This window comes from Chryseobacterium sp. T20 (assembly GCF_047345655.1).
Lineage (GTDB): Bacteria > Bacteroidota > Bacteroidia > Flavobacteriales > Weeksellaceae > Chryseobacterium.
Genome location: NZ_JBLFDU010000002.1, coordinates 403,699 through 461,369, shown reverse-complemented (window position 1 = coordinate 461,369; position 57,671 = coordinate 403,699). Strand labels below are relative to the sequence as shown.

Sequence of the window (57,671 nt, the reverse complement as noted above, 5' to 3'; positions counted from 1 at the left end):
ATTGGAATGATGACACCTTTGAAAACTGGAATGGAGAAATCCTTACTAATTCCAATCTGTACCAGAAAGGATTTTCTGTGATGCTGGGTGTTACAGCAGGGTATCAATTTCAATTATCTGAGCGTTGGAATCTGGACATTTATGGAACAATCGGAACATCACAAGGATTTTATAAAGGCTATGACAAATCTACAGGAAAACGTTATGATTCTGCAGAAAAGTTTAATAAAAGCGGTGAAATCATCCCATACAGAGGTGGTGTCATGATTTCTTATAAATTAAAATAATACAATGAAACCATTCGGAAGAAATCATATCATCATTTCAGTGATCACTTTTGTGATCCTCTTTTTAATGAACTATATCGGAAACGATCTGCCTGATAAATTACAAAGGGCATTAATGACGGCTTTTGCAGGAGTTGTGGGGTTAACTGTGGGACTCTTTATATTAAATAAGGGCAAAAATGATAAAAATCCGCCCCAAAATTTTGATTAATTAGTCTTCATATACTACATATCTGGTTCTGATCTTTTCGAAACTTTCCAGATCTTTTTTCCATGAATCTTTAATTTCCGGAATTGATTTTCCTGCGATAATTTGTTTTCTCAATTCATCAGTTCCGGATAAAGTATCAAACCATAGATTTTTCAGAAAGAAATCCTGCTGGGGATTTTTATAGTTTTGATAGGCTTTGATTACCCACTCAAGGTTAAGTTCTCTTAGATCTTTAGGATAATTGGATAGGTTTTCTCCATAGCATAATTTCCCGTTCAGAAAGGGATCTTTAGCACCATAGCTCGGCTTTGGCGTAAACTGATAAGGCAGATTTTCCGTCCATGGAGAGCCATAAATCTGGAAAGGAAGATCTGTTCCTCTTCCTACAGAAACCTGAGTACCTTCAAAGAAGCATAGACTCGGATATAAATTAATGGCTTTGTCATTAGGCAAATTAGGAGAAGGTTTATCAAGAATCTGATAACGCTGTTTTTTATGATAATTCTTCATCGGAACAAGCGTATATTTAGCCTGAACTTCATTTTTAAGCCATTTCTCCCCATTCACCATCTTTCCATACTCTCCTATTGTCAGTCCATATACTACGGGAACTTCATGAAGTCCAACAAAACTTGTCCATTTTTTTCTTAAGACAGGTCCGTCAGTATATCCGTCATGTGGATTGGGGCGATCCAATACCATGATCTCCACATTATTTTCAGCTCCGGCTTCCATCAGGTAAGACAAAGTGGAAATATAGGTGTAAAACCTCACTCCGACATCCTGAATATCAAAAACAACGATGTCAATTCCTGAAAGTTGCTCCGGTTTTGGCTTTTTATTATTTCCATATAAAGAAACAATTGGAATTCCTGTTTTCACATCTACTCCATTTTTCACTTTTGCACCTGCATCTGCATCTCCTCTGAAGCCATGTTCAGGAGCGAAAATAGACTTGATTTTAATTCCGTTTTTTACAAGAAAATCAACCAAATGGGTTTTATCACTCATTAGACCTGTCTGATTAGTCACCACTCCTATCGTTTTATTTTTTAACAGTGGCAAGTAGATTTCAGGTTGGTCTGCACCGGTTTTAAAATCCGATTGAACTTGAGTCTGAGAATAATATTGGTTGAATACTCCTAAAAAAATTAGGCAAATCAGAAGTAAATTTTTAATTTTGAAATCTAAATTCATAAGCTTGAAATTTCCTTTATATTTCTCTAGAAAAATAGCATTTTCCAAAGATAACAAAAATAACCTTTCAAGGGTTATCATCTTCATTGGCAGGCTTTCCGTAGCATTGGGAATTATTGTTTCCTTAATTACTGTAGCCACTGGTTTTGGTTCTAAAAAAGCTATCAAGGAGAGGCTGGCTGATTTCAGCGGACATATTACCGTAAGATCTACACGATCGAATTCTTCATACAATACTTCTGTACTGGATAATCAGGGACTGAATATTGCCAAAATAAAAGAACTTCCCGATGTGGAAAGTACTCAAAAATATGTGACGGTAACCGGAATTATGCGTAATGAGCACAATTTCGCAGGCATTATATTTAAGGGAATAGGAAAAGATTTTGACAGTTTAAGATTTAAAAAATTCCTTATTGCCGGAACAACACCAAAAGTAACGGAAAAAGGATTTAACAATGATGTAGCTATTTCCCAGAAAGTCGCCAAAGATCTTCATCTTAAAGTAAATGACAGCATTGTTACTGTATTTTTAAAAGCAGATCAAAAACCACTTTACCGTAAATTCAGAGTTATTGGAATTTATAGAACTGATATCAAGCTAATTGACGAACAATTTGTTATCGGAGGAATCAACCATGCAAGAAAAATTCAGGATATGAAACCTGATGAAATTGGTGGAATTGATATTTTCCTTAAGAATGTGAATGATATCGACAAAGATTTTCCCGAAATTGAAAAACTGATCGGTTATAAAAACTATGCTGAAAAAGCGACAGAAAAATTTCCACAGATTACAGACTGGATCAGTATTTTTGATACCAATATTGCTTTGATCATTATTATCATGCTGATTGTAGTGGTTATCAATATCATTATGGTTCTTCTGATTCTTATTATTGAACGAACCAATTCTATTGGTCTTCTGAAAACATTAGGAGCAAGCAATTCACAGATAAGAGCCACTTTCATCAATTATACCCTGATTATTATGATCCCGGGACTTTTGTATGGAAATGCTATCGGATTAGGACTGATTTTAATCCAGAAATTCTTTGGAATCATCAAACTTAATCCTGAAAACTATTATGTAAGTACAGTTCCGGTAGACCTTAATCCGATTGCGATCATCTCTATCTCAGTAGGAATTCTTATTATCTCAGGACTGGCTTTGATTATTCCCAGCTACCTGATCAGTAAAATTTCCCCAGTGAAGGCGATTAAGTACAATTAACACAATAATTGATAATTGATAATTGATAATTGATAATTGATAATTGAAAGTTATCAGTTGTATTTCAGTTGATTTTGGCGTTATCCACAACTTATCCACACGTTATCCACAGCACAGATAATTTTAAAAGCCTTATCTTTGTGCCGCTTATAAAACATTTATGAAATACGCAAAAAATATCCTTGAAACGATAGGTAACACACCGCTGGTAAAGCTTAACAAAGTATTAGGTGAAGATTTTCCGGCATTAGTATTAGCAAAAGTAGAGACCTTCAATCCTGGAAACTCAGTAAAGGACAGAATGGCTCTTAAAATGATAGAAGATGCTGAAAAAGACGGCAGATTAAAACCTGGAGGAACTATTATCGAAGGAACTTCCGGAAATACAGGAATGGGACTGGCACTGGCTGCCATCATCAAAGGGTACAAATGTATCTTTGTAACCAATTCGAAACAGTCAAAAGAAAAATGTGATATTCTTCGTGCTGTAGGTGCTGAAGTAATTGTTTGCCCTACTGATGTAAAACCTACCGACCCACGTTCTTATTATTCAGTTTCCAAAAGACTGGCAAAAGAAACGGAAAACGGATGGTATGTAAACCAATATGACAACTTATCTAACAGAGCTGCTCATTACGAGTCTACCGCTCCGGAAATCTGGGAACAGACAGAAGGAAAACTGACTCATTTTGTAGTAGGAGCCGGAACAGGAGGTACTATCACTGGATGTGGAACATTCTTCAAAGAAAAAAATGCTGACATCAAAGTAATTGGAGTGGACACTTATGGTTCTATTCTGAAGGAATTTCATGAGACAGGTGAACTTCATTATGATCACGCTTACACTTATATCACAGAAGGAATCGGGGAAGATATCATTCCTGAAAATTATGATATGTCTGTAATTGATCATTTTGAAAAAGTAACCGATAAAGACGGTGCAATCTATGCAAGAAAACTGGCTAAAGAAGAAGGTATTTTCTGTGGATACTCTGCAGGAAGTGCAATTGCATCTTTGATTCAGATGAAAGATCAGTTCACAAAAGATGATGTAATTGTAGTTTTACTTCATGACCATGGTTCAAGATATGTAGGAAAAATCTACAATGACGAGTGGATGAAGGAAATGGGCTGGTTGGAAGAGAACAAATAAGTTAACTTGTACATAATAAAAAACGGAGCAAAATAATTTTGCTCCGTTTTTTTTATTAATCGATTTTAATTTTCTCTTTCAATGTATTCTTGAGAAAACTGTATTCTTTCTCATTCATTGATTTTCTGGGAAACATATAACTGTATTTTCCTTCAACAGAAATAAATTCATGAGTGCTGTCAAAATATTCAAAATCTTTCCATTCGCTGGTTTCTTTTTCCCCATCGATATTCACTGTGAAAAAGTTATTATCAAATCTTATCTCGTATACTTTACATCTTTCAAGCGTGCTCAGATAATGATTCACCTGTTTTTTCCATCTTGAAACTTTATTAACGCTTACGGATAAAAAAACAGCACAAAGCAAAAATATAAAACTCAGGAAGTATAAAACACCTGCATTTTCTTTACTCATCAAGTCTTTTAATAGAAAAACGATGAAAACAATCACTGCAGCAGCTATGGTAACGATAGTTTTACTTTTCGTAGTAGGTGAAAAAAGCAGGCTTCCCTGATTACCGCTAAAATAAATATCTTCAAAAATCTTCCTGTCCGGTTTTAGTGTAATCACCTTTTCTTCATTCATAATTATAGAGTTTGCTTTAAAAAGCTACAAAACTAAACTAAATATCTTCATATTGATCACTTATAGCAGAAAGTTTATTCATCAGTTCTCTGTTTCTGCGGTTCAGAGCATCCAGTTTTTTCAACATATTATGAATCACTTCAAGGCCGGGTAGATTAATTTCAAGATCATAATGCCAGTTGGCAAATTTTTCCAGATCGGGCAGATCTTCATACATCAGATAATGAATATTGTTTTCAATCTGAATATTCAGCAGCCCATAATCTACAAGCTCATCAAAAAAAGTGATTTCTATATTATAGATTTTTACGAGTTCTTCCCGTGATATTCTTTCACTCATGGCTTAGGAATTTTTTAGTTGTTCAAAAAGTTCTTTCTGCTTTTCGGTAAGGTTAGTTGGCAGTTTCACTTCATAGGTTACAAAAAGATCACCGTGTTCTCCTTCTTTTTTATAAACAGGAAAACCTTTTCCTTTAAGCCTTACTGTCATTCCGGTTTGGGTTTCCGGTTTCACTTTAAGGTTTACACTTCCATTGAGAGTATGTACTTTTACTTCGCCTCCTAAAACGGCTGTGTACAGATCAATAGTCACTTTGGTTTTCAGATCGTCACCTATTCTTTCAAAATCCGGATCAGCAGGAATATTGAAGGTGATATATAAATCTCCGTTTGGCCCACCGTTTACTCCGGGGTTTCCATGTCCTTTTAATTTAATCTGCTGTCCGTCATACACCCCTGCAGGAATGGTGATTCTTACTTTCTTTCCATTGATTTCAAAAGTTTGCGGATGAGTTGTTGCGGCGTCTCTTAAATTGAGATTCAACTCGGCAGTTATATCCTGTCCTTTGAATTTACCGGAAGCTCTTCCTCTCGAACTTTTACCAAATCCACCGCCTGCACCGCCAAACATATCCTGGAAGAAATCTGAGAAATCTTCACCTCCACCAAAGTCTGCCCCGGAGTATCCTCCGTTATAACTACTTTGCTGTTGATACTGTCTTTGCTGTTGTTGTTGGGCTTTTTCGTATTCTTCGCCGTGCTTCCAGTTTTCTCCGTACTTGTCATATTTTGATCTGTTTTCCGGATTACTCAGAACTTCATTCGCTTCATTCAGTTCTTTGAATTTCTTTTCTGCTTCTTTGTCTCCGGGATTGAGATCGGGATGATGTTTTCTAGCCAATTTTCGGTAGGCTTTTTTGATATCATCCTGTGTTGCGCTTTTATCTACGCCTAAAATTTTATAGTAATCTATATAAGCCATAGAAATGAGGTTTACCCAAATTTATGAATTTTAGGTCTGAAAATTGTATAACAGAATGTTAAAAATAAACCTATCTTTGATAAAAAGCCATACATGAAAGATGTATTGAAAAACTACTCCGGAATCATATTTTTACTTTTGGGAATCACTATTGGAAGCATCATCGGAATTGTTGCACCTGGTATTGTGGAATACATTAAACCTTTGGGAGATATTTTCCTTAATCTTCTTTTTGTGAGTGTAGTTCCTTTGGTATTTTTTGCCGTTTCCAACTCTATTGCTTCTCTGGAGCAGCAATCAAAATTCGGTAAGATCATTCTTGTGATGGCACTTACCTTTCTGTTCTTTATTCTTACCGCAGCAGTGTTTACGATATGTGCAGTATATCTTTTCCCTGTTTCCGGGGTCTCAGGAAGTTCTGAGATGATTACTGAAGCGGCCAATGAGGATACATGGGGCAACAGGATTGTAAGTTTCTTTACTGTGGGAGAATTCACGGAGCTTTTCTCAAGAAGGAATATGTTGGCTCTTTTGGTATTTGCTTTTCTGACAGGGTTTGCAGCCCGAAAAACAGGAGAAAAAGGACAACCTTTCAGAGTTTTTATTGCTTCAGGATATGAAGTAATGAAAGAGCTTCTTTTGCTGGTGATGAAGCTTGCCCCTATTGGTCTGGGAGCCTACTTTGCGTATCAGGTAGCGACTTTAGGACCACAACTTTTTGGATTTTATGCTAAACCTTTAGGGTTATATTATATTGCAGGAGTTATTTATTTCCTGGTGTTCTTTTCTATCTATGCATTCATGGCGAATGGACAAAAAGGAGTCAAAAGTTTTTGGACAAATGCGATCTACCCTACTTTGACTGCAATAAGTACATGCAGTAGTTTTGCAACAATGCCTGCTAATTTACAAGCCGCTTCCAAAATCGGGATTCCGAATTCTATTGCCAATCTGGTGATTCCTATCGGGACTACTTTGCATAAAAACGGATCTTCGATGTCTTCGATTATCAAGATCTATGTGGCATTCTTAATTATTGGAAAAGATTTTTTTGATCCTGCCAACCTGCTTTTAGCTTTAGGAATTACAGTCTTTGTGAGCATTGTTGCCGGTGGTATTCCTAATGGCGGATATATTGGGGAAATGCTGATGATTTCTGTTTATAAACTTCCTCAGGAAGCTATTCCTGCCGTGATGATCATCGGGACTTTGGTAGATCCTCTGGCAACTGTTCTGAATGCTGTAGGAGATATCGTTGCCGCTATGTTTGTCAACCGGTTTGTGAAAGTCTGACTGTAGTTTAACCATTTTCTTTTAACCCATGAACTCATTTTTTAAAAGCATTGGCTTATACAACAGCCTCATTATTGATCTCAATATCAATAGTGCAGAACTTGTACAGAGATTAATGAAAGTCACTTATAAAACCAATACCACTTTCATATCATTAGAAAAAGACAGTACCATTCCTACTCGGTTTGAATATCGGGGAATGATCGATGCAAACAGTTTTACAATCAAAAGAAGAGGAAGGCTGTTTGATATGAACAGAAGTAATCCTGTGTTTCATGGAACGATTTCTGATAAAAATGGGATATCATCTGTAGCGATAGAATTTTTTCCATCAGGATTTCAGATTTTGAATTGGTTTTTTATTCTGTGTTTTTGCTTTTTAATAGGATTCGTCAGTATTACAGGAGATCAACAAGGTCTTATTGTCGGGGCAGTCGCATTCACAATAGCAATCACTCAATATTTTATCTTAAAAAGAGGAATTTCGAGAGGGAAATATGAATTTGAAAGAGAGCTTATTTATATTGCTCAAAAGCCTTGATTCTTTACCAACATCACTTGATTTCATAGCTCCTATTCACTACGTTTCACAGGCTCCAGATTTTCGTATTCTTCAGGTGTGAAAAGCCTGTAATGAACTTTAAACGTCTTACCCAAGGGAGTTTCCAGTGAAAATCCACCAGGTCCGAAACCATCTGTTATATCCAGAGTAAAATGTGAATATTTCCAGTATTCAAAAAGGTCCCGGTCTATCCAGAATTCATGTCCGTTAATAGTACCGATCATGGCATCATTCATTCTGGGAAAAAATCCTCCTTTTTCGAAGCATTGTGGCTGGGTTCCTTCACAACATCCTCCTGCCTGATAAAACATCAGAGGACCATATTGTTCTTCCAGCCTGTTAATTACTTCAAGAGCCTGTTCCGTGGCGGAAAGTCTTGATATTTTTGTTTCCATTGTTTTTATTTTGGTTTAATGCAAACCTTATATTGATAAAAGATCCCGGTAAAGTAAATTCTAACCGGGATCAGCAACACATCATCAAATTAATTTGAGCCGGCAATATCTAAAACGATTCTGCCGTCAATTTGTCCTTTTTTCATTTTATCAAAAACATCATTGATATCTTCTAATTTTGCGGAAGTGACTGTAGCTTTTACCAATCCTTCATTGGCAAAATCCAGTGCTTCCTGCATATCTTTTCTTGTTCCTACAATGGAACCTCTTACGGTAATTCTTTTCAGAACGGTTTCAAAAATAGGAAGTTCGAAAGATCCGGGAGGAAGTCCATTGAGAGCAATTGTTCCTTTTCTTCTTAAAACATCTATTCCCTGCTTGAAAGCAATAGGTGAAACGGCAGTAATCAAAGCACCGTGCATTCCGCCAACTTCTTTATGTAAATATTCTCCGGGATCTGTGTTTTTCGCATTGACGACAAGGTCTGCTCCTAATTTTTTTGCGAGCTCAAGCTTATCGTCTGCTACATCAATAGCGGCTACATGCATTCCCATTGCTTTTGCATATTGAACAGCTACATGCCCCAGTCCTCCGATTCCTGAAATGGCTACCCATTCTCCAGGTTTTGTTTCTGTTTCTTTCAATCCTTTATAAACTGTGACTCCGGCACATAAAATAGGTGCTATTTCAAGAAAGTTAACATCGGATTTTAAATGTCCTACATATCTTGAATCTGCAATAACGTATTCTGCAAATCCGCCATCTACACTGTAACCTCCATTTTTCTGGGCTTCACAAAGGGTTTCCCATCCTGTAATACAATAATCGCAGCATCCACATGCACTGTACAGCCATGGAACTCCTACTGCATCTCCTTCTTTTACAAAAGCTTCGGGTCCGCAGGCTACTACGATACCTACTCCTTCATGTCCCGGGATAAGAGGCATTTTGGGTTTTGCAGGCCAATCGCCATCTACCGCATGTAAATCTGTGTGGCAAACTCCGCAGGCGATGACTTTAACAAGCACTTCATATCTTCCGGGTTCTCTTACAGGTACTTCTTCTATTTTCAAAGGTTGACCGTAGCCCTGAACTACTGCCGCTTTCATTGTTTTTGGAATCATATCTTATTTTTTGGATTGAGTTATTTGGGGTTATTTGTTTTTATCTCCACGTTTGAACAGACAATTTCTCTGCGTGAGGGATAGGAAGGGCGGCGAGGAACGAGCCGGTGCGGAATGCAATGGAGCACCGAAACGAAGTGCAGCCCTGGATAGCCCGACCGATTTGCCCTGGACAACGCCAAGGCAAGCGGGCACGTCCTAAATAATATTAAAAGAAACCTAGCTTATTCTTGTTATAAGAAATCAGCATGTTTTTGGTTTGACGGTAATGATCAAGCATCATTTTATGGTTTTCTCTTCCGATTCCAGACTGCTTGTACCCTCCGAAAGGTGCTCCGGCCGGATAAGAGTGATATTGGTTTACCCATACTCTTCCTGCTTCAATCTGGCGTGGAATGTTGTACAACTGGTGAGCATCTCTGGTCCATACTCCTGCTCCAAGACCGTAGATGGTATCATTGGCAATTTTTACGGCTTCTTCCTCATCTTTGAAAGTGGTAAATGCCAGCACCGGACCGAAAATTTCTTCCTGGAAGATTCTCATTCTGTTGTTTCCTTTGAAGATCGTAGGCTGGATGTAGTATCCGCCTTCAAGATCTTCTCCCAGGTCGTTTACCGCTCCTCCTACAAGCACTTCTGCTCCTTCATCTATTCCCAACTGAATATAGGAAAGGATTTTATCTTTCTGAATCTGTGAAGCCTGTGCTCCCATCATCACAGTTTTATCCAGTGGATTTCCAACTTTGATGGCTTTTACTCTTTCGATTACTCTTTCGATAAAGGCATCAGCTATACCTTCCTGAACAAGAAGTCTTGAAGGACATGTACAGATTTCTCCCTGATTCAGGGCAAAAAGCACGGCTCCTTCTATTGCTTTATCTAAAAATTCATCATCAGCATCCATCACCGAATTGAAAAACACGTTCGGTGATTTACCTCCCAATTCCAGCGTAACCGGAATGATGTTTTCTGTAGCGTATTGCATTACAAGTCTTCCTGTAGCGGTAGAACCGGTAAATGCTGCTTTTGCTACTTTCGGATTGGTCACGAGAGCTCTTCCAAGTTCTGCTCCGAATCCGTTGACAATATTAATAACTCCTGCCGGTAAAAGGTCACCGATCAATTCCATTAAAACCATAATGGAAACAGGGGTACTTTCTGCCGGTTTCAACACGACGCAGTTTCCTGCTGCCAATGCGGGAGCCAGTTTCCAAACAGCCATTAATATTGGGAAATTCCATGGAATGATCTGTGCAATGACTCCAAGAGGTTCATGAACGATTAAGGAAACAGTATCTTTATCCAATTCGTTATGCGATCCTTCATCAGCACGGATCACCGAAGCAAAGTATCTGAAATGATCAATGGCTAAAGGTAAATCTGCTGCCAATGTTTCTCTTACAGCCTTTCCGTTATCTATTGTTTCTACTGTAGCCAGATATTCTAAGTTCTGTTCTATTCTGTCTGCGATTTTATTCAGAATGATGCTTCTTTCTGTGGAGGAAGTATTCTTCCATGTCTGAAATGCTTTTTCAGCTGCATCTACCGCTAGCTCCAAATCTTCTTTGGACGAATGTGGTACCTGAGTAAATTTTTTCCCATCAACCGGAGAAACTACGTCAAAATACTGTCCTTTAACAGGTGGAGTGAATTTTCCGTCAATATAGTTATCGTATCTGTTTTTAAACTCCGGACGCTGTAAAAGTGTCGTTGATCTTGGTTCTGTAATAGTGCTCATATTAGTATTGTTTTTATTTTTTCGATACTACCAAATTACACTGAGAAGCCAAAAAGAGTATAGCACAATCGTATAAAAAAAGTGGAAAATAGTGCAAGGGGTTCAATTTTAGTATTTTATTAACAGCAACGTAGCGCCAAATTTTCTATATTTGAGTTACCTCCGATTCAAAAAATTTTAGAAATGAATAACAATAGTAAGATTTTATTAAATACTCCTGAATTACGTAAGGAAAACCAACTATTGAGTCTTGTTGAAAACCAGACGAAATTCAATCTAAATAATTGTGAGTTCAGTATTTATGAGACTCATAAGGCGGCTTTTGATGTAAAACTTCATTTCGAAAATATTGCATTTACAGCGATGCTGAGAGGTAAAAAACATATGAAACTGGATAAGAAAACCAGTTATTTTGATTATTATCCGGGGGAAAGTATTCTGGTAGCACCGGGAGAAACGATGGTGATAGATTTTCCTGAAGCAGATGAAACGCCTACACAGTGTATTTCTTTAAGTCTTAATCCTGATTTCATTGAGAATTCTCTCAATTATCTGAATTATCACCTTCCAAAGGTGGATGAAACTTCACAATGGAATATTCAGCTGGATGAGTATTTTCTGTTTAATAATAAAGCGCTGGCTTCTGCTACCAACAATATCATGAGAATTGCGATGGATGATAATTCGCAAAAGGATATCATGGCAGATTTTGCATTGAAAGAACTTCTGATCAGATTGATGCAGACTCAGGCAAGGAGTATGGTGGAAAAAAACATTGTTAAAAATAAATCGAGAATTGGATTTGTAGTGGATTATATTAAAAGAAATCTGCATCAGAAACTATCTATTGACAGTATCGCCAAACTGGCTTATGTAAGCAAGTCTAATTTCTTTAAAATGTTCAAAGATGAGCTGGGAACTTCCCCTAATGATTTTATTTTACAGGAAAGAATCAACAGGGCGAAAGAACTTCTTTCCAGCCAAATCAGTATTAAGGAAACTGCCTTTCAGACGGGATTTTCAGATACCAACTATTTTACAAGGGTATTTAAGCAACTGGAAGGAGTCACTCCGAAAAGTTATCAGGATCGTATGGTCATGAGATAACTTATTTATAAAATATCAATAAAAAAGAGCCCTATTGAATAGGGCTCTTCATTTATATTATTAAAAATTAAATTTTAATTATTAATACTGATCATTCTGCTTAATGTTCGGGTTTGCCTGAATAGCAGAAATAGGAATTGGCCACTGCCACTTGAAGCTTCCCGCTGCAAGAGTCTGTGCAACAGCAGGGGTACCTGTACCGTCAAAAAGATCTCCTTTACCTGATCTCTGAACAGGAAGGTTTAATCTCTTCAATGTATACCATCTGTCATTTTCAAATGCAAGCTCCAATCTTCTTTCTTTCAGGATAGCATCTAAAAGAGCCTGTCCTGTCTCTGTACCAGGAGTAAATACAGTATATCTTTCAGCTCTCAATTTATTTAAAAGAACTAAAGCCTGTGCACCATTACCTGTTCTGTAATATGCTTCAGCAACGTTTAGCAACACTTCTGCTCCTCTTAAATATCTTACAGGAACGATATTAGATGGTAAACCAGTAATACCTGAGTATTTGGTAACGTGATTATACTTTTGTTTACTATATACATCCGTAGTAAAATAAGCAGATTTCCTAACATCATTTGACGTATAAGCTGTATATAAATCGTAATCTACAACAAACTCTGATCTTAATGCTGGAACAGATTGATTGTAAGCAACACCTACTGTGTTTTGCTCAGCTGCAGAATTCGATACCTGGAATAAAACACCATCATTAATATCGCCTTCTTTTTCTTTCCAAATCTTATAAAAATTAGATTTCAGAGTAATACTTGAAGAAATCCCCAATGCCAGTTCACCATATTTGATGGTATTAGCATAGTCTCCTCTGTAAAGGTTTACTCTTGACAATAATCCATAGATGGCAGCTTTGCTCAATCTTCCTTTATCCAAATCATTTTGAGTAATATTATCGGCAGCAAATAATAAATCTGCTATCACTTTATCATATACCTGATCAACGGTAAGATTTCTGGATGAAGTATTATTTAGAGGAGAATAGGTCTCTGAATAATAAATTCCGATTGTATTCTTAGCACCTGCAGATTGAGTTGGAATTTGGGAATATGCTCTTACAATATCAAAATGAGCTATTGCTCTTAATGCTCTTGCTTCAGCTTCCAAATTTGTTTTCTGTGTTCCAGATAATACTCCGTTATTGATATATTTCAAAACAAAGTTAGCTCTGCTGATCACAAGATAAGCAGCAGTATACAATCCTGTTGTCTGTGAATTATCTGATGAGAATTCGAAGTTTGATGCTGCAAAGTTGGTATTTCTACCTGTAGTAGCACGAACAAGGTTATCAGTGGTAAGATCACCCATGATAAGTTGGTTTCCTACATCACTAGTATAATACCCAGATCCTTTAAGAGCTGTATAGGCACCATCCATAGCCTGTCTGAAGGTCTCAGGTCTGGTCATTGCCTGCTCCTGATCTTCATTGATTGACGAGATTTGATCTAGATTTCTGTCGCAAGACGTTAACGTAACAAAGGCAGTTAACGCAGCTAAACTTATTTTTATTATATTCTTTTTCATAAAGCTATTCAATATTAAAATTCTAATTGCAGTCCTACCAAGATTGTTCTTACAGCAGGGTAAGTATAAAGGTTATATGCTCCTGGAACGAACAATGCTGTAGATTCACCAGATCCTACTGAAACCTCAGGTTCTCCGTGGAATTTAGTCACTGTAAATAAGTTTTGTCCCTGTACATATGCTCTAAGCTTATTGATAGGTGATTTGTCTCCCAGGAATGCTTTATCAAATGTATATCCTAATGTAAGTGATCTTAATCTTAGGTAATCTGATTTTTCAATCCACTGATCAGAATCACGCATACCGTTTGAGTCAACTTTCTGGAATACTCCTGTATCTCCAGGGTTTTGCCAAACCTGAGCAGCAGCCTGAGCCATATTTCTACCTGCAACAGCCAACGTTGGATCCACAGCAGCAGCGTACATGTTGTTATAAGTATATCCACCTAGCTTAAACGTGAAATCAGCACTGAAATCAAGTCCTTTGTACTGAACTGTAGTTCCGAATCCACCAAAACTTTTTGGGAATGGAGATTTATCAGTAAGAGGAACTGCATTAGATGCACTGTAAACATCAGTAACATTTCCTGCTTTATCATAATATAATGCTTTTCCATTGCTTGGATCTACACCTGCAAATCTAACATTATAGAATACATATGGAGTCTCCCCTACTTTTAAATAAGTATCTCCTAAGTTTCTTTCTGTTTGACCGTCTGCTAATTTATCAAGAATTGATTTCTGGAATGAGATATTAGCATGTAAGTTCCAGTTGAAATCTTTCTTCTTGATTACATCTACGCTAAGCTCTACTTCAAGACCTTTCTGAGACATATCTCCCGCATTGATATACTGGTAGTATCCTCCTTCCTGTTTGTCTAAAGGTACAAGCTGTACGAAATCTTTTCTCTTATTCTTGTAAACTTCAACGGATCCACGGATTCTTCTGTTCCACATTGTGAAATCTACCCCTAAGTTGGTAATCGCGTTAGATTCCCATTTAAGATTGCTGTTACCAATAATATAATATCCTTGTGAAGCTGTACCAGGATATGAGGTACCATTAGCACCATATAAACCGTAGCTGATATTATTGACATTATAGTAATCAGGCAAAGTACCATCGTTACCTGTTGTACCGTAAGATCCTCTAAGCTTCAAATCATTAATAAACCCACCTTTCATGAAATCTTCCTTCGCGATATTCCAAGCTGCACTTGCAGACCAGAAAATACCACTTTGGTTATTGGCACCAAATCTTGATGAAGCATCTCTTCTCAATGATCCTGTTACCAAATATCTTCCTTCATAATCATAGTTTAGTAAACCTGCTAAACTGAATAAAGTATTTCTTACCTTAACTCCAGTAAATGTATTTCTGTCAGAAGGTGTTGTAATAGATGGAACATTGATAACCGGAGATTTCAATCCGTAAGCCCCACCATTCATTGTTTCGTTGTAGTTATCGTTATATTCGATAAATCCTAAGAAATCAAAGTTGTGGCTTCCGTATGATTTTTTATAGTTAATGGAGTTATTCCAAGTGTAGTTAAATGTATAGAATGAATTTTTGTTCAATGAACCTGTAGGAACTTTGTTTACTGTGATATCCAGGTTTGAACCTTTCTTCAACCATTGAGTTCCCATATACCAATCGAAAAGTCCGTTAAAGTTTGTTTTAAATTTCAGACCATCGATAATTTTATATTCTGCGAATAAAGTTACCGGAATTCTTAGTCTCTGATCATCTAATCTATAGTTACGGATCTGCTCAACAACGTTAGAACCAGCTCTCATTGTCTGATTATAACTTCCATCCGCGTTATAAACCGGCTCATATGGAGCATATTTATACATTGCTCCAAATGGGTTCTGTGTATTGTTTCTGTCTCTGAAATTCTGAGTTTCCTGATACTGAACACCTAGGTTAATCCCTACGTTTAGTTTTTCACTCAGTTTATTGGTAAACCCAAAGTTACCTGTATATCTCTTAAGTCCATCGATATCTCTGATAATCCCGTTATCAGAATCATATCCTAAAGAGTAATAGAAAGTACTTTCTCTAGATCCTCCCTGTGCACTGAATAAGTAAGACTGAATGCTTGAAGGCTTTAACAGGTCTTTTTGCCAGTTGTGATCATAGGCAGCTAGTGCATCCATTTCTTGTTGAGATCTTGGTTTAAACCCAAGGTACCCTAATTGATTCTGGAAATCCATCAACTCCCTAGAATTCATCATGGTATAGTTCTTGTCTCTCAGCTTTTCACTGAAACCAAACTTAGTTTCAAATGAATAGTGAGTTTTCCCAGCTTTTCCGGCTTTAGTAGTTACTACTACTACCCCATTTGCTCCTCTCGCACCATACTGTGCTGTAGCAGCAGCATCTTTAAGAATTGAAATAGATTCTACGTCTGCAGGGTTGATTGCACTGAACTGTCTTGCAGTCATATACATTCCGTTTACTACATACGTAGGTTCTGAAGAACCACCAACACCGGCAATACCTCTTACCTGAATGGTAGCAGCAGCACCTGGCTGTCCAGTAGTACTTTGTACAAATACCCCTGAAGCTCTACCCTGTAAAGAGTTACCAATAGATGTTGTAGGAGAGTTTCTTCTGATTTCATCACCACCAACAACAGCCTGAGCCTGGGTAATTTCATCTGCTTTTTTCTTCTGGTATCCAGTAACGATTACCTCATCGATCTTATTCTCCTTCAGAACAGAATCATTCTTAGATTTTTGCGCAAAAGCAGCTTGTCCTAAAAAAAACAAAGCTCCTGCACTTAATACATGTAACTTCACATTCATATTAACAGATTTTAATATATTCAAGGGACAAATATGTCAATAAATATCTGTAACATCAATTCATTAAACTCTGAAAACAGGCTTCCAGAAAGGAGAGATTCACACTCATACTTAAAAAATGATGGAGAATTATTTTAATTACATTTAAAAAATTAACAAAAAATAAGTCAATTTATACATTAACGGAATTTTAATAAATTCTAAAATTAAAATCAATTTACATTAAAAAGAAATTTTTAATTAAAAAAATAAACAAAAAAAGCAATTGTAGCGAAAAAAAATAAACAAATCGATTCTTGATTTTCAGGAAAATGGAGAAAAAAACGACCTATTTTCTTAAATATTATATAAAAAATCCCCCTTTACATGCTCAAAACCCTGTTTTAAAACAGTACCGCAGAGATTGAAATTAAAAAACTGTTAATTTAACATTTACAGAATTTAGTTAATACATAAGAAGTATACCTACATGTTACCTGTATTTTTTTAACCATTTTACTAATAAAATTAAAAATAATCCAAGCATAAAAATCATGAAAACCAACAGGCTTTTTTCCTTTGATAAAAAAGAAAAGCATCTCAAAATATGAGATGCTTTTATATGATTTAATAGAGGATAATCTTACTTCTGATAACTATAATACCTAGCTCCAATTAAAACCGGATTTTCAGCTTCAATAGAAACAAGCCCAAAACCTTTATATTGATTATTTACAGATTCCATCAATTGTTTTCTGTGAAGTTTCTCATAGGTATCAAAATCAACAGAAGTTCTTTGGTTTAGTTTTTCGAATAAATTCCATTTCTCCACTACTTTTCTCCAGCCACCAGACACTTTACCTGCAAAAACCTTTGATTTCGAACCACTTCCATAACCTACAAAACCAATTTCTTTTCCTGTAAGTTCTTCATTTTCATTAAAAGAAGTCTGTAATGCGGAAAGAAATGCCATAAAAATAGAAGCGGTGTACATGTTCCCGATCTCAGAAGAAGCTCTCTGGGTCTTTTCTATCTTATCATTAATTAATTTCAGATAATTCTCCGATTTAGCAACTGCTTTTTGTTCATCTGCTGTTTCATAGGAAAGACCATTCTCCAGGCTATAGATTTCTGTAAAAACCCTTTTCCCATGGAAGGCATAAGGAAGATGGAAAATAATGTATTTCCAGTTTTCGTAGGGCTTTTCCTGTCCGGTTATTTCTTTATAATGATGATAAGCTTCTTTTATTCTATCCTGATAGCACTGGTTAGAATATTGCCCGTCAAAAACAGGTTCATCAGTGAAAATTTCAATCTTGTCAGGATAGGCTTCCGGAGCTCCATTCAAATCTTCTTTCTTATATAATCTTCTCGGTTTGAAAAAATCAAAGACACTTTCTGAGGCAACTCCCCAATTATTTTCTATTTCAAGAAGATCCGGTTTTGAGGAAATCAAAAGAGCAACAGCACCGCCTCCTTGCGTATATTCTCCTGATGAAGCCAATTCGTATTTTGCATAGTCACTGGCAATAACGACTGCTTTTTTATCAGGGTTTACTCTTACAAAGTCCAGAGCGTTATGCAATGCATCTACTCCTCCTACACAGGCAAAAGTCATATCCAATACGTCACAGTTTCTGAAACATCTTGTTCCAAATTTTTCTTCCAATACTTTTTCTACCATTTGTACAGCATAGGAAGCTGTAGGCTTTGCAGCATCCACCGCGCTTTCTGTTCCAAGGTATACTCTTGCTATTTCTTTAGGATTGATTTGATAGTCTTTTATAAGCTTTAGTAATGCTTCTGCTGCAAAGGTGGCAGCATCTTCGTGAACATCAGAAAGTCCCATTTTATGAAGACCTAAGCCTTTTTCCAATTTTGCGGGTTCTATTCCTCTTTTTTCTGCTAAATCCTTAATTTCCAAATATAAACCAGGCACATAATACCCCGCTGCTTCAATTCCAAAACTCATAATTGTCCAAATTTTAAACGAATTTATGAAAGATAATGCAAAAAACAGTCGTAAAAAATGCTAATTTTTGCAACATCGTTAAAAACCAATGTATTTAAAAATAAAATCCGACAATTTAGGTACACGTACCGATAAAAAGAAAGCCAGCATATCTGCCGGCTTCATTTTTTACTTATAATTTTCAATGGCTTTATTGATGACATCGATCTGTTTGTTGATACTTGCTGTATTTTGTGGATTCTGTTTCAGCAGTTCCATTTTTTTGCTCAAACCATCTTTCAGCATCTGAACCATCATCATTTTAGCTTGTGGATTATCTGCCATCTGATTTTTGGCATATCCTGCTATTTTCGTAATGCTTTCTGTTGCTTTCAGGTTATCGGAAGTCATGATCCAATTGAAACCATCTTCTGCAGCTTTTCCCAATTCCGGATTCTGGAATTTAATGAATGGATAAAAAGTAGCCAGGGGGGCAATATTTTCTATCTGAGAGGTAATTTTGTTTTTAACAATAATCGGAAGTAATTGTGCTCTGAGTTCATCTGATGCTCCTTTCATGTCAATTTTATCAGCCAGATTATTGGCTCTTGACGGGTCAATGGAAAGAAGCGCACTCATAGAATTTCCTTTTACCGCGTTGGAAACGGCATTTACTCCTTTTTCAAATAAAGGAAGGTATTTTTTATCTTTTGTTTTTCCTAAAGCCGCAATAGCTGCAGCTTGAGTCAATGTTTTCGGATCATTGGAAGCCAGTTTCTCAACTTCAGCACCCAGCGCTTTCATTTGTTCAGGATTAGTAAGATCCATTAAATTCAAAGCTTTTATTCTTACTCTGAAAAAAGGATCTTTTAATGCAGCAGCCAGTAATTTTACAGCAGCAGGACTTTTTCCGGCCTGATCTTTAATTCCGTTTAAAGCCAGATATCTGCTTTTGAATTCTTTTGAATTGGTAAACTGCATCAGGTTCTGTTCCGGAGTTTTAGTATCTGTAATATCCGCCAGTAAAACTCCGTCTGCATTGATATTGATAAGATCAGGAGACTTAGAAACATCAAAACTGAATGCATTCTTAGCTTCTGCATTTACCCAGACATTGTATCTTTTAGGTTTTCCGTTGTCATACACATCTATAGCCAGAGGAAATTCAAATGGTTTTTCCTGAGTTTGATTAATTGTTACAGTTACCTGTTTCTTTATCGGTTCAAAAGTAGATGAGTAATTAATCTTCGGGTTGCCGTTTCCGAAATACCATTGATTAAAGAACCAGTTCAGATCTTTACCGGATACTTTTTCAAAAGAAAGTCTTAATTGGTGTGCTTCTGCATTCTGATATTCATTGGTTTTCAGATAATCATTCATTCCGGCAAAAAAAGCATCATCTCCAAGATAATTTCTCAACATATTTAAAATACCACCTCCTTTCTGATAGGTTACCAGATCAAAAACATCTTCTCGGGATTCATAATTGAACCTCACCAGATTCTTATTAAAATCGGTTGGGTTGTGAAGATAATTATTCACATCAGTCATCAGGTGATAATCTGCCTGATCTTTTCCATACTTGTATTCATTCCAAAGGTATTCAGAATAGTTGGCAAAGGATTCATTGACAGTAAGATTACTCCAACTTTCTGCGGTTACCAAATCTCCAAACCAATGGTGGAACAGTTCGTGGGCAATGGTATCTTCCCATGTATTTTCGTCGATAAGCTGTCCCGGTTTCTGTAGGATATCGCTTCCATGAAGTGTAGCGGTTGTATTCTCCATCGCTCCGCTTACATAATCTCTTCCGGAAATCTGAGCATATTTTGCCCAAGGATAATCATAGTTCAGTTTTTTGGAGAAGAAGTCGATCATTTCCGGCGTATTTCCGTAGATCTGCTTGGCATAAGGTTCGTATTCTTTTTCGATATAATAATCAACCGGAATATTTTTCCATTTGTCTTTTACCACAGCATATTCTCCTACTCCCATAAAGAAAAGGTAGGTAGAATGCCTCTTATCCATCACCCAATGATCCGTTCTGAGCCCATTGGATTCTTGTTTAGAATCTTTCAGAAGACCATTGGAAAGGGTAACATATTTATCAGGAACTGTCATATAGATTTCCTGTGTTGTCTTTTGATTAGGTTTATCAATCGTTGGAAACCATGCGGAAGACGATTCTGTTTCTCCCTGTGTCCAGATTTGCGTAGGCTTATCAGGTTCTGTTCCCTGAGCATTAATAAAATACAGTCCTTTTGCATCATTGATTGCCATATTTCCTTCCTGTTTCAATTCGTTCGGACGGGATGTATATTTGATGTAAACGGTATAATCCTGATTTCTCTGATAGGTTTTATCCAGAGTAATTTTTAGGATATCGTCTTTGTATTCATATTTTAAAGGAGACTTTTTACCGTTGTTATCAAGGGCTACTTCATGAATCAACATTCCTTTTGCGTCAAGAGTAAGCTCATTGGTTGCATAGAAGTAAGGTGAAGCGGTGAGCCATTCTTCCCCATTCATCTGTTCTTTCTGATAATCAAAATTTACTTTCAGCTTGGTGTGTTTAAGTTCCGTTACTTTGGTATGGGTAGCTCTGTACACTTTTTCTCTTCCTGAAGTTTCAGTTTGTGCTGATACATTGGCGGAAAATAAGATTCCCAGTATAGCAATTGATAAAATGGCCTTTCTCATCGGTCTACTTTATTATTTTTAGAATTATTTTTTTATGATGATGTCGAAAATATCATTGACTAAAGTTTCATAGTCACCTGTTTTAAGCTGTTCTTTGGTTTTTGCAAACGCTTTTTTGAGTTCACTTTCCGGGTTTTCATCATCCACTATTTCTGCTGATGCCACTCCTTTCAACTGAAGTACTGCATTTTTCAGTACTTCAATATCTGCATTTTCTTCTATATTAATTTTTAAATACTTCATAATTTATTTTTAAGCATTTGAAATATACGATCTGCCACCAGCCTGTTGATCTCTTTTCAGAAGGCAACAATAAACCGGAAGAAGTTATTCTTTCAAATGTAAGAAACAATTGTCAAAAGAAAGTGTGTTGAAGTATTTATATCCTGATTCCCCAACTTATGGGCACAGATAATAGCATCTATTAATGTTAAAAATAATAGACGTAAATAAAAAAATAAAGTGATCTAAGAATATTAAATTGCTACAGGAGCTTTGATCCCTGGGTGTGGATCATAATTTTCCAGCGTAAAGTCTTCAAAATTGAAATCGAAGATATCTTTAACATCAGGGTTAAGTTTCATTGTCGGAAGTGCTCTTGGCTCTCTTCCAAGCTGTCTGTTTACCTGCTCAAAGTGATTATTGTAAATATGAACATCTCCAAAACTGTGAACATAATCTCCTACTTCAAGATCACAAACCTGTGCTACCATCATCAAGAGTAATGCATAGCTCGCAATATTGAAGGGTACTCCAAGGAAGACATCCGCACTTCTCTGATACAACTGCAATGACAATTTACCATCAGCTACGTAAAACTGGAACAAAGCGTGGCAAGGTGCCAAAGCCATGTTAGGAATTTCTGCCACATTCCAGGCTGAAACAATCAGTCTTCTGGAATCCGGGTTCTTTTTAATCTGGTCGATTACTTCTGTGATCTGATCTACCACTTTTCCATCCGCTCCACTCCAGCTTCTCCACTGCGCTCCGTAAACAGGTCCAAGATCTCCATTTTCATTGGCCCACTCATCCCAGATGCTTACTCCGTTATCTTTAAGATATTTGATATTGGTATCTCCTTTCAGAAACCAAAGCAATTCATAAATAATGGATTTCAAATGCACTTTCTTTGTGGTTACCAAAGGAAATCCTTTTGACAGATCATATCTCAACTGATACCCGAAAACACTTCTTGTTCCAGTGCCGGTTCTATCGGTTTTATCCGTTCCGTTGTCTAAAATATGCTGTAAAAGATCCAGGTAGTTTTGCATTTTGAATGAGATTTTAAGTTTCAAATTTAGTAAAAACCAATAAAAAAAGCACTCACTTTTATGAATGCTTTTTATAGAGATGATATCTATTTTCTATTAAACAACTGTATATCTGCAATCTAACAGATCGTAATTTTACCATATATTTTCAATCGTCTGATGAATGGTGTTGACAATGAAATCTTCTCCTGCTTTTTTTCCATACATGATTTTCACCAAAGGTGATTCTGCAGAAACGGTCATGATTTTTTGTTTATCAAAAACAATTTCTCCCATAGAAACGGCTACGTAAAACAATCCTTTATTGGTTTTTACCAATGCTCCGTTCTGAACTTTTTCTGAAGGATCGGAAGTTATTTTCTGCAAAACAGCCTGCTGGTTCAAGACCTCATTCAACTGTCTCTGCAAATTATTGATTTCCTGCTGAAGCATTTCTCTTCCGGTTTCATATTTATCTCCCATTGAGCTTTTCGTATCGTTGTTGGAAGCCCGTGTTTCTGCAATGAGGTTTTCAAAGTACTGGATTTTGTCAGCAGCTTTTGCTTTTATGATATTGATTATTTCCTGTTTGTTCATTGGATGATTGTTTTTTATTGCGGGCAGATAAACCACCCTGTCAAAATCACAGATTTTGACACCCCTCCAGCGGAGGGGAATTAAGTACCTTTAAAGACTAGTGGTTAAAATTTACTACTCCTTATTTTTCAAATACGACATAATCAGAAACTTTGAAACTAAAGTCTTTTCCATTGTTGAAATCTCTTTTTGTTTTATCAAAAATATTTCTGAATGTTCCTGATAAATGTTCATCTTCAATTGAAAAGTTAACAGGTTCTTTTGACATATTCAGAACTACCAACACTTCGTCTTTTCCATTTTTCCTTACGTAAGCAAGAATTTTATCATTGGCTGTAGTATTCAACAGGTAGGTGGTTACATGAGGATCTCCTCCTCTTAAAGCAGGGTTAAACGCTTTTAAATCCAGTAATGTTTTATAGAAATCAGCAACCTGATAGGTATTGGTCCATTTGATGACATCTTTCTCGAAAAATTCCAATCTCTTCATATTGGGAAGTTCCTGTCCTGAGTATAATAATGGTACTCCATTCCATGTTGCAGAGAATACTGCCATAGGCTTTGTAATCACTCCATATTTTTCATATTCGGTTCCGTTCCACGAGTTTTCATCATGATTTGTGGTAAACCAAGCTCTCATTGAAGCATCTCCGATATTGGAATACTGTCTCAAAAGATCTTTTAACTCCTGAAGAGGTTCATTATTTTTGTAATAGTCAGCAGACTTGTGCATCCATTTCCAGGAATAACTGGCATCAAAAACTTTTCCATATTCCGGACTTTCCAACTCATCAAATTCTCCCAGCCAGAAAAGTGGCTTCACTTTTTCCACTTCTGGACGTGCCTGTTCCCAGAAATCAACTTCTACCCATGAAGCAAGATCACATCGGAAACCATCAATATCAGCTTCCTGCACCCAGAATTTCATGGCATCTATCATAGCATGGCGCATTTCCTGGTTTTTATAATCCAATTCAATAATATCGTCCATTCCGGAAGCAATATGGAATTTTCCGTCAGGGTCTTTAAGATAAAATTCAGGGTGAGTTTTTGTCCAAACGTGATCCCAGCCTGTATGATTGGCTACCCAGTCTATAATTACTTTAAATCCTAATCTGTGGGCTTCATTCACCATATCCTTAAAATCCTGCAATGTCCCGAATTCCGGATTGACAGAGGTGTAATCTGCCGCGGCATAAGGACTTCCCATACTTCCTTTTTTATTCTGCTGGGCAATGGGTGTGATGGGCATGAACCAAAGGGTTTTTATTCCCATTGATTTCAGTCGGGGCATTTCTTTTGCAAATGCTTTGAAAGTTCCTTCCTGAGTATATTGTCTTATGTTTACTTCGTAGATATTTGTATTATGTTTCCAATCTTTTGGCAGTTCTGTCATCTTCCGGATATTTTTTTGAGTGGTACAGGAAACAATTCCCAGACCAATTACAGCTAACAAAATTAATTTTTTCATTAAACTATTTTTAACAAAAGTAAGGATTGTTTTTGGAGAGAAGAGGTAAAAGAACAAAATTGTAAAGAAGGTAAAAATATAAAAAGGCGAAATTACCAAAGGGCAAATTTGTGAGGGAATATTTACTGAACAGACATGGAAAACTGATCAGATTTTATTTTGACATAAAAAACCCCGGGTTACAACCCAGGGCTCATATATTTTTATTGACTATCTTTCATCGTCATTGTCATCTTCCTCATCAAAGACATCGTCATTGTAGTCTTCTTCTTCATCATCATCAAAGTTGTCATCATCTTCATCTGAAAAGTTTCCTCCTGCTCCGAAATCATCTTCAAAACCGAACTCATCATCTACCAACGGCATTGCTGATTTCTTTTTGCCACCTCCTGCACTTCCGTTTTTGCTAGGAGCCTTTAATGGAACGTTTCCAAATCTGTATACGGTGATTGGATAGTTCACACCTTTTGTTTCTTCGATCACTTCAATAAGCTCACAGAAGAATTCCCAAAGATCAAGAAGCCCATATTGGAACTGTGCTTTGTCACCTACATTTTCAAAAGCCTCATCAATGTAAACATCTGACATAATTTCGCCGTCACCATCATCACTCATATCTTCCAATGGGACACTTTTTACGATTGTTCCGTCATCTTCTAACAGATTAAAAGTAGAAAGCTCATCTCCCTGCAGACTGAATGCACTTTTAATTCCTAAATGTAAGTTCCATAACGTTTGTTTTCCCTTAACTTCGATATCACGGAAAATATCCTCTTTCGCATCTAATATTACGCGGATTTTGTAAACCATATCAGTTTCTTAAATTACTTTTTTGCCTTTATAATTATGATAAATCTCTGTTGCAAATATATAATAAATGACATGTGACAAAAAAATATTTCAGGATTTTTTAAAATATTTTTTTTTCTTACATTTTGCCGGAATTATTTACTTTTTTCGAGCATAAAACTGAACTTCGTCCCTTCAAGGTAAACACTTTCTACGGTAATGTTTTCATTGTGTGCTTCAAGGATGTGCTTTACAATGGCCAGCCCAAGCCCTGAACCACCTTCTCTTCGGCTTCTGCTGGTTTCCACACGATAAAATCTTTCGAAGATTCTTGGAAGAATTTCAGATTTGATTCCCATTCCGTTATCTATCACCTCTATCAGTACCTTATTTTTCAGGATACTGGTTTTTACAATCACTTTTGCTTCCTGTCTGTTGGCATAATGAATGGCATTGGAGATCAGATTAATAAAAACCTGGGAAATTTTCTGTTTATCAGCTTCCACAAAGATCTGCGGATGAAGCGTCTGAATCTGTAATGTTGTATTTCTTTTTTCGGCTTCAAGATCAAGAAGGTCAAAAATTTCTTTGATCAGAAGATTAACATCAAATTTTGAAACGGTAAGATTGATTTCACCAGCTTCCAGCCTGTTAATCATATCAAGATCTGTGACAATAGCAATCAGTCTTTCTACCGATTTATCAATTCTTTCGAGATATTTATCCCGGATGGTAAGGTTATCTACTCCACCATCTCTTAAAGTTTCTACATATCCCTGGATAGAAAACAGAGGTGTTTTCAGCTCATGGGAAACATTTCCGATGTATTCTTTACGGTAACTTTCCATCTCTTTCATCATATCAATTTCTGATACCTGTTGTTGATTAAGATCTGAAAATCTTTCACCTAGTTCTTTAATGGTGATATTTTCGTCGTGATTCTGCACTATTTCCTGCGGCAGAAATCCGGAAAGACCTTTAACCTGCTTTCTGCTGTAGTAATTGAAAAGGAGTTCCAGTACTACACAGTTGATCAGGAAGATCAGTACAATACAGATGAAAAGACCCGTTTTGAACAAAGGGGTCTCATAATAGATATCTTTCAGCGAATCGAATACAACACCTAAAAGGAGCATTACCAGTGTCAGCAGACAGGAGGCAACGAGAGTAAGTCTGTAAAATTTCAATTTTACAACGTTTTAATGATTGAACGTAAAGTTAAGATTTTTAAATAATTAAACGATCAGTTTATACCCAATCCCTTTTAATGTCTGAATCGTATTGATTCCCAGTTTTTCTCTCAGTCTTCTGATATGAACATCAATGGTTCTCTCCCCTACAATCACATCATTACCCCAAACTTTTTCCAGAATCTCTTCTCTTTTGAAAACTTTTTCAGTATTGGAAGCCAAAAGGTAAAGCAAATCAAATTCTTTTTTGGGAAGAAGAAATTGCTGTCCGCTTTTGGAAACTCTGAAGTTATCTTTGTCGATAACAAGGTCTCCTATTTCGATTAGTTTAGCATTGTCAGACACCTGAGAGGTTAGCTGTAATAATGCATTTACTTTAGAGATAAGGATTTTCGGTTTGATCAGTTTTACGATGTAGTCATTGGCTCCCGCCTGAAAACCTGCTAGCTGAGAAAACTCTTCGCTTCTTGCAGAAAGGAACACAATAAGTGTTTTTTGCAGTTCTTTCACTTTACGAAGTTCCTGACAGGTTTCTATACCATCTTTTTCAGGCATCATGACATCTAATAAGATAAGATCCGGAACAATTTCCTTCGCTTTTTCTATACCTTCGTTACCATTGGTAGCTGTATAGATATCATACCCTTCCTTTTCCAAATTGTAAGACAGAATCTCTAAAATGTCCAGTTCATCGTCTATTAAAAGAATTTTTTTGCTCATCTTCTAGTTTAAGAATTCCCACAAAATTAATTATTTCAATTGATTTCATCTATCTGTCAAATGTTAACTAATTATTAAAAAACAACATTTTGAGCATTAATTATAAAATCAATAAAAAAATTAACAAATAATTATACACAAATCAAATATAAGGAATAATATTTAACATTAAAATAAAAATTATAATTATATAAATTAAACATCAATAAATATAAAATCCACTCACCTGTTAATACAAACTTCATAATTAATTAAGATTCTCCTAAAGTTTTCTTAAAAACTTAGCCTTTATTTTGCCCTTGAAAAAGAAGTAAAAGAAGTAATAATGAAAAAACAACTCCACAAGAGCATCATGCTACTTGCCTTGTTTTCTGCTGGCTATGCTTTTGCACAAAGTCAGATTTTGGAAGGTAGGGTATTGGACGAGAAAGACAATACTCCTATAGAAGGGGTAAAAGTAAAAGTAAATGGTCAGGAAGTAACTACTGACATTTCCGGATACTACTCTATCAACCTTTCTCCCGGTGCCAATTACATCGTAACGGTAAGTTCCAACGGGTATAACAGAAAAGAGATCAGTGAAGTTATTATAAAGAATGAAGGTAACACTCATCTTGATATCGTTCTGGATAAGCCCTCTACCAAAGAAAAAGAAATTGAGGGAGTTGTCATAAAATCAAACGCAAGAAAAGAAACCATAGCCTCTACCATCGGTTTACAAAAGAACGCGGGTGTAGTTTCTCAGGTTATTGGTGTTGAAGCTATCAAAAGAAGTCCGGACAGAAACACGGGTGAAGTTCTGAAAAGAGTTTCCGGGGTGAGTTTATTTGACGGAAAATATATTGTAGTAAGAGGTTTATCAGACCGTTATAACCAGGCGATGCTGAATGGTATTCAGTTATCCAGTACAGAGCCTGACAGAAAGACTTTCTCTTTTGACCTTTTCCCTGCTAACGTTATCGAAACCCTTGTCATCAACAAAACGTTCATTCCTGAATATACAGGTGAATGGGGAGGTGCATTGATTCAGGTAAATACTAAAGATATTCCTAATAAAAACTTCTTCAATGTACAGGTAGGTGTAGGTGGAAACACCGCTACTATGGGACAGGAATTCCATATGCAGAAAGGAGGAAAGTGGGACTTTTTAGGAATTGATGACGGTTACAGAAAACTTCCTACCAATATGCCTGCAAAAAATGCTTTCAGTATTCTGACTGAAGCACAGAAAACAGAGATTGGTAAAGGATATACAAAGAATCTTGGATACAACAGTATCGGTTATCCTGAAAACTTAAGTTTACAACTTGACGGAGGTTTCAATACGAAATTATTCGGAAAAGATTTAGGAGTAATTGCTGTTTTAAACTATAGTAACAACAAAAGAAGAACTGAGTCTACCAACCGTTTCTTTACCATCAACAACCAACTTGCTGATACCAACTTCGATTATTTTACAGAAAAATACAGCAATGATATTATTTTAGGAGGGATGTTGAACCTTTCTTTAAAGCTGAACAACAACAATAAAATTTCCCTAAAGAATATCATCACGAATAATACAGTGAACCACATGTCCTTCAGAACAGGAAAGGACTTTGAATTTGATCCGATTAACGGAACAAATATCATGGCAAGGGAAATTGGATTTAAAGAAACTACTTTCTACAACTCTACCCTTTCCGGTAATCATAAAATTGATGTTCTTGGTGGATTGACGGTAAACTGGTACGGAAGTTTCGGAATCCTTGATCAGTACATTCCTTTGCTACAGCGTTTACAGTATAACCAATATACGAATATGCCGGGAAGCCCTTATTTAGCATTGATTTCTAATGGTCTTTCTCAAAAATCAGGAAGTGTATTCTACTCTACTCTAAGTGATTATCTATATAATGCAGGAGGTGACGTATCCAAGACGTTTACGATGTTTGGACAAAAACAAACAATCAAAGGAGGTTATTTATTCCAGGTAAAAGACAGAATATACAACTCAAGACCATTCTCTGTAAGACTTGAAAACTTCAATCAGGGATTACTTTCTCAGCCTTTTGAAACCATCTTCAATCCTGGTAATTTCGGAACTAACGGAGGATTTACATTTGATGAAATTGCTGGAAACCAGTACAGATATATTGCCAACACCATCCTTAACGCAGGATATTTACAGTTTGACAATAACTTCACACCATGGTTAAGAGCAGTTTGGGGATTAAGAGTGGAGAACTTTGATCAATTGGTAGGAAGCACGAAGAAAAGCGATGACCGTTTTGTCAATACACGTGTTACAGACTTCTTACCTGCTGTTAACTTAACATTCAAGGTAAATCCTAAAATGAATATCCGTCTTGCAGGTTCACAAACTGTTGTAAGACCGGAATTCAGAGAGGTTTCTCCTTTGGCATATTATGATTTTGACCTTGGAGCAACTGTAATCGGTAACAAATCTATCGAAAGAACTAAAATCACGAGTGCCGACCTTCGTTGGGAATTCTACCCAAGAAACGGGGAAATTATATCCGTGGCAGGTTTCTATAAAAACTTCAAAAAACCGATCGAATTATACTTCAACCAATCAGGAGTAGGAACGAGTAACACTTTCAACTACCTTAACGTAGATAAAGCTGATGCTTATGGATTGGAAGTTGAAGCCAGAAAAAAACTGGATTTTGTAAGTGCTCTTAAAAACTTTACCCTTGGTGGAAACGTAGCATTAATCAAAAACAGAGTAACAGATGAAGCTACTAATATTGACAGACCAATGCAGGGACAATCTCCATACACTGTAAACCTAAGTCTTCAGTATGATACTGAAAAGTCAGGGTGGTCTTCAACGCTATTATTCAACATGATCGGAAGAAGAATCCTTTACGTAGGAAACGATCAGGTTCCGCCAATCTGGGAAGCGCCTAGACCTCTTCTGGATTTCCAGCTTGCTAAAAAACTATGGAGCAACAAGGGAGAGATCAAGCTGAATGTTTCAGATATCCTAAACCGTCGTGCTAAATTCTACCATGACCTGAATGACAATGGTAAGTATGACAGCAAAGATGCTCTTGCTATTGAAAGACTTACAGGAACCAATATCAGTTTAACACTGGGATACAATTTTTAATTCACTCAACAAATAATCTAATAAATAATTTAATTCTTTATAACATGAAAAAGTTCGTTTTATATTCTTTAATGCTTGGCGCTCTAGTATCAACTACCGCATGTAGAAATATAGAAGAAGATGGACCTACCATTATTCAAAATGGAGGTAACGGAAACGGAGATACTGAAAACCTTATTCTTTCAGGAAAAATCACTTCCAATACTACGCTTAAAGCAAATAAAATCTATAAGCTAAGAGGACTAGTATATGTAACTAACGGAGCTACTTTAACTATCGAGCCAGGTACAAAGATTGTAGGTGAAGCTGATAAAAACGGAGCTTTAATCATTACAAGAGGAAGCAAAATCATGGCAGAAGGAACTGCTGCTAATCCTATTATCTTCACTTCAGAAAAAGCAAGTCCTAAAAGAGGAGACTGGGCAGGTGTAGTAATTTTAGGAAACGCTCCTACTAATGCATCTTTCGGAGGAACAAACGGAGTTGGAGAAATTGAAGGAGGTATTAATAACTCTGAAGGTCTTGGACTTTATGGAGGAAATAACGCTGCTGACAACAGTGGTGTATTAAAATATGTAAGAATAGAATATGCAGGATATGCATTCTTACCAGATAAAGAGATCAACGGACTTACATTCGGTGGTGTAGGTAACGGAACTAAAGTAGACTATGTAGAAGTTGCTTATGCTAACGATGATAGCTTTGAATGGTTCGGAGGAACAGTAAACTGTTCTCACCTTATTTCTTACAAAGGTCTTGATGACGATTTCGATACTGATAACGGTTTCTCAGGAAATGTACAGTTTGGTATCGCAGTAAGAGATTCTCAGGTAGCCGACGTTTCTGGTTCTAACGCATTTGAATCTGATAATGATGCTAACGGTTCTACTTTAACGCCTCAGACTTCAGCTACGTTCTCTAACATGACGATTATCGGGCCAATCAACTCTGCAGCTCCTGGAACAATCAATGCTTTATTCCAGAATGCATTACAGATCAGAAGAAACTCTTCTATCTCTGTATTCAACTCTGTATTCACAGGATTCCCGGTTGGTTTATTCATTGATGCTACTAAAGGATCTCCAACAGATAACAACATTGTAGGTAACAAATTATTCTTTGAAAACAATGTTTTAGCAGGAAATACAACTCCTTTAAAATTCGGACCATCTACATCTACTCCGACAACATATACATTAAACGATCTTACGACTTGGTTTAATGCTAAAGGAAATACAATCCTTGCTTCTACAGTTGATGTAAAACTTGCTGGTGCATGGGCTCCTGCAGGAACTACACCAAACTTTACTCCTAATGCAGGTTCTCCATTATTAACAGGAGGAGCATTTACAAACCCTAAATTAGCGACTTGGTTTACACAGGTTACTTACAGAGGTGCTGTAAAAGATGCTACTGATACTTGGTATGCAGGATGGACTAACTTCAACTTATAACATATCATCATATAAGTACCTAGATTTAATTTCAAATAAAAGGTCTTCGGAAATATTTTCCGAGGGCTTTTTTTATCGTTATTATCCGATATGATGTTGGTCTCACGAAATTAATATTAAGAGGTATTCATATTGTAAAAACAGAAAAAGGGAATATGAACAGTAATTTTTGGGGTTGAACACAGATAGATGTTCTTTCATAAGTTTGGGCTAAAGCCAGAGGAGTTTATTCTATTACATTTAAATGGGCTAAAACCCGTTCCTATTGAATATAAAAAGTTCGAAGTTCACAACCCAAATCCTCAAAACTCGAATCACGAATCTCAAAAACCCGAAACCCGAAACCCGCACCCCATTCAAAAAAAGCCACCAGGAAATTCCCGATGGCAGTTACAAAAAACAAGTGTATAAAAATATATATACTTCACATTAATTTCTCCAAAATAAATTCCCGTCATTCATCAGGGCTTTTATTTCAGACATTCTGGAAACTGCTTCTGCAGAACATGAAGCGTCTGTCAGAATAATGGCAGCTTCATCACCAACCTTAGGCCATTGCTGCTTTCCTTTTTCATCCAGAGGAAGAGTGCTTTGAGTAGCAAACTGCAAGGCTCTTGATAAGGCATATTCCGTAGCATAACCATACAGCTCTGCAATAAGATTCGCTTTCTGCAGCATATTTCCGGATCCGAAAGTACTCCAGTAATCCTGCACATTATCATTTCCGATCAATACATTAACCCCATATTTTTTCAGTGTTGGAATGGGCATTATTTTTCCTTTAAAAGGCACAGAAGAAGCAATTCCCACTTTTCCGGCAGCCAGTCTTTCTGCAATCTGCTCTGTTTCTTTAGGTGAAAGATGGGCTAAAGCAAATGCATGGCTTACAAACGTTTTTCCCTGAAGCGCAGGGTTTTCCATCGCTTTATCAATCAGATAATTGATGGTTTTCATTCCCGACTCTCCTGCTTCGTGCAGATGAATATCAATTCCTTTATTGTGATCCAAAGCCAGCTGAACCGTAAAATCCATTACTTTCTCAATACTTCCATCAATACTCAATGGATCCAATCCACCAATGAATGCTACACTTTTCAGTCGGGCTGCTTCTTTCATTAGTGGAGCCGATTCCGTATAATACACTCCATGTTGGGGAAAAGCAACCAACTCGGCTTTGAAAGAGTCTCTTTTATTTTCAAGAGCCTGCTCAAGATGTTCCAGGGATTTCAATCCAGAAGTAGGATCAATATTAAAATGGGTTCTCGCAAAATGAGTTCCGTAATGCTGTTGCAGACTAATCAGCTGTTCTGCTCTGCTTACGGAAGTCTTCAGCAATTCAGGGATGATTTCCTGTTCATAGGCAATCATATCCATCACGGTTCTTCTTTTCGAAGAAAGTGCCTGCCATGGAAGTCCGTATAATGTTTTATCCAAATGGATATGCATATCTCTGAAAGCAGGAAGCATCAGATATCCTTTAGCATCTATCGCTTTGGAAGCAGGATCATTGGCTTTTACTGTTTTTATTTTTCCGTCTTCAATTTCAATACTGAAAAGGTCTGTTTTTGTTCCGATTACCTCTTCATTTTCGTATTCAAAGCCAGTTTCCAGGCGGACATTTTTAAGGGAATAGCTTCCTTTTGCAGTTAATTGATAGGGAAATTGCATGATTTAAATTTTAACAATACAAAATTAACCCGTGTTCAAGGTAAAACCGGTGTATCAATTATGTCTTGTTTTGTACAGATTATTCTTTAAACTGGGAAGGTGTCATTCCTGTTTGGGCTTTAAAGAATTTGGAAAAGCTGGCATGATCATAGAACCCGAGATCATAGACAATGTCTTTTACAGACATTTCGGAAACTTTCAACAGTCTTTTGGCTTCCAGTAAAATACGGTCCTGAATAAGGGATGAAGCTGAAGCATTGAGGTTTTTCTTGCAGACAATATTCAGATAATTGGCCGAAATATTCAGTTTATCCGCGTAAAAAGAAACGGATCTTTCTGTTTTGAAATGTTCATCAATAAGATGCAGAAACTTTGAAATAATAGGATTTGAATTATAGATTTCAAAATCCTTGAAAGCACCTTCCACAGATTGACTCACCAGCAAGCCAATCAATTCACTTCTTTTTTGGATCAATTCCCAAAATATTTTTTCTCCGTTCAGTTCTTTCTGGATGGCCTGAAATTCATGCAGAAAATTTTCAAAAATTTCTTTGGAAAGATTAATCACCGGATGATTCTGGTAATACGAGGCAGAAAACCGTAATGACGGCAGAAAACTTTCAAACCAATCTCTGCTGATCATCAGCTGATACCCGATTGTTTCTTTTTCAATTATCCATTGGTGTACCTGATCGGGAAAAACAAGATGAATCTGATGGTCTTTAACCTGATATTCTGTAAAGTCTATGGTATGCGAACCTACTCCCTTCTCAAAAAGATTAATGATAAAAAAATCATGTTTGTGAGGATCATCAATGGAGCGCGCTCCAGAAAGTTCATTAAACAGCAGATTACAGCCTTTCAGCTGATTATCACTAAATTCCTGAATTCCCAAAATAGGAAAATGATCTGTATGGTAAGCCACTCTGCCTGATTTTCTCCTAAAATTACTAAAATTTATGAGAAAAAACTAAAACAACCACAAAAGGAACAAAAGCTTTATCTGCATCACTCTCTCATCAGTTTTCATCTTCATTCAGTGATGGTCTCTGAAAATCTTAACAGATTCGCAGGCTTTCTCCATAAAGCTTTCATACCCTTTGTGGTCGAAAAAACACAACTAGATTATATATTAATTTATTTAATCCTTTTTTATTTTAAATTAAAAAACAACGTTTCCATCATGTACTAAGGATTCCACATCTGAAATTCTCGATACTGCTTCTGCGGAACAGCTTGCATTAATCAGAACAAAGTCTGCTTTATCTCCGGATTTCGGCCATTGCTGAGCACCTTTATCATCTAACGGAAGAATATTTCCTGTTGCCAGTTTTAAACTTCTTGACAATAAAAACTCTGTTGAATATCCATACAATTGTGCCATTAAATTGGCTTTTTGAAGTACACTTCCTGTCCCGAAAGTATTCCAATGGTCTACAATGCTGTCATTCCCGGTAAGGACAGTTACGTTATGTTTGTAAAGTGTTGGAATAGGCATAATCAGCCTTCCGAAAGGGATTGTAGAGACAATTCCGATCTGTGCTTCACCTAATTTTTCAGCAATTTCTTCCTGTTTCGCCGCTTCTAATTTTCCTAGAACAAAACAGTGGCTTAAATAGGTCTTCCCTTTCAGAGCAGGGTTTTCATTCACTTTTTTAATCAGATATTCTATCGTTTTCAATCCCGAGTCTCCGGTTTCGTGTAAGTGAATATCTATTCCTTTTTTATTATCTAAAGCAAGCTGAACAGTGAAATCTACCACTTTTTCGATATCTCCATCAATGTTGAACGGATCTACTCCACCAATAAAATCAATATCCATCTTCGCCGCTTCTTTCAGATAAGGTACGGAATCAGTATAGAAAACACCATGCTGTGGAAAGGCTACCAGCTCAGCTCCAAAGCCTTTCTTTTTATTTTCTAACGCTTTCTGAAGATTTTTTAAAGACTGAAGTTTTGAAGTCGGTTCAATATTCACGTGACTTCTTGCATAGGAAGTTCCCTTAGACTGTAATAACTCAATCAGTTTTTCGGCTTTGAAAGTTGAATTCTTCAGCATCTCAGGAAGCATTTTCTGCTCCAGTTCTATCATTCCTTTTACCCCTCCGGTTCTTTTTCTCACGGCCTGCCATTGATCTCCATAGAACGTTTTATCAAGGTGAATGTGCATATCTTTAAATGCAGGAAGCATCAATAGACCTTTTGCATCTACCGCTTTAGCATTCGGTTGATTGGGTGAAATCTTTATAATTTTTCCGTTTTCAACTTCAACATAAAAGAGATCCGTTTTGGTAGAAGACACTTCCCCATCCTGGTATTCAAATCCTGTTTCCAGACGAACGTTTTTAAGGCTCATTTTTCCTTTTACTGAAAGATTTTTCTCATCGAAAGGTGATGCAGTCATGATATTGGGTATTAAAGTGAGTCCCGCTACAGCCAAGGCTGAGTTTCGGATAAAATCTTTACGGGAGATGTTATTGTCTGAGGTCTTCATTTCCAATCTATTTAAGACAAAATTAAAAAGAAGTAACCCTGAACGAAGTGTATGGTTTATTACAAAATCTGTATGATTTATGCTTTGTCGTAATTCCTTGCGAAAATCCTCAGTTTATCTTTCTACAACAAAAAGAGCCCCCCACAACGCTTGTCATTCCGTAGGAATCAATATTATGTTGTTTTTATGCTGCTGAGACTCCTGCGGAGTGACAAATACTGCGTTGAACATTTTATGATCCCAACTATTGAAATCCATTTTTTTTGCATAAAAAAACCGGATTTAAAAATCCGGTTTCATTTATTTTTATTTATTTGAATATTCAAATTTTCTTACTGCTTCCAGTGTCATATCAATTTCTTTATCCTTGATCGCATCACTGATGAAGTAAGTTTCATAACCACTTGGCGGAAGATATACTCCATTCTGCAACATTTGATGGAAGAAATTATTAAACAATGAATGGTTAGCTTCCTGAGCCTCATCAAAGTTGGAAACACTGCTGATATGGAAGAATACCGACATCATAGAACCTTTTCTGTTGATTCTGTGAGCGATTCCTTTTTCATTCAGAATTTTTCCGATTTCAAAATCCAATGTTTCTGTTGTTTTCTCCAACCTGTTGAAAAATTCAGGATCATTTTTAATAAGTTGAAGGGTCTTTAATCCCGCTCTCATTGCTAAAGGATTTCCACTTAATGTTCCCGCCTGGTAAACACCGCCTTTTGGTGCAAGATGATCCATGATTTCATTTCTACCAGCGAAAGCTCCTACCGGAAGACCACCTCCGATTACTTTTCCATAAGTTACCAGGTCTGCTTTTACATTGAAAAGTTCCTGCGCTCCTCCGAAAGCTAATCTGAAACCGGTCATTACTTCATCAAAGATTAATAAAGCTCCGTTTTCATCACAGATTTTTCTCAGTTTTTTTAAGAAATCATTTTCTGGCAATACACAGCCCATATTCCCTGCAACCGGTTCTATAATCACTGCAGCAATCTCTCCCTGATTGTGACGGAATAAATCCTCAACCTGTTCGAAATCATTGTAACGTGCTAATAAAGTATCCTTAGCCGTACCCGCTGTTACTCCCGGAGAATTTGGGTTTCCAAAGGTTGCAGCACCACTTCCTGCTTTGATCAGAAATGAATCTGAATGCCCATGATAGCAGCCTTCAAATTTTACAATCTTATCTCTTCCTGTATATCCTCTTGCCAGTCTGATGGCGCTCATACATGCTTCTGTTCCTGAAGATACCATTCTGATCTGGTCAATATTCGGGACATTTTCAATGATGAATTTTGCAATTTCTGTTTCCAGTTCTGTAGGAGCTCCGAAAGAGAATCCTTTCTCTGCCTGTATTTTCAGTTCTTCCAATACTTCAGGATGTGTATGTCCTAAAATGGCTGGCCCCCATGAGTTAATATAATCGATATAAGTATTGTCATCTGCATCGGTAAGGTATGCACCTTTTGCCGATTTCATAAAAACGGGCACTCCTCCTACGGATTTGAATGCTCTTACCGGAGAGTTTACGCCTCCCGGAATGTATTTGTAGGCTTCATCAAATAAAGCCGAACTTCTCTGATACTTCATTTTTCTTTTATTTTATTATTTAACCCTCAAAGTAAAGGGTTCCATCTTCTCCCGCATAATTTTTCTGCCCATTAATTATCATGTAATATATCTGAAAAGGATTGCCATTTTTCAAAACGATCATAGCTGGCTCAAATTTTCCGTATAAAACTTTATTATTGGGAAGAATTGTCTTAAAAATCACATTATTTCTGTTATTCGGATCAGGTTCTGAAAGAACAACTAAATGGCTGTCATCTATCAGATTGATTGTATCATATTGTATAGGATAGACCTCTCTCAAATTTTCATCTGCTAACCCCAAAAAACCTGAAACATTGGTTGTCAAAATATAAGGTTTATCTTTATAAAACTGCCATCCAACGTATGCTATATCCTGTGTATTGAGAAATACTTTTTTAAGTTTGGGAACATACATCCCAACATAGGTATTTCCGTTCATGATCTCCAAAAAATCAGCTTTGTAATTCAATTGATAATCATCATTATCATATGTTTCCAGCATATCCAGATCGTCGTCATCAAGATCATCCCTGCTTAATGTCAATTTTGCATTATTTCTGTTAAGCGGACTATAATTTTCCCAGCCACTGTCTCTTACAGGATAACTTGCTTGCTTAATATATTTGTCAAGACGCATTTTTGTCTTGATGGAATAGTAATAATAATCCCATCCATCAAAAACCAGATATTTATCTCTTTCTACAGATATAGGTGTATTGGAAATAAATGGCATGATGATAACAGCATTTCGATCTATGATTCCAAATCGTCCATTTTGTTCTGCATGAAATCCTCCTATAGATTCATCATATCTGCTTACACTACTATATTGCGGCTGTACAGCTATAAATTTATTAGCATCACACAATCCCCACAAATTTCCTTTTCTGTAAGGAATATAATTTTGATCCTGTGAAAATATTGTACACGACATGAATATCAGAAATATCGACAGATATTTAGATTTCACATTTAATATTCTCATGGCTTTGGAATCGTTATTAGTTTCGTGGTTTTTTGTCTATTAAATAAATCAGCTGTCCTGCTGAAGGTTGTTGCCCTTCATCCATTCTGTTTTTAGCATATAATTTATTTAACTTGATTCCGAATTTTTGTGCGATATCATGCATATCTTCTCCAGACACCGCTTTATAGGTTGCTGTGTTTCCTGTAGAGTTTTTTGATTCAAGGAAAACGATATCATTTTTCTTTAAAGACTCATTTTCCAGTTCATTCCATTTCATGAGTCTGCTTTCGCTCACTTTGAATTTGTTGGCAATGAATTTCACATCAGTATCTTCAGGAATGATAATATATTTCAGTCCGTCATTCGGGTGACTTTTGATCAGAATAGAATTAAGAATTTCAGCTTTCGTTTTGATTCTCTCTACTCTTTTTTGCTGTTGTGCGTAAGAAGTCTGTTTGTAAGGAACTTCAACGGTAACCGGTTCTTTTACTTTTCTGGTTGCTTTTGAAGGCTCCAGCTGTGCCATGAAAGTTCTGTCGTCTTTCAGATCCGGGTACATTTTAAGAACAGCATACAATACTTCATTAGAATTGGTATTGTCGTATTCGTATAGCTTGTACTTTTCAATTTTGGTGATCAGAATGGAAGCATAACGTGGATTGGTAGCATAACCTGCCTTTTTTAAACCGGTTGCCCACGCTCTGTAATCCCTCATATCCAATTTGAAAAGGTTGGCGTAATATTTTCTTGTGGATAAAAATATAGAATGGTCTTCATAAGACTGTCTTGGATCGTCGTACACACGGAAGCATTCGTTAGGTGCATCATCGGTATGTTTCATTGTTCTACCGGTCCAGTCTTCTTTACATTTTATACCGAAGTGGTTTTTACCTTCCTGTGCCAGTCTGCTCTGCCCGCCTCCGGTTTCAAGCAATCCCTGAGCAAGGGTAATAGAAGCAGGAATTTTATATTTTTCCATTTCTTCTACGGCATATTTAGCAAACTTTTGAATATACTGATCTTCGGTGGCCCAAGCCTGGGCTGAAAATTTTGATAAAACTAAAAGGCTTATGGATAGAAAAAGTCTTTTCATGTTTTTCAATTTTACTTATATAATTAAATTTCTATTCTGTTTTTCCAACAGTAGATTAGCTCCTTCAATTCCCTGTAATCCACCAGTGTGAAAGCACAAAATCTTACTGTTTTCAGGAAAATAATCTTCTTCTATCAGTTCAAAAACCTTCTCCATCATTTTCCCTGTATAAATCGGTTCCAAAGGAATACCGTATCTCTCCTTGAAATCATTGATAAAACGGACGTTTCCATCATTTATTTTACCATAACCTCCAAAACATGAATCTATTAGATTAAAATTCTGTCTCAAAGTTAATTCAAAAATTTTATTTTCCAGAGAAGCATCGTCAACGGCTTTAAATCCTATAACTTTCTGATTCTCTTCACAAAATTTTGAAATTCCTGCAATCGTACCTCCGGTTCCAACTGCGGTGCAAAGATAGTCAAAATCTTTTGTTTGTTCGTTGAGCATCATTTTTACCCCTTCCACAGCCTCTTCATTAGTACCTCCTTCAGGAACTATCAATGCCTCAGGAAACTCCTGCTGAAGGAATTCTGTAAGTTTTTCTTTGTGACGGTATTCTTCGCGGGTGACAAATTTCAGGTTCATCCCATTTCTTTTGGCAAAAAGTAAAGTTGGGTTATCCCGCCATTTATGTGCAAGTTCTTCTCCTCTGATAATTCCCAGTGTTGGAATCCCTGCCATATTACCTACTGCCGCAACCGCTGCAATATGATTGGAAAAAGCACCTCCAAAAGTGATGATATAAGGATTATCAGGATTTCTTTCCAGATAATGATTAACATTGTGAAAGAGTTTCCAGTATTTATTCCCTGAAATTAACGGATGAATCTGATCTTCCCTTTTAATGAAAAGCTTTATGTTTTTATGAATTGGAATTTCCTGAATGGAAACAGGTTCTGTGGGAAGTTTTAATAGCATTTCAGTTTTACGAATCAGGGTTTATTCTTTGCAAAAGTAACAAAAGATTTAATGTTGTGAGGGTTTTCTTTTTTCCCGCAGATAACGCAGATTTTCACAGATAATTATTTTGATTTTTTGTGATGCGGATTATTTAATATATTTTGGTTAAATACAGATGAAATACTTTTCTACCACAGATCGCACAGATTGACACAGATTATTTTTTATTTTTTTGTGATGTGGATTATTTAATATAAGTTTTGATTAAACACACATGAAATACTTTTCTACCACAGATCGCACAGATTGACACAGATTATTTTTTATTTTTTTGTGATGCGGATTATTTAATATATTTTGGTTAAAACCGAATGAATATTGATTTATTTGATAAGCGGTCTAAAGCCCACTCCTACTGAATATTAAATGTTGACTACAGAGAATATTGAAATTAAAGTATAAAATATAAATTCCAAAACCAAGTTCCCAAAACTCAAACCTCAAAACACGAAGCTCGAATCCCGAAAACACGCAACTCATCATTCATAATTTATAATTTATAATTTATAATTTCAAAGATATTTCCTGAAGTTCCAGAATTTTCTTTTTTTGAGATAATTCATATTCCTTTCATTAGCGTAAGCTTCTCTTTCAAAGGAAATTCTTCTGTAGGCAAGGTAGCCGTCTCTGAGTTTAAAAAACCAGTAATAGTATTCAATAACATAGAAAATATAGAAGAAAATGATGAGCATTTCCAGTTGTTGCCGCAAATGGATTTTTTCGTGATTGATCAATACATTATTTTCCTTATCTTCGGGTTTCCTAATGAAGATAAAGGGAAAAAGAGCAATGCCATTAATTTTTAATTTTTTTAAAGGCTTTTGGCATACAATTATCATAGTAACAAATATAAAAAGTTTTTTGACTAGCATTTAACTTATGGCCCATTATGACATCAAAGAAGGTGAAGACTTCTACTATAATGAACAGGGGTACAAGGTTTTTACAGAAAAATTCCATCTGAAAAGAGGATATTGCTGTAAAAGCGGCTGCAGACACTGTCCTTACGGGTACGATAAAAAGACTGATACATTCATTAAAAGTGATAAAAAAAATAAATAAAATGAAAAAATATATTTTTATTTTGTTGGCATCTGCTACTTTAGGCTTAACTTCTTGTAGCCCTTTTCAGGTACGTTCAGATTATGCTGAAACCGCCAATTTCAATTCTTATAAAACGTATAAAATAAGAATTGATGATCTGAAACTGAATGATATTGATAAAGACAGAGTGCTGAATGAACTGTCAAGACAGCTTCAGAGCAAAGGACTTCAGTCCGGAGAAAACCCTGATCTGATTATCAACGTAAAAGCAAATCATAAAAAAATCACTGATATCAATTCCTCTTCTCCTTACGGAATGTGGGGATGGGGCGGACCATTCGGATGGGGTGTTGGCATGAACAGAACATGGACAACGAACTATAACGAAGGCGCTCTGATTGTTGACCTTATTGATGCAAGAAGCAACAAATTGGTTTGGCAGGGTATCGGAAGCGGAATTTCTGTAGATTCTCCAAAAGCGAAACAGAGACAGATTCCAGAGATTATGGCTGAGATTATGAAAAATTATCCGCCACAAAGAAAATAAGATTTAAGTCATCCATTATATAAGCCGGTACATTGTGTGCTGGCTTTTTTTATGGGTAAAATTATTAAGTTTTAAGTTTTGGCTAAAGCCATATGGATTCCGATGTATTTAATGAATGGGGTTCCTTCGTCTACGCTCTGGATTATAGCCCACCTCTATTGAATTGAATTGAATACAGATACAGATATTTAATTACAACATTACTCATTACTTATTACTTATTATGTATAGCATGCAGTGCATTTAAAATTAACAATTTTGTAATTTTTTATTCACAAAAATTGTGGTATTCTTGCTGAAACTTTATACTAAATATTAATTATGAAAAAAATCATTTTATTTTCTGTATTTGCAGGACTTGCCCACGCTCAGGCTCCTGCAGGGTACTACAATTCTGCCAACGGACTGAGTGGTGCAGCACTGAAAACTGAATTAAGCAGCATTATCACCAACGGACATATGGATAGAGGGTACAGTGGACTTTGGACAGCGTACAAAACCACTGATATTGATAAAGACTACGAAAATGACGGGACTATCCTTGATATTTATTCTGAAAAGCCTGCAGGTAGTGATCCTTACACCTATACTCCTGGATCTGATCAGTGTGGAACGTATTCTACTGAAGGAAATTGCTATAACAGAGAGCATATTGTTCCTCAAAGTCTTTTCAATCAGGCTTCACCAATGGTTGCAGATATTCACTTTATCAGAGCTACAGACGGGAAAGTAAATGGAATGAGAAGTAACTATCCTTTCGGAAAGGTGGGAAGTGCTTCATTTACTTCACTGAATGGCTCCAAGCTTGGAACTTCTGCTTCTTCAGGATATTCAGGAACGGTATTCGAGCCGATTGATGAGTTTAAAGGAGATGTGGCCCGTATGATTTTTTATTTCGTAACACGTTATCAAAATAAGCTTTCAACATTTTCATCAGGAAATATGTTAGGAAGTTCTACTTTCCCGGGATTACAGACCTGGGAACTGAATGTTCTACTGGCATGGCATAATCAGGATCCTGTTTCTCAGGCTGAGATCAAAAGAAATAATGCTTCGTATACTTTCCAGGGGAACAGAAACCCTTTCATAGACAACCCGAATTATGTTAACCTTATCTGGGGTTCTCAGCAGCCTTCAGGTGACACTCAGGCACCTACTGCAGCAACAGGTCTGAATGTTTCAGGAACAACTTCAAGCAGTATTGCTCTTACCTGGAATGCTTCTACGGATAATGTAGGAGTAACAGCTTATAATATTTATATGAACGGAAGTCTGCAAACGACTACGAGTTCAACTTCTACAACAATTTCAGGACTTACTCCTTCTACAACTTACAGTTTTTATGTGGTAGCAAAGGATGCGGCTGGAAATTCTTCATCGAACAGTTCAACGGTTTCCGGTACTACCACTTCAGGAGGAACTACTCCAGGAACCAACTGTGCCAATGAAAATTTTGAAACAATTCCTGCAGCCAATTCTACGTATACAACCAGAACGTGGAGCAACGGAGGTATTTCCTGGACTGCAACGGATGCAAGAACAGACCAAACTATTAACAATAAAGCGATTACGGTAAGAAACGGTTCTTTAACTTCCGGAAGCTCTGCGAATGGTATTGGATCTTTAACAGTGACTACACAACTTAAATTCTCAGGAACCAATGGTACTTTTGATGTAAAAGTAAACGGAACTACCGTAGGAACTATTCCTTATAGTACTTCAGCTGTAACTACAACTATCAGCAATATCAACGTTTCCGGGAATGTAGTGGTAAGTCTGGTTAATAATTCAACAAGTAACAGAGTGGCTATTGATGATCTTGCATGGACATGTTATTCAGGATCAAGTGCAAGAATGGCTCAAAGTACAGCTGCTGAAACTACTTCTAAGAGTTTTAAAATTTCTCCGAACCCTATTACCAACCAGGAGATTTTTGTAAAAGGAGATCTTCAGAAGGTAAAAAAAGCTGAGATTTATAACCTTCAGGGGAAAACTCTTCAGACGATTGATCAGCCTTTCAGAAATGGAAACTCTATTAAAACAAGAAATCTTGGTCAGGGAGTTTATATTTTGAAACTGGATCAGGTGACGATGCAGTTCCTTGTAAAATAATTCAAATACTGATTTGATATAAAAATGCCGGTTCTTTTTGGACCGGCATTTATTTTTTTTAAACTCTTGCAGATTGTGCTGATTGAGCAGATATTTTATTTTTCTAATGTTTTATTTTAGAGGGCAAAGAGGAATCAGCAAGCTGATCTCACCAAGCAAATGGTTTAATTTCTTTGCTATATTCTTTTAGTTCAAGGAGATTTTATCCAGGTCCGGATATCCTGATCCTTTGAGAAGGTCTTTCCATTCTTTATTTTTGAATACGAAGAGATTACAACGGTATTCGTCCGGTTTATTATCTATTTTGGTTTCACAATAGTAATAGAGCATATCTCTGTTTCTCCAGATGGCAACTTCCTGTCTGAATTTATTATGAGTCTGAATGATCTCATTGTCTTTAACTTCAGATTCAAAACCTTCGCGGATGGTATCAAAGCTAGGTTTCTGAAGTGTTTTATTCAGATTATCCAGAAGTGCTGTTTTTTCCTGTTCTGTATAGATATCAAGCTGATACATCCCCAACTCATCTTCTTTTTCATTGGCCAGCGGACCGATTTCCTGATCTACTTTTCCAAAATGCAGAAGGACTTTATTGATATTTTTATTGTTTTTTCCTTCTAAATCTATCCCATTGAAATGTAACAATTCTTTTGATGAAAAAGCCAGCTTTTCATTTCCGATCAGCGTAACGTCAGTGGTACGTACAGCATCCTTAGCTGTTGCTCCCGCAGATTTTAGAATTTCATTTATATTTTGTCCTACTGCAATTTTAGCAAGATTGAAGGGCTCAGTCTGAGTACTTCCCTGTGTTTCAACCAAAGACTCAGTTTCTTTATTTTTCTGATGGCCGCATGAAGCAATTGCCAAACAGACCATTGGTATTACTATATATTTCAATCTTTTCATAATGTTAGTGTTAGCAGGCAGTTATCAATAATAGAACAGAAAAAAATTGATTCAAGTATCCGGAGATGCTTTTTTATTTGTTTATTTCTATTTTTAAACCCTGTATTTAGTTCATATACTTATACCATGGAGAAGCAGGAGGTGTAGGATATTTCAATCCAAAAACTGCATTATTACGGTAGGCATCTTTCGTCACAGAAATGTATTTATTTCTTATTTTCCCATCATCTTCAATAGAGATACTTAATATGGAATAATTTTTCCCGTCATCCCAGAAGAAAGAAGTAGGATATGTAAAGGAATTTTTCTCATTTTGATTCCAAGACACTTTTTCCGGAGAAAGTTTTTTAAGTTTTTCAAAAATAGGTTTTACCAGTTTAGCATCTACCGTTGCTTTATCAGTAATAGAAGCGGTAGGATTTCCATTCTTTTTTACTATTTTTTCTACAAATTCCAAAGAATATTTTTCGGCAGCATTGGTATCCAGAGCTCCTACTTTTCCTTTGTATACTGTAATCCTTGTACCCATGGTATTATCTAATGGTATATTTCCATAGGTTATTCCTTTGTTTTCATCAGCATAGTATTGAATGATATCGGCTTTTGCGGCATCTTTCAGAAATAAGTCTTTGTTTTCAAAATCATATTTTTTTGCATCCTCCCCTAAGGAAACGGATGACAGGTCAAATGATTTATTTCCACAACAGATATTGATCAATACTACAAAAATCAATACCAGCACTCTTGCTTTTTTCATCATGTTATATTTTCTAAAATTACTGATTTTGTTTTTCCTTAATTATTTTAGACCAATCACTAAACATTTTGGTAATAGTATTGGCATTAATTAAACTGAAAAAAAACATTCCCGTAAGTATCGTAAGCCAGCAATAGGCCAGTTTCACTCCATTTTTATCGGTAATAAAGAAAAGGATAAATATGGTGAGTGTTCCTACTATAAATGTAAAAAGCAAAGTATACATCAATACATGAATGATGTACATATTGAATTTCAGTTTTCTAAAGATCCATCCTATTACTGCCATCGGAATAAGCAGCAAAATGGGAACTAACATCGCTCCGAAAATGGTGGCTTCCGGATAAGCAGCTATTTTGTCTTCTAATCCGAAAAAAGTATTAAAACTGAACCCCGTCATACTGTTTTTCTTCGTTTGTAATTTCCAGTAACGTTTTATCATTATATCCTAACATTTTTGCCAATATCACATTGGGAAATTCATGAATCCCGATATTATAAAGGTTTACACTGTCATTGAAAAATTCTCTTCTGTCTGCTATTTTGTTCTCCAGGTCGGAAATTCTTTTCTGCAGTTCAAGAAAATTATTATTAGATTTCAATTCAGGATAATTTTCAGAAACCGCAAAGAATGAGGAAAGCGCTTTTGAGGTTTCATTGGCAATCTCGGTTCTTTTATCGGCATCAGTACTGTTATTGTAAAAAGTTCTGAGCTCTGTAAGGCGGGAAAGAAGCTTTTCTTCGTAGTTCATAAAGTGTTTGGCAACGGTGACAAGATTGGGAATTTCATCTGCACGCTGTTTCAGCACCACATCAATATTTCCGTAGGCTTTGTCAACGTTAAATTTGAGCATGACCAATTTGTTGTACAGATTGATCAAAAAACTTATAATAACTACCCCAAGCAGGATAAGTAATATGATAGCGACCGTCTGATTCATTATTGTGTAAGTATATAAATAATTATTAAAAGGATGATAGAACAGGTAAACATAAATGACCTCAGCAAGGGTTGGTATTTGTTCCAGACTGTGATTCCTGAGGATGAAGTAATACCGAGTATTTTATGATAATCGTCCTTTCTAATGAAAGGTACTCCGTTTTTAGAATCGGCATAGCCTACCAGCAGCATCTTCTGACCATCTTTTAAAAGAGTTTCTTTGTACCTTTTACCACCATGGCTGCTTACATTGGTTTCTTCTAATAAAACCAGCTCTATTCCTTCCGGTTCTACTTCTATGATTCCTGTGTCATCTTTAACCCGGAAGATATTGCATTTTGTTTCCCTGTGAATGGTTCTGTAACTTTCTTTTCCGTCTGAATCTCTGTCAATATCTTCAATGGTATAATAATATCCGATGCAGGCTTCATTATTTACTGGTGAAAATAAGGGATTCATCACCATTAATGTTCCTTCAATTTCTGCCAGTCCTTTTGCTACAGAATGGATCTTAGAGGTTGGCAGTGAGGATTGCAGACGTAAAAAACGTTTTGAAGCAGTAGGCTTCATCAAAACAATAAAGATGAAAACAAAAAAAAGTAAAGGAAAAAAAACGATCGCTTTCTCTGCGTAACTATCATAGTTATTGGAAATTTCAGAAGCATACTCGTGCAGTGGCATTCTATCTTTGAAAATAATCCACAGAATAAAATAAATAAAGCCTGCAGCTATTATTCCTAAAATACTATATGCAATGTATGGTTTTCCTTTTTTTACTTCCATCTATTTTGTTCTAAAACCAGGTAGAAATATCTGAATTCTGTTTCAGTATTTCTTTCTTTTAAAGATTGCTATATAATCTCAAATTCATCCTTCCCTTCCGGGATATAAAATGTTATGGGCAGAACTAATTCCTCCTCACTTTCTGGATTTTCCAGACGTAATGCAGACATCATATCTGTACATTTTAACGCGGCCAACTTACCATATGCTGAATATTCTACCTGAATATCATCCGGAAGGCTCTGTGCTTTATATCCATTCTGCATATCCGAAATGATACTCTGCATCCTGCCTTCTGCCTGGCTTTTGCTAAGATACATGGCTAAAGCGTTATTATTTTCTCTTTTTTGATATTGTGCTATGAACGAACTGTAATTGCCGCCATTAATCAGCTTTATAATTTCGTTATACTTTCTGATTAGTTTTTCTTTAACGTCAAACTTAACGTCTTTAAGGTTCATTCCGTTTTGCCATGCCTCCAATTTATAAGGTACGTCTGCTTCAAATGTACTTGCATGTCCTATAAAAGGTATGTTTTTATCGGGCTTTTTGGTAAAATATTCATCAAACTGTTTTACAAAAGCGTATTCTCCGGAAGCCATATCATAGAGATTAACTCTGTATCTTATGTAAGAATCTTCGTGTAGCTCCTGATGTCCGTCCATAGGAAGTCCTTTCACTTCAATCGTTTGTTTACCTCCTTCCAGAATAAGATGATTGATGGGAAAATCTGATCTCGTCTGTCCCTCAATACTCAATGAAATTAATTCCACATCATTAATTTTGATCTGAAATGAACACATTACCGCACTAAAATCTATTTCGTAATAAGGTTTCATTTTTTATTTTTTAGGATAAGCAAGGGTAAAACTGTCTAAGATGGAGAAAGTACCGGCATCTGAAGAATTCTCCACTCTGGTTCCTTTCTTTACTACAATCAGTTTGGTATTGGTATATTTTGTATTGTCCTGTGTCAGTTCCTGAGTTTGGGTTAAAAATATCCATTTATTTTTAGCTGATGCATCCCAGAAATAAGCAACTCCTGTTTTATCAGTGGATCTTTTTTCCGGGTTACCATAGGTTTTGGTCAAATAATCAATCAGCTTTTTCCCTTCGTCTTCTTTAGCAAGGTTCAGTATAAATCCAAGATATTGATTATTCTGGTAAGAGTTTACAAAAAGCGCAAGGTTGTTGTTGGAATAATCATATCCTTTGGGTACGGTATATTCAGAAAATGATACTGTTCCCAGCTTATAGTTTTTAATATCAGCCTGTTTATATGATAATAACCCGTAATTGGCTTCTGTTTCTTTTTCTCCCTTCGTAATATTATCCGATACTTTTTCATCAAATTTTAAAGATTCCAGATCGGTTTGTCCGTTGCAGGACACAATAGCCAAAAAGCTAAATAATAAGATAAGATTTTTCATTGTATGAATATTAATCATTTTTAATCAACGGAATATTTGCACTTATTCCAAATAAGGACTCTAATTCTTTTATCACATCAAAAGGAGGAATTACATTTTTAAAATCCCCTTTGGCAATTTCATATTTCCCATTTCTGCTTTCCTCCACTTTATGTTTATTTTTTGCAATTTTAATAGCAAGACCTACACTTATTGTAACTACATATTGGGCATCAAGACCGTCAAATCCGAGAACAGGACGGTAATAAAGTCCTTTTTCATCATAGTTGATACCATGTCCATAGGTTATGGAAGCACTTCCAGATGCTGATGCTTCAAAATAAGCTTCTGCTTTTATAACAGCCAGTGAAACTTCTCCCTGAATTTTCACTCCTACTTTCAATTCCAGTTTAAGTTTACTCTTACTTGAGACTTTAAATTCGGAATCTTTGAGTTTTCCTGCTGTATTAAATTTAAATTCGGATTCCACTTCTATCGTACTGGAAATAATAAGGTCCATAAAGATATCAACAGATGCTTTAAAGCCTGCATTATCATTCCCTACATCTATTCCGGATTTCAGTTTTCCCTGAATCTCCTGATACAGCCTTGTTACTCCCGGCGCAGCTGTTCCTCCGCTTACCGCTCCGGAAATTCCAAATACCAGGGCTCCCAGAAGATCAACTGTCATTTCCAGACCAATCAGCGGATTTGCTTTCAAACTTATAGCTACATCTGTACCAATAATGGCATTATTATCTTTAGGATGCTTTAAAAGCCAATTACCAGACAACTCCATATTGGGAGGTTTCACAGCAAAGCTTACCGGAATCCCTTTAGGAGAAATGGAACGTACTTTTCCTTTGGCCTGATTAAGAACTCCATCTGACAATGCTCCTATGGCAGCAAATGTATCATATATTTTTTTAAACTTGGTTTCGTATTGATATTTTAGCTCTTTTTCCTGCTGATCATTGTTCCATTTTGCTTTTAAACTAAATGCCAGTGAAGCGTCTTTTTGTTTCCATCTTTTTTCAGCCCCCATTTTGCCTGCTCTTTTCTGCAGTTCTTTATGTTCATGGGGATCCATATTCATCCACTTTACGCTAAGATCATTGGTAAGGTTCAGAGTAAAGCTCAATGTCCAGTTGATATCCGGATAGGCTTTTATCAATACCGTCGTCCTTTTCTCATTGCTATAATATCTGCAGGTATGAACATGCAGATGAAACTGATTCGGATTTGTCCATGCAGGCCAGATATATTGTATAGGAAGAGCATTAAATTGAGATAAATCTGAATATACTCCATAAGTAAAGGAAGGGGTGGTAAATGTTTTTACCGTATCTCCTTTATCGATTGCCTGTCCTACATCTACAACCTGAATCTGTTTTTTATGTTTTCCTTTGCTATCCCTGAAACACTCATTGGTTTGAAAACCTGTGACATCAATGATCAGGTTTTTCTTTGTAGAGACATCTGGTGCTGTTACTTCATAATGGATGGTCTGTGCATCATGGGCATTGAAAACAAATGAGATGTCTACTCTACGGTTATTTTCATAGTCTTTCTCATTTTTGTATCTGATGTTATCTTTTCCCATTTTATCATCGGTAGGATCTACTTCTCCTTTTCCTACGGAGATAATTCTTCTGGGATCTAATCCACCATCAGCAAAGAATTTTTTCACAACATCGGCTCTTTTTTGGGAAAGTCCTTTGTTGTAATTCTGTTTTCCAATGACACAGGCATAGCCACTCAGATTCATGGTGGCATCTTTATGTTCAAGAAGAAATTTAAGCACATTATTCAGAATGGCAACTCCATCTTTATCAATGACTGTGGAATCAAATTTATAATAGATTGTTCTCTGAATATGTTCCTGCAGAGCAGCAGACTTTAGCAGTTTGACACCGTTTCCATTGTCAAAGACCTTCACGGTTGTATTGCTGGCTTTTCCGTCCTTGGTTTCATTTTCAGTGATTTTGATCACTTCAAACTTACAGGGTTCTAGTCTGACAGAGTTTACATCCGGCTTATAGACTTTGGTTGGGGTCTGGTTCTGCGCCCCATTGGTATTGGTAGTCGCAACTTTATTTTTAACATTCAGATAGATGGCATGAAGGTTATCACCTAACTTGTCCTTGATATACTGTTTGGAAGCAACATCTTTCACTTTAACATAGAATTCTTCTACATTCTGGATATTATCTACATAGGCCATCCAGGCGAAGGTATTTTCTATTTTCAGATTGACTTCACCATCGATTACCTGTACATTATTGTAGGTATGGACCAATTTGTCTGCTTTTGCTGTCTGCTGATTCCAAAGTTCGATACTGACTGTATTTCCATTCAGACCTTCTGTCATCAGATTCAGATGAACAATGTGTCCGTAGGAAATGTATTCGGACTTTTTATTGTTTTTAATGCTTTTGCTGTTTTTTTGCGTAGACCATTTGCTGCTCACAATTTTGGGGTCACACCAGCCTTTGACAAATATTCCTGTGTTACTTTTAGTATCTCTTACTCCTGAAAGACTGGCTTCAATATAAAACTGATAGCTTCCACAGAACTGTTTGCCGATTAAAAATTTATATCCGGTAGCAGAAGTGATCTGATTGATGATAATTTTTTTGCTGCTGTTCTGTCTCATCCAGGTGAGAGGCTTCTTTTTGTCTGAATCTGTAGTGCCCGGCAGCCATTCACCCACACCGAACTGTACCCACTGATCCGGTTTTATGGTAATCCTTTGCCCTAATACAGACATTTTGGGATAATACAATCCGCTTACAACCTTTATTTTTTTTACGCCTTTTGCCATTTTCTTATCATTTAGATTGCACCATCCTGCCCTCCTCCTGAAGGCTGTTCGTTATACATTTCCTCGGAATCTACCAACGGATTGATCTGCTGTTGAACGTCTTTGTCAGCATTTTTAAAGTTCTGTTGGCTGGCTTCTGCTCTCTGTCCGTGGTCTATAATCTCAATGCACGGCGTTCCGGCAATAGCACAAACGGCCTTGCTGTCTTCTACAATGATGTATCCGCCATTGCTGAGCTGTACTTTATCATAGAACTTCTGCCATTCTGTAACCATAATTTTGCATGGAGGTGGTGGCACTCCCATTTTGGTACAGTTCCCGAATGTATTTTTTTCAAATGTGGCGGCTCCTATTTCTTTCGTGGTGACGATCAGTTTTTTGGAAGCGCTTTTATCATTGGCATATTCTTTTTGGTGTGTAAGTACTTTCAGCTTGTCCGGAACCTGTCCGAACTGGCATTTGCATAGGGCGCCCTGTACTACAATATGTTTTTCTGCCATATTAATTTTATCTTTAGTGAAATGGTAATTTAGTTTTCATCAATTCCTGAAACTGATACTGAAATCTTTTTTTCTTCCTGCAGCATGATACTGCATTCGAGGTAAAGAGATTCCGGAAGTGACGTTTCTCCTTTCAGATAGCTTATGAGTCTGAAAGTTCCTTCTTCATTCATCACAGGATCTTCTTCTATAATCAATGAAAAAGGTGATCTTCTTATAAAATCATCAATATCTCTTTCTTCATATAATTTTCCTGACCCTTCTATGGTGATCAGGCCTGTTTCCTCTTTTAACGGATCTGTTTCCAGTATCAATTTATATCTGGGTTCAATCGCATTGTCTACTACAGGAAAGGTTGTTGTCATCTCTGTTTTAAATTCCTTTCCAAAACTTTGATATATTCCAAAGAATAAAGCGCGGACGAAGTAATCATTTTTCAGGTAAAGACTGATCGCCTCAGGCTGATTGATTACTTTTTCAATCTTTCTGCAATATTCGTCTACGGTTTCGCCTTCAAATTCTTTATACAATTCTTCTTTTACAGCCGTCCATCTTTTTGAAAAAACCTCAGCATTTTCTACTGCTTCAAATTGACCATGTTCATCTGTACTGATGTGTAAAGGATATAAAACCTTAGATGTTCTGTAAGCCAGCAGATCTGCAATTTCATTCACTTCTTCTTCATTAAGATAGAGGTTTGATGTTCTGTCTATCTCAAAAAAATGATGTCCTTTTTCTGTTTTCAGCCAGCGAACGGATGTTTCATATTTCAATTCGCTTTTATGTTCTCCTTTTTCAATGGTAATAACTACGCTGTATCTTCGCACTGCAGTTTCAGGCTGGAGAGTAAGGCTGTTTCCTCTTCCGAATTTTACTAAAATGTTTTTATCTGCAACAGCAGTTCTCGGAATAAAAAGTTCTTTCTGCCCGTTAAGATTGATCAGGATCATATCCTTAACAGCACAGTGGTTATTATGGAAGAGTTTTAATGCGTCTTTATCCATCCCGTACAGCGAGGCTATACTTTTTAAGGTTTCATCTTTCTGAACGGTATGTATGTTATATTTCTGCATAAAATGTTCCTGCTTCAAATTCTTTCTTTGGATAGTATCTTTTTTAAAAATTTAATTCTAATGGATAACTCTTGTTCTGTTCGGTCTCGGATCCATACCGATCTTTTCCCTTCTTGCTGACCAGTGAAGGTAATGAAGACGAAGGAATCTCAAATCGTTCTGTTCTTTTACTTCTTTCTGATAAGCATCCTGACGGTCTTCCGGGACTTCGTTTCCACCATAAGCATCCCGCAGTGCTTTAAAATGTTTGAAGGCATAAGGTTTGCCATTTCCCATCACATACGTTCTGAGACGGTCTTTTATTCCTATTAAAAACTGATCATTCAAAATGGAATATTTATCATCAGTCATTTTTTTTAAGATGATAGGAAGATTTTTCTCAATGCCATATTCAGCCATAAAATGTAGAGGAATATAGCTGTAAGTTTTCAGCAGGTAACGGGATCCTCTCAATGATAAATAGAATCCGGGAGTAATGGTAAGCATATCTTTTTCATACCAACCTTCGGATACAAGTTCTGCTTTTAATGCTTCTAATTTGGAACTTGTTGTCCAGGACGTTTCAACCTCTTCCCATGTTTCCTGTCCGTTTTCATAGGCTCCTCCAACGTCACAGTGCACGCCCGGGAATGTTTTTTCAGTTCCGATATGTACTCTTGTCAGGTCAAAGTTTTCTCTGTGTTCATTTTCTGCGATGAAGTGAACTACGGTCTGGGCTTTTCCAATATCATTCAGGCTTAATTCTTCTACATCATTACTGAAATTGGGCATTGGTGACAGATATTTTGAATAAGAAGAAACGGTATCGTAAATTCCCAGAAATCTTACTTTCAACACATCTACTTTGAGTCCGGCTTCTTCGAGTTTAAGACCAAGATGTCCCCATTTTGGAAGTTCTTCTGCCTCCACACTTTTCCCGTCATCATCGGAATACGTTGTCACCGAAACAGCTTCGTTGGCAACTGTTCGTGAAGTGGCTTTATATTTTGCTCTTCCGATTTCGTATACAAAATTACGGGCAGCAGCAGCTCCACGGCTGAAACCGAATACATCGAAAGTAAGAACCGCAATTTTATCAGCTTTTTTTTCTGCTTTAATGGTTTTCACCTTCTTTACAATCTCTTCACAGCCTTTTCTCACTTTTGCTCTGATTCCGGTTTCTCCGGTTCCGAAAGCATATCCCAGGGTGGCATCTCCTTCTTTATCCTGTGTACCGATCCCTTCTATATAAATTCCGAAGTTTTTATCATAGTTATCCCACATGCGGGCAACATTACTCCAGTCATTGTTGTAGCTGGTGTTGTCTTCAGCTTTTCCACCGTGTTTTTTATGGGCTTCCGTCCCTTTTTTTCTTTCGTCTGTATTGGTTTTATTATTCAGGGTTCCGTCAAAAAAAATCCCAATGGTAATATCCAGTACTTCCTCTTTGGATACAGATGGTGTATAACTTCCAAATTGATTGTTGTGCATCGTTCTTGTTTTTAAATTGACTGATTGAATAGTATTATTCTATCTTTCGGGATACCCTGATTTTTGCTTTGGTAACGGACAGTTTTTCTTTTTCAGATTCTAAAGACACTGCAACTTTGGTATTGTCTTCGTTGACTTTAATGGTCAGATCAATGTTTTTGTCTTTTCCTGATTTCTGAAACAGATCAAATATTTCTTTGTCATCAAAAGCGTCTATCCATACGGCATATCTGTTGTTATTTTTATCTTTCCAGTAAAAACCACAGAATCTTGGTACGGCTCTGCTTTTGTAGGTATTCTCTTTTAAACTTTGGTCAAAAAGATTTTCCTGTTCTCCATTATAATTGGTAAAACCGAAATCGATCCATGTGGCTCCTTCAGGAAGCATTACAGTAGGTTTCCAGTTGTATTTCTCTCTGTATACGCTATAAATATCTGCTGCAGGATAGCCTTCTTTTTCAATTTTCTCACGAACTTCCGGCTGAAATGTCTTGTAAGACGGATCTTTCAGCACTCTGTCTGCAAAACCTTCGTTCAGCATATACTGCGCATTATCGTAGGCTTTTTCTTTGGTAATAACCGTATCATGAGCCTGAAAAGCTCCAATTTCTTTTTGGTTTCCGGCACCTTTCATCCAAAGTACAACTCTTCCCTGCGGTGCTAATCCTACCACGAAGGAGTTGTAGGTAGATTTCTTTTTTGTATCCTGATCTACAAACCCTTCATCAAAAAGTTTTTTTATCTTTTCTTTATCCAGATTCCATTTTCCGGTATAGAATTTATTTTCTACCAGAGAATACCATGTGAATTCCAGTTCATGAGGAGCATCCATTCTTTCGGTGGTGACATTCATGGTACCTCCTTCTTTTCCCCATCCTGTATTCTGGGTTCCCCAGATGGCATCAAAGCTGTAAGTAAAACCATCGGCAACAATAGCTCCTTCGTATACTTCCATCGGGTATTCCTGTGGGGCAGAAACGGTTCCCAGCCAACTGTATTTTTCTTCCATTTTTTTATTCTGACAATTCGTTAATGAGAAACAGCATAGTATAAAAAGAATCAGCAGGTTGTATTTACTTATGGCCATGGGACATAATCTTCTTGTTACTTGCTAAAACCAGGTTATCTCTATGTGCTTCCACATTGATTTTCTTTGCTATTTTTTCAACCTTTTTTCCTACGCTCAGATGGTAAGAATCTTTCACTGTGATGCGCAGGTTGGTTGCTGTTTTGATGATCGCCATATCAGAAAAGTTTTGATTTTTCAGCACTGTTGAATTCTACAATCTTTCCGCTCTGCATGGTCATATTTTCCAATTCGCTGAACATGGAAATTTCCCCTGCTATTTCGTTGGATGTTTCAGACTGTCTCTTGAATTCTTTTTCAATCATTTCCGTTCTGGTGTCGGAAGCCTCCGTGATGTCTCCTGAAGCGGTAAGTTTCATATCTTTTCCTGCGATGGAAACAATGTTATCATTCGCGGTGCTGGTAATACTTGCTCCTGCTCCTATCGAAATTTCTTTTCCTGCGGTAATGTTGATATTGTCGCCTGCATTTAAAGTAAAATTTTTAGGGGCTTTCATGCTGATATTTCCCTGTCCATCCATGTAATAGGTATTTCCGCTTGGATCAAGGATGGTTACACTTCCTTCTTCATCATTCATCAAAATCCTGATTCCGCTTCTGGTCTGGATGGATTTCAAGTGATTGTTAACACCACCTCCTAAAGCAATGCCTCCATGGAACATTCCTCCCATTACGAAAGGTCTGTCCGGATGACTGTGTACAAAATTAACCATCACCTGATCCCCAACTTCCGGAATGGCTACATAACCACGGTTTTGGGTAATCTGATCTGTTCCTCCGGCATCAGGGCTCATCATACGGATAAAGTGAGTGGTATCATTGGTCTGCCAGTCAAATCTTACCTGTATTCTTCCTTGTCCTTCAGGATCTGTATTGGAAATTACCGTAGCAGTCTGGGGCTCAGCTTTTGGAAGGGTGTATTCCGGTTTTGGAAGAAATCCTGTATCTGCCGCAATTCCTACAAAACTTCCCTTGTAATGACCAATAGTATCAATTTCATGTTCTGCTTCAGTAATCATAATCCTTGTGAAATACGAGGTTTCATTGGAATCCTGTTTACGCATCTGGACATCTGCTACGCAACCTGGATGCAGGAAAGGAACTGTTGTATTTCCTGAAATAGAAAAAACATTTACTGCTTCACTTCCTGAGGCACTTTTCTGAGAGTACTCCACATCTAAGTGGGTAGTGGCTTTGATAGGAGCCATCTGTAAAGCCGGAGTCTTATAGATTGTTTCGTTATGACTGTATGCTGTTTTTGCAAGATCACTTACATGCTTGATGGGTGTAGAACCGGAAGTCAGCCTTTCATTTTTATTACTGTTGTAACCGTAGAATTGAGGTTTCGTATGTACCGCTTTCAGCTCAACTTTTATTTCATTGGCACTGCTTCCGTAGGTAAGAATAATAGGTTTATTCTGAGCAGGTAGTTTTCCGAAATGTAAAACTTCACCGTCATAATAAAATTGTTCACCATAAGCTTCAGCCATTCTTGCCAGATAATTATAATGCGTTTCATCATACTGGCTGCTGTAAATAATCTGAGAGAAGTTATTGGCATCTACTCTGACATCAAATCGGCTTTTGTCAATTCCCTGTTTGATTACTTCTTCAGCAATGATTCCTACGTTGACTGATTGATTACCTCCAAAACTCTGGATATGCGGTGCTCCGTCAAGAAGGATGGTAGGACTGAAACCTGTAAGCACAATATTT

General features: G+C 36.7%; 52 protein-coding genes (2 of these 52 only partly in view). 12 read left to right on the top strand and 40 right to left on the bottom strand.

The genetic code is table 11. From position 1 onward, the window contains the following. A protein-coding gene (locus ACMA47_RS07460; RefSeq protein WP_413929294.1) for a DUF3575 domain-containing protein crosses the window boundary here: on the top strand, window positions 1-287 show its 3' portion. 346 nt of this gene lie to the left of the window's left edge; the window shows 287 of its 633 coding nt (coding positions 347-633); its start codon lies off the left edge, out of view; its stop codon occupies window positions 285-287. Between the two features lie 4 nt (window positions 288-291). After that, window positions 292-498: a hypothetical protein gene (locus ACMA47_RS07455; RefSeq protein WP_105701723.1), complete on the top strand. Its 207-nt coding sequence runs from the start codon at window positions 292-294 to the stop codon at window positions 496-498. Here ACMA47_RS07455 and ACMA47_RS07450 read toward each other — a convergent pair whose 3' ends face one another. Further along, window positions 499-1,695, bottom strand: a complete 1,197-nt coding sequence (locus tag ACMA47_RS07450; protein ID WP_413929293.1) for an exo-beta-N-acetylmuramidase NamZ domain-containing protein — start codon at window positions 1,693-1,695, stop codon at window positions 499-501. It abuts the gene before it with no gap. A 4-nt stretch (window positions 1,696-1,699) separates the two neighbouring features. Here ACMA47_RS07450 and ACMA47_RS07445 point away from each other — a divergent pair, with 4 nt between their 5' ends. Together ACMA47_RS07445 and ACMA47_RS07440 are read left to right on the top strand one after the other, a co-directional pair. Further along, the gene (locus ACMA47_RS07445; protein ID WP_079242766.1) at window positions 1,700-2,929 is read left to right on the top strand and encodes an ABC transporter permease; all 1,230 of its coding nucleotides are present in this window, start codon (window positions 1,700-1,702) and stop codon (window positions 2,927-2,929) included. Between the two features lie 160 nt (window positions 2,930-3,089). After that, window positions 3,090-4,082 carry a PLP-dependent cysteine synthase family protein gene (locus ACMA47_RS07440; protein WP_413929292.1) on the top strand — a complete coding sequence of 331 codons (993 nt, stop codon included), beginning with the start codon at window positions 3,090-3,092 and terminating at the stop codon, window positions 4,080-4,082. Window positions 4,083-4,137: 55 nt separating this feature from the next. Here the strand turns inward: ACMA47_RS07440 and ACMA47_RS07435 are convergent, their stop codons facing one another. Genes ACMA47_RS07435 through ACMA47_RS07425 form a run of 3 tightly spaced genes read right to left on the bottom strand, consistent with a single transcriptional unit; the run spans window position 4,138 to window position 5,929 of the window. Beyond that, window positions 4,138-4,668 carry a hypothetical protein gene (locus ACMA47_RS07435; protein ID WP_413929291.1) on the bottom strand — a complete coding sequence of 177 codons (531 nt, stop codon included), beginning with the start codon at window positions 4,666-4,668 and terminating at the stop codon, window positions 4,138-4,140. Between the two features lie 37 nt (window positions 4,669-4,705). Then, the gene (locus ACMA47_RS07430) at window positions 4,706-5,008 is read right to left on the bottom strand and encodes a chaperone modulator CbpM (RefSeq protein ID WP_079242769.1); all 303 of its coding nucleotides are present in this window, start codon (window positions 5,006-5,008) and stop codon (window positions 4,706-4,708) included. 3 nt (window positions 5,009-5,011) lie between these two features. Continuing rightward, a complete protein-coding gene (locus tag ACMA47_RS07425; RefSeq protein ID WP_413929290.1) occupies window positions 5,012-5,929 on the bottom strand; it encodes a DnaJ C-terminal domain-containing protein in 918 nt (305 codons plus the stop codon). Between the two features lie 93 nt (window positions 5,930-6,022). On the opposite strand from ACMA47_RS07425, the gene ACMA47_RS07420 reads away from it, so the two are divergent. Both ACMA47_RS07420 and ACMA47_RS07415 read left to right on the top strand, forming a co-directional pair. Continuing rightward, window positions 6,023-7,222, top strand: coding sequence for a dicarboxylate/amino acid:cation symporter (locus ACMA47_RS07420; protein WP_407847069.1), 1,200 nt, complete (start codon window positions 6,023-6,025; stop codon window positions 7,220-7,222). Window positions 7,223-7,250: 28 nt separating this feature from the next. After that, window positions 7,251-7,763, top strand: a complete 513-nt coding sequence (locus ACMA47_RS07415) for a hypothetical protein (RefSeq protein WP_413929289.1) — start codon at window positions 7,251-7,253, stop codon at window positions 7,761-7,763. Between the two features lie 32 nt (window positions 7,764-7,795). Here ACMA47_RS07415 and ACMA47_RS07410 read toward each other — a convergent pair whose 3' ends face one another. The 3 genes from ACMA47_RS07410 to ACMA47_RS07400 all read right to left on the bottom strand — a co-directional run bounded on the left by ACMA47_RS07410 (window position 7,796) and on the right by ACMA47_RS07400 (window position 11,041). Then, window positions 7,796-8,179: a DUF779 domain-containing protein gene (locus tag ACMA47_RS07410; RefSeq protein ID WP_413929288.1), complete on the bottom strand. Its 384-nt coding sequence runs from the start codon at window positions 8,177-8,179 to the stop codon at window positions 7,796-7,798. A gap of 89 nt (window positions 8,180-8,268) precedes the next feature. Continuing rightward, complete coding sequence (adhP, locus tag ACMA47_RS07405; RefSeq protein WP_129039221.1) at window positions 8,269-9,303, bottom strand: alcohol dehydrogenase AdhP; 1,035 nt, start codon at window positions 9,301-9,303, stop codon at window positions 8,269-8,271. Window positions 9,304-9,511: 208 nt separating this feature from the next. Then, the gene (locus ACMA47_RS07400) at window positions 9,512-11,041 is read right to left on the bottom strand and encodes an aldehyde dehydrogenase family protein (protein WP_413929287.1); all 1,530 of its coding nucleotides are present in this window, start codon (window positions 11,039-11,041) and stop codon (window positions 9,512-9,514) included. A gap of 183 nt (window positions 11,042-11,224) precedes the next feature. Between ACMA47_RS07400 and ACMA47_RS07395 the strand changes: the two genes are divergently transcribed. Further along, window positions 11,225-12,148 carry a helix-turn-helix domain-containing protein gene (locus ACMA47_RS07395; RefSeq protein ID WP_413929286.1) on the top strand — a complete coding sequence of 308 codons (924 nt, stop codon included), beginning with the start codon at window positions 11,225-11,227 and terminating at the stop codon, window positions 12,146-12,148. Between the two features lie 81 nt (window positions 12,149-12,229). Here the strand turns inward: ACMA47_RS07395 and ACMA47_RS07390 are convergent, their stop codons facing one another. From ACMA47_RS07390 to ACMA47_RS07340, 11 genes are all read right to left on the bottom strand, one after another. Further along, window positions 12,230-13,690, bottom strand: a complete 1,461-nt coding sequence (locus ACMA47_RS07390) for a RagB/SusD family nutrient uptake outer membrane protein (protein WP_413929285.1) — start codon at window positions 13,688-13,690, stop codon at window positions 12,230-12,232. 14 nt (window positions 13,691-13,704) lie between these two features. Then, window positions 13,705-16,500: a SusC/RagA family TonB-linked outer membrane protein gene (locus ACMA47_RS07385; protein ID WP_413929284.1), complete on the bottom strand. Its 2,796-nt coding sequence runs from the start codon at window positions 16,498-16,500 to the stop codon at window positions 13,705-13,707. Window positions 16,501-17,122: 622 nt separating this feature from the next. Further along, window positions 17,123-18,451, bottom strand: a complete 1,329-nt coding sequence (locus ACMA47_RS07380; protein ID WP_413929283.1) for a hydroxymethylglutaryl-CoA synthase family protein — start codon at window positions 18,449-18,451, stop codon at window positions 17,123-17,125. 168 nt (window positions 18,452-18,619) lie between these two features. Next, window positions 18,620-21,130: a M1 family metallopeptidase gene (locus tag ACMA47_RS07375; RefSeq protein WP_413929282.1), complete on the bottom strand. Its 2,511-nt coding sequence runs from the start codon at window positions 21,128-21,130 to the stop codon at window positions 18,620-18,622. 24 nt (window positions 21,131-21,154) lie between these two features. Then, entirely contained in the window at window positions 21,155-21,373 is a 219-nt protein-coding gene (locus ACMA47_RS07370) for a hypothetical protein (RefSeq protein ID WP_413929281.1), read from the bottom strand. 233 nt (window positions 21,374-21,606) lie between these two features. Then, window positions 21,607-22,401, bottom strand: coding sequence for a thymidylate synthase (locus ACMA47_RS07365; RefSeq protein ID WP_413929280.1), 795 nt, complete (start codon window positions 22,399-22,401; stop codon window positions 21,607-21,609). A 135-nt stretch (window positions 22,402-22,536) separates the two neighbouring features. Further along, window positions 22,537-22,977, bottom strand: coding sequence for a hypothetical protein (locus ACMA47_RS07360; protein ID WP_413929279.1), 441 nt, complete (start codon window positions 22,975-22,977; stop codon window positions 22,537-22,539). A gap of 121 nt (window positions 22,978-23,098) precedes the next feature. Continuing rightward, window positions 23,099-24,448, bottom strand: coding sequence for an alpha-amylase family glycosyl hydrolase (locus ACMA47_RS07355; protein WP_413929278.1), 1,350 nt, complete (start codon window positions 24,446-24,448; stop codon window positions 23,099-23,101). 210 nt (window positions 24,449-24,658) lie between these two features. After that, the gene (locus tag ACMA47_RS07350) at window positions 24,659-25,258 is read right to left on the bottom strand and encodes an IS1096 element passenger TnpR family protein (protein WP_034695121.1); all 600 of its coding nucleotides are present in this window, start codon (window positions 25,256-25,258) and stop codon (window positions 24,659-24,661) included. Between the two features lie 134 nt (window positions 25,259-25,392). Beyond that, window positions 25,393-26,424 (bottom strand): sensor histidine kinase, encoded by a 1,032-nt coding sequence (locus ACMA47_RS07345; RefSeq protein WP_079242785.1) that lies wholly within the window; start codon window positions 26,422-26,424, stop codon window positions 25,393-25,395. A 48-nt stretch (window positions 26,425-26,472) separates the two neighbouring features. Further along, window positions 26,473-27,147 carry a response regulator gene (locus ACMA47_RS07340; RefSeq protein WP_002977493.1) on the bottom strand — a complete coding sequence of 225 codons (675 nt, stop codon included), beginning with the start codon at window positions 27,145-27,147 and terminating at the stop codon, window positions 26,473-26,475. 325 nt (window positions 27,148-27,472) lie between these two features. On the opposite strand from ACMA47_RS07340, the gene ACMA47_RS07335 reads away from it, so the two are divergent. Beyond that, a complete protein-coding gene (locus ACMA47_RS07335) occupies window positions 27,473-30,262 on the top strand; it encodes a TonB-dependent receptor domain-containing protein (RefSeq protein WP_413929277.1) in 2,790 nt (929 codons plus the stop codon). 44 nt (window positions 30,263-30,306) lie between these two features. Further along, the gene (locus tag ACMA47_RS07330) at window positions 30,307-31,716 is read left to right on the top strand and encodes a hypothetical protein (protein WP_413929276.1); all 1,410 of its coding nucleotides are present in this window, start codon (window positions 30,307-30,309) and stop codon (window positions 31,714-31,716) included. Between the two features lie 429 nt (window positions 31,717-32,145). Here the strand turns inward: ACMA47_RS07330 and ACMA47_RS07325 are convergent, their stop codons facing one another. From ACMA47_RS07325 to ACMA47_RS07290, 8 genes are all read right to left on the bottom strand, one after another. Next, window positions 32,146-33,384 carry an amidohydrolase gene (locus tag ACMA47_RS07325; protein WP_413929275.1) on the bottom strand — a complete coding sequence of 413 codons (1,239 nt, stop codon included), beginning with the start codon at window positions 33,382-33,384 and terminating at the stop codon, window positions 32,146-32,148. 79 nt (window positions 33,385-33,463) lie between these two features. Continuing rightward, window positions 33,464-34,309, bottom strand: coding sequence for an AraC family transcriptional regulator (locus ACMA47_RS07320; protein ID WP_413929274.1), 846 nt, complete (start codon window positions 34,307-34,309; stop codon window positions 33,464-33,466). A gap of 237 nt (window positions 34,310-34,546) precedes the next feature. Next, window positions 34,547-35,878 (bottom strand): amidohydrolase, encoded by a 1,332-nt coding sequence (locus ACMA47_RS07315; protein ID WP_413929273.1) that lies wholly within the window; start codon window positions 35,876-35,878, stop codon window positions 34,547-34,549. A gap of 306 nt (window positions 35,879-36,184) precedes the next feature. Beyond that, a complete protein-coding gene (gene hemL / locus ACMA47_RS07310) occupies window positions 36,185-37,474 on the bottom strand; it encodes a glutamate-1-semialdehyde 2,1-aminomutase (RefSeq protein WP_413929272.1) in 1,290 nt (429 codons plus the stop codon). 19 nt (window positions 37,475-37,493) lie between these two features. Beyond that, on the bottom strand, window positions 37,494-38,462 hold the full coding sequence (locus ACMA47_RS07305) for a hypothetical protein (protein ID WP_413929271.1): 969 nt from the start codon (window positions 38,460-38,462) through the stop codon (window positions 37,494-37,496). A 16-nt stretch (window positions 38,463-38,478) separates the two neighbouring features. Then, a complete protein-coding gene (locus ACMA47_RS07300; RefSeq protein ID WP_413929270.1) occupies window positions 38,479-39,537 on the bottom strand; it encodes a glucosaminidase domain-containing protein in 1,059 nt (352 codons plus the stop codon). A 15-nt stretch (window positions 39,538-39,552) separates the two neighbouring features. Next, window positions 39,553-40,461, bottom strand: a complete 909-nt coding sequence (locus tag ACMA47_RS07295) for a 1-aminocyclopropane-1-carboxylate deaminase/D-cysteine desulfhydrase (RefSeq protein ID WP_413929269.1) — start codon at window positions 40,459-40,461, stop codon at window positions 39,553-39,555. A 554-nt stretch (window positions 40,462-41,015) separates the two neighbouring features. Further along, window positions 41,016-41,342, bottom strand: a complete 327-nt coding sequence (locus ACMA47_RS07290) for a hypothetical protein (RefSeq protein WP_413929268.1) — start codon at window positions 41,340-41,342, stop codon at window positions 41,016-41,018. A gap of 40 nt (window positions 41,343-41,382) precedes the next feature. Between ACMA47_RS07290 and ACMA47_RS07285 the strand changes: the two genes are divergently transcribed. The 3 genes from ACMA47_RS07285 to ACMA47_RS07275 all read left to right on the top strand — a co-directional run bounded on the left by ACMA47_RS07285 (window position 41,383) and on the right by ACMA47_RS07275 (window position 44,206). Continuing rightward, window positions 41,383-41,565 (top strand): DUF5522 domain-containing protein, encoded by a 183-nt coding sequence (locus tag ACMA47_RS07285; protein ID WP_047434227.1) that lies wholly within the window; start codon window positions 41,383-41,385, stop codon window positions 41,563-41,565. A 1-nt stretch (window position 41,566) separates the two neighbouring features. After that, entirely contained in the window at window positions 41,567-42,094 is a 528-nt protein-coding gene (locus tag ACMA47_RS07280; RefSeq protein ID WP_034695094.1) for a DUF4136 domain-containing protein, read from the top strand. Window positions 42,095-42,415: 321 nt separating this feature from the next. Then, window positions 42,416-44,206: an endonuclease gene (locus ACMA47_RS07275; RefSeq protein ID WP_413929267.1), complete on the top strand. Its 1,791-nt coding sequence runs from the start codon at window positions 42,416-42,418 to the stop codon at window positions 44,204-44,206. Window positions 44,207-44,392: 186 nt separating this feature from the next. Here the strand turns inward: ACMA47_RS07275 and ACMA47_RS07270 are convergent, their stop codons facing one another. From ACMA47_RS07270 to ACMA47_RS07205, 14 genes are all read right to left on the bottom strand, one after another. Continuing rightward, window positions 44,393-45,112 (bottom strand): hypothetical protein, encoded by a 720-nt coding sequence (locus tag ACMA47_RS07270; protein WP_413929266.1) that lies wholly within the window; start codon window positions 45,110-45,112, stop codon window positions 44,393-44,395. Window positions 45,113-45,218: 106 nt separating this feature from the next. Then, window positions 45,219-45,872 (bottom strand): hypothetical protein, encoded by a 654-nt coding sequence (locus tag ACMA47_RS07265; RefSeq protein ID WP_413929265.1) that lies wholly within the window; start codon window positions 45,870-45,872, stop codon window positions 45,219-45,221. A gap of 16 nt (window positions 45,873-45,888) precedes the next feature. Then, entirely contained in the window at window positions 45,889-46,269 is a 381-nt protein-coding gene (locus ACMA47_RS07260) for a hypothetical protein (protein ID WP_413929264.1), read from the bottom strand. Beyond that, a complete protein-coding gene (locus ACMA47_RS07255; protein WP_413929263.1) occupies window positions 46,250-46,723 on the bottom strand; it encodes a LemA family protein in 474 nt (157 codons plus the stop codon). The genes ACMA47_RS07260 and ACMA47_RS07255 overlap by 20 nt, the downstream gene beginning before the upstream one ends. Window positions 46,724-46,809: 86 nt before the next feature. After that, complete coding sequence (locus tag ACMA47_RS07250) at window positions 46,810-47,592, bottom strand: hypothetical protein (protein ID WP_413929262.1); 783 nt, start codon at window positions 47,590-47,592, stop codon at window positions 46,810-46,812. Window positions 47,593-47,660: 68 nt separating this feature from the next. Continuing rightward, on the bottom strand, window positions 47,661-48,431 hold the full coding sequence (locus ACMA47_RS07245; RefSeq protein ID WP_034695083.1) for a hypothetical protein: 771 nt from the start codon (window positions 48,429-48,431) through the stop codon (window positions 47,661-47,663). A 3-nt stretch (window positions 48,432-48,434) separates the two neighbouring features. Beyond that, window positions 48,435-49,022, bottom strand: coding sequence for a hypothetical protein (locus ACMA47_RS07240; protein ID WP_413929261.1), 588 nt, complete (start codon window positions 49,020-49,022; stop codon window positions 48,435-48,437). A 10-nt stretch (window positions 49,023-49,032) separates the two neighbouring features. Further along, complete coding sequence (locus tag ACMA47_RS07235) at window positions 49,033-51,825, bottom strand: OmpA family protein (RefSeq protein ID WP_413929260.1); 2,793 nt, start codon at window positions 51,823-51,825, stop codon at window positions 49,033-49,035. 11 nt (window positions 51,826-51,836) lie between these two features. Then, the gene (locus ACMA47_RS07230; RefSeq protein ID WP_413929259.1) at window positions 51,837-52,325 is read right to left on the bottom strand and encodes a DUF4280 domain-containing protein; all 489 of its coding nucleotides are present in this window, start codon (window positions 52,323-52,325) and stop codon (window positions 51,837-51,839) included. A gap of 29 nt (window positions 52,326-52,354) precedes the next feature. Then, window positions 52,355-53,398: a LysM peptidoglycan-binding domain-containing protein gene (locus ACMA47_RS07225; protein WP_413929258.1), complete on the bottom strand. Its 1,044-nt coding sequence runs from the start codon at window positions 53,396-53,398 to the stop codon at window positions 52,355-52,357. A 57-nt stretch (window positions 53,399-53,455) separates the two neighbouring features. Next, on the bottom strand, window positions 53,456-54,868 hold the full coding sequence (locus ACMA47_RS07220) for a T6SS phospholipase effector Tle1-like catalytic domain-containing protein (RefSeq protein ID WP_413929257.1): 1,413 nt from the start codon (window positions 54,866-54,868) through the stop codon (window positions 53,456-53,458). Window positions 54,869-54,902: 34 nt separating this feature from the next. Beyond that, window positions 54,903-55,877, bottom strand: coding sequence for a DUF2931 family protein (locus tag ACMA47_RS07215; protein WP_413929256.1), 975 nt, complete (start codon window positions 55,875-55,877; stop codon window positions 54,903-54,905). 64 nt (window positions 55,878-55,941) lie between these two features. Next, window positions 55,942-56,112 (bottom strand): hypothetical protein, encoded by a 171-nt coding sequence (locus ACMA47_RS07210; RefSeq protein WP_156106421.1) that lies wholly within the window; start codon window positions 56,110-56,112, stop codon window positions 55,942-55,944. Window position 56,113: 1 nt separating this feature from the next. After that, window positions 56,114-57,671 carry the 3' portion of a type VI secretion system Vgr family protein gene (locus tag ACMA47_RS07205; protein ID WP_413929255.1) on the bottom strand. Its footprint extends 374 nt past the window's final position, so only the last 1,558 of its 1,932 coding nucleotides appear in the window; its start codon lies beyond the right edge, outside the window; the stop codon is at window positions 56,114-56,116.

Bases quoted from the DNA above. Each gene is read 5' to 3' on its own strand.
- ACMA47_RS07375 (WP_413929282.1), bottom strand. From the start codon at position 21,130: ATGAGAAAGGCCATTTTATCAATTGCTATACTGGGAATCTTATTTTCC.
- ACMA47_RS07380 (WP_413929283.1), bottom strand. From the start codon at position 18,451: ATGAGTTTTGGAATTGAAGCAGCGGGGTATTATGTGCCTGGTTTATAT.
- ACMA47_RS07285 (WP_047434227.1), top strand. From the start codon at position 41,383: ATGGCCCATTATGACATCAAAGAAGGTGAAGACTTCTACTATAATGAA.
- ACMA47_RS07385 (WP_413929284.1), bottom strand. From the start codon at position 16,500: ATGAATGTGAAGTTACATGTATTAAGTGCAGGAGCTTTGTTTTTTTTA.
- ACMA47_RS07390 (WP_413929285.1), bottom strand. From the start codon at position 13,690: ATGAAAAAGAATATAATAAAAATAAGTTTAGCTGCGTTAACTGCCTTT.
- ACMA47_RS07300 (WP_413929270.1), bottom strand. From the start codon at position 39,537: ATGAAAAGACTTTTTCTATCCATAAGCCTTTTAGTTTTATCAAAATTT.
- ACMA47_RS07330 (WP_413929276.1), top strand. From the start codon at position 30,307: ATGAAAAAGTTCGTTTTATATTCTTTAATGCTTGGCGCTCTAGTATCA.
- ACMA47_RS07360 (WP_413929279.1), bottom strand. From the start codon at position 22,977: ATGAACAAACAGGAAATAATCAATATCATAAAAGCAAAAGCTGCTGAC.
- ACMA47_RS07280 (WP_034695094.1), top strand. From the start codon at position 41,567: ATGAAAAAATATATTTTTATTTTGTTGGCATCTGCTACTTTAGGCTTA.
- ACMA47_RS07435 (WP_413929291.1), bottom strand. From the start codon at position 4,668: ATGAATGAAGAAAAGGTGATTACACTAAAACCGGACAGGAAGATTTTT.
- ACMA47_RS07425 (WP_413929290.1), bottom strand. From the start codon at position 5,929: ATGGCTTATATAGATTACTATAAAATTTTAGGCGTAGATAAAAGCGCA.
- ACMA47_RS07315 (WP_413929273.1), bottom strand. From the start codon at position 35,878: ATGAAGACCTCAGACAATAACATCTCCCGTAAAGATTTTATCCGAAAC.
- ACMA47_RS07350 (WP_034695121.1), bottom strand. From the start codon at position 25,258: ATGGTTTACAAAATCCGCGTAATATTAGATGCGAAAGAGGATATTTTC.
- ACMA47_RS07235 (WP_413929260.1), bottom strand. From the start codon at position 51,825: ATGGCAAAAGGCGTAAAAAAAATAAAGGTTGTAAGCGGATTGTATTAT.
- adhP (WP_129039221.1), bottom strand. From the start codon at position 9,303: ATGATTCCAAAAACAATGAAAGCGGCAGTAGTTCAGGGCTACGGTCAA.
- ACMA47_RS07455 (WP_105701723.1), top strand. From the start codon at position 292: ATGAAACCATTCGGAAGAAATCATATCATCATTTCAGTGATCACTTTT.
- ACMA47_RS07395 (WP_413929286.1), top strand. From the start codon at position 11,225: ATGAATAACAATAGTAAGATTTTATTAAATACTCCTGAATTACGTAAG.
- ACMA47_RS07365 (WP_413929280.1), bottom strand. From the start codon at position 22,401: ATGCAAAACTACCTGGATCTTTTACAGCATATTTTAGACAACGGAACG.
- ACMA47_RS07290 (WP_413929268.1), bottom strand. From the start codon at position 41,342: ATGATAATTGTATGCCAAAAGCCTTTAAAAAAATTAAAAATTAATGGC.
- ACMA47_RS07225 (WP_413929258.1), bottom strand. From the start codon at position 53,398: ATGCAGAAATATAACATACATACCGTTCAGAAAGATGAAACCTTAAAA.
- ACMA47_RS07410 (WP_413929288.1), bottom strand. From the start codon at position 8,179: ATGGAAACAAAAATATCAAGACTTTCCGCCACGGAACAGGCTCTTGAA.
- ACMA47_RS07215 (WP_413929256.1), bottom strand. From the start codon at position 55,877: ATGGAAGAAAAATACAGTTGGCTGGGAACCGTTTCTGCCCCACAGGAA.
- ACMA47_RS07335 (WP_413929277.1), top strand. From the start codon at position 27,473: ATGAAAAAACAACTCCACAAGAGCATCATGCTACTTGCCTTGTTTTCT.
- ACMA47_RS07415 (WP_413929289.1), top strand. From the start codon at position 7,251: ATGAACTCATTTTTTAAAAGCATTGGCTTATACAACAGCCTCATTATT.
- ACMA47_RS07370 (WP_413929281.1), bottom strand. From the start codon at position 21,373: ATGAAGTATTTAAAAATTAATATAGAAGAAAATGCAGATATTGAAGTA.
- ACMA47_RS07265 (WP_413929265.1), bottom strand. From the start codon at position 45,872: ATGATGAAAAAAGCAAGAGTGCTGGTATTGATTTTTGTAGTATTGATC.
- ACMA47_RS07270 (WP_413929266.1), bottom strand. From the start codon at position 45,112: ATGAAAAGATTGAAATATATAGTAATACCAATGGTCTGTTTGGCAATT.
- ACMA47_RS07240 (WP_413929261.1), bottom strand. From the start codon at position 49,022: ATGAAAAATCTTATCTTATTATTTAGCTTTTTGGCTATTGTGTCCTGC.
- hemL (WP_413929272.1), bottom strand. From the start codon at position 37,474: ATGAAGTATCAGAGAAGTTCGGCTTTATTTGATGAAGCCTACAAATAC.
- ACMA47_RS07275 (WP_413929267.1), top strand. From the start codon at position 42,416: ATGAAAAAAATCATTTTATTTTCTGTATTTGCAGGACTTGCCCACGCT.
- ACMA47_RS07260 (WP_413929264.1), bottom strand. From the start codon at position 46,269: ATGACGGGGTTCAGTTTTAATACTTTTTTCGGATTAGAAGACAAAATA.
- ACMA47_RS07295 (WP_413929269.1), bottom strand. From the start codon at position 40,461: ATGCTATTAAAACTTCCCACAGAACCTGTTTCCATTCAGGAAATTCCA.
- ACMA47_RS07430 (WP_079242769.1), bottom strand. From the start codon at position 5,008: ATGAGTGAAAGAATATCACGGGAAGAACTCGTAAAAATCTATAATATA.
- ACMA47_RS07355 (WP_413929278.1), bottom strand. From the start codon at position 24,448: ATGAAAAAATTAATTTTGTTAGCTGTAATTGGTCTGGGAATTGTTTCC.
- ACMA47_RS07325 (WP_413929275.1), bottom strand. From the start codon at position 33,384: ATGCAATTTCCCTATCAATTAACTGCAAAAGGAAGCTATTCCCTTAAA.
- ACMA47_RS07255 (WP_413929263.1), bottom strand. From the start codon at position 46,723: ATGCTCAAATTTAACGTTGACAAAGCCTACGGAAATATTGATGTGGTG.
- ACMA47_RS07440 (WP_413929292.1), top strand. From the start codon at position 3,090: ATGAAATACGCAAAAAATATCCTTGAAACGATAGGTAACACACCGCTG.
- ACMA47_RS07245 (WP_034695083.1), bottom strand. From the start codon at position 48,431: ATGAAACCTTATTACGAAATAGATTTTAGTGCGGTAATGTGTTCATTT.
- ACMA47_RS07450 (WP_413929293.1), bottom strand. From the start codon at position 1,695: ATGAATTTAGATTTCAAAATTAAAAATTTACTTCTGATTTGCCTAATT.
- ACMA47_RS07400 (WP_413929287.1), bottom strand. From the start codon at position 11,041: ATGAGCACTATTACAGAACCAAGATCAACGACACTTTTACAGCGTCCG.
- ACMA47_RS07305 (WP_413929271.1), bottom strand. From the start codon at position 38,462: ATGAGAATATTAAATGTGAAATCTAAATATCTGTCGATATTTCTGATA.
- ACMA47_RS07210 (WP_156106421.1), bottom strand. From the start codon at position 56,112: ATGGCGATCATCAAAACAGCAACCAACCTGCGCATCACAGTGAAAGAT.
- ACMA47_RS07420 (WP_407847069.1), top strand. From the start codon at position 6,023: ATGAAAGATGTATTGAAAAACTACTCCGGAATCATATTTTTACTTTTG.
- ACMA47_RS07250 (WP_413929262.1), bottom strand. From the start codon at position 47,592: ATGGAAGTAAAAAAAGGAAAACCATACATTGCATATAGTATTTTAGGA.
- ACMA47_RS07340 (WP_002977493.1), bottom strand. From the start codon at position 27,147: ATGAGCAAAAAAATTCTTTTAATAGACGATGAACTGGACATTTTAGAG.
- ACMA47_RS07220 (WP_413929257.1), bottom strand. From the start codon at position 54,868: ATGCACAACAATCAATTTGGAAGTTATACACCATCTGTATCCAAAGAG.
- ACMA47_RS07230 (WP_413929259.1), bottom strand. From the start codon at position 52,325: ATGGCAGAAAAACATATTGTAGTACAGGGCGCCCTATGCAAATGCCAG.